Source organism: Aquimarina algiphila, assembly GCF_007489275.1.
Taxonomy (GTDB): Bacteria; Bacteroidota; Bacteroidia; order Flavobacteriales; family Flavobacteriaceae; genus Aquimarina; species Aquimarina algiphila.
Map to the genome: position 1 here is coordinate 173,015 of NZ_VLNR01000011.1, position 43,131 is coordinate 216,145.

The window sequence follows — 43,131 nt, forward strand, 5'->3', positions numbered from 1 at the left end:
ACCACGTGGCTGCCCCATTAAACCATACCAAAACTTATCCTTAATCCATCCAAAAAGCTCTGCTCCCTCCAGTTCAATACCCATTCCAAGTTTGTTTTCTTGGAACGCATATGTAGAGTTATAAGCATAATCTTCTGCTAATGGGTCAACTTGCCAAAATCTACCAATTGCTGGGTCACTAACACGGTATTTCCATTCGTGGGTATTTAATCCTAAATCATCTGTAAATTCTTGTCCTTGATAAGTCTTCAAATCATTCTTTACGCCTTGGATAACATTGTTATATCCACGATGCTCTAATCCAAATGGATAGTAATTTTGCTCTCTCCTTATCTCGGAAGAGGCGTCTATGCTACCATCATTATTGTCATCTGCATAAGTTAATCTCGTATTTCCCCATATATCCTTATATTGATATACATAATCAAAACTACCATTAGTATTAGGTTCTACATACCCTTCAGAGTGTTTAAAGAATTGTAAATCTGGTCCTTCATAGACATAGCCACCATCGTAATGTGTAAATACTCCGTTTACCGATTTGGTTAATTTTGTTCCGGTAGCATCATAAGTATATCGAATTTGTTTCCCATTAATGGTAACCACAGTGGGTAAATTTAGATGATTATAACGTATGCCGGTAATGCCTTTATTACGATCAACAGTCATGTTTCCATTGACATCATATACATAGTCATTACCAGTATTCGTTCCATCTTTAAAACCGTAATTGTCATTACCCGTGTCTACTACTTTCGATAATCTATTACCTTGATCATAGGTATAGTATAAACGATCCATATTGGCAAAACTTACCCCATTTTGCCACCCACTACGTGTTAATCCTAGAATATTACCATTTTTATCATAGTTCACGGAACTCAAATTATATTTACCTGTGTTATGAATTCCTTTGGTGATTCTATCTAATGCATCGTAGATGTAGGAATATTGCCTTTTGATATTGTCGTTAGCAGTTTTCCATAGGGTTTGTGAGATGTTACCATTATATAATGGAGTAGTTCCATTATTAGCCGTATCATAATTAATCCCAAAAGCAAACAGGTCCTCTTCTAATGCTTTTTTAGGGTCATTAATCTGTTTTAGCCACCCTCTTACATTATACGCATAATCGATGGTTTGTAAACTTTTTCTTTTTGGATTAATAAGAGTAAAGTTTTTTATCCTGCTTCCGGTATGATACAATGATGCATCTCCTATCAGGTTACCACTTGATGGTATTGTAGATGTATAAAATACTGCATCATTCTTTTTATACACAATAGTAGTCCCTATTCTTTCTACGGAAAGAATATCTCCTATTTTATAGTTAAGATTTAAATTCCCTTTAGTGATTCCTTTTTCTCGTACCTGAACTTTTCCTGAGGACATTGTATAAATAGCATAATCAATGCTTCTGAAATTAACATTTTTATCTTCTTTTGATATCCCTACCATGAGGTCTTTATTGGTATGTACCACCTGAAAAGCTACTGCACCATTACCTTGTATAGCTAGTTTAGATGCAAAACCAGCATTCCAAGCATTTTGAGGGATTGTTTTTTTTATCGTATGATTCAGTTCAATCATAACGTTAATAAGATTGGTGATACTACTACCAGTGGATCCCCCAACCTCCTTTTTTGTTAGCATACCCATTTCGTCATAAGTATTATTAACGATCAGTTCTTCAGGTTGTTCATTGATTGTTTGGTTTTGGATTAATAATCGGCCCATGTGGTCATAGGTGAACTTGTCTTTAGTAAGAATAGGTGTTGCTTGTAAGCGTTTATGGCTTGTGGTACTTTCCAGTACTTTATCAGTAAAATCTAGTTTATTACTAATACTATTGGTAGTGCCTAGATATTCATTATAACTATAACCATAAACTAAACGTGCCTTTTTATCATAATAGTTTACAGAAGTAATCCATTTATTAGTTCCTAATACACGAGTTTTGCTCCCTGTAGACAAGGTTTTAACATCAGTTTTTATTGCCTGCCCATACACTTGACTTGGTTTCGCGCCACCAGCTAAGTCAAAATTATAATCATCATAATAGCTAATCGTCATCAAGTTATAAATGTTCTTTGGCTCGGCATTGTTGCTGTAATACAGTTTAAACCCAGTTCCACCTAAATTAAGTGGGTTGATTACACGTTGTTCAAATACAGGAGCTGTACTGTTATTGTATAACGTCTGCATGGTTGTTCGATCTCTATTGTCGGCAAAAATACCAGTATAGGCAACTCGCCCAAATATATCGTATTTAGTAAATGTCCATTCTTTTGGAATCTGTCTACGTTGCCTAGCATCTTGCATGAGAACAGGGCGGTCAAGACGATCATAAACGATGTATTCCCTTCCTTTACCGGACACTTTTTTCTCGACTAGACGATTTTTTGTATCATATTTATATTGATAACAGAGTTCGGCAAGTTCATCCTGACTAATTCCATTTTCGATGTTGACTTTAGGAGGAATTACATAGCTTAAATTATCATAATCATCATATACATAATAGGTGTCATGGGAAATGTTTTTATTATACGTTCGTTTTAAGATAAGCCTATCATTCATATCTATAAACTCTTCTGTGGTATTATCTTTATCAAATTCTTGTTCAGGCTGCCAATTTTCGTTGTAAGTGATATTTTTATACAGTTTATCTACATGATAATATCCATTATGGATAAGACTAGGTTTTTCTTTATCTTCATTATCAAATTTTATCTCGAATAAAGCTACTTCATTTTGGGTGTTAAAAGCATATTCGTGCCTAATTGTATGATTTTTTGAAATTCTTTTCGCATAGTCCTGCCTACCTTTTATAACAGGTAAGTTAATATTCAGATCTACAGATAACCTCTCTGCTTTTAAAGAACCACGATTAAATGTGCGATAAAACTCTAAATAATTATTACGTATTCTTGCTCTAACGGTTAATCTCCTAACCCCTCGACTAATACGTATGATTGTACCAAGTTCTGTATCTGGTAATGATGTAGGAGAGGAATTAATTTGTTTGATGCGGCCTAATTTGATATCACCACTTGAGGCCCATCCGCCATCAAACTTAAAATGTAAAATGTTGTTTTCAATTTTAATAAAACCACTACCACCACCAGAACTAGTAGTACAAATATCACTTAAACGTAAGGGTATATTGAGATCATCATAAACTATTCTGTCCCTTGTGATTGTTTTAAGTGATACTTGATTAGGATCATATTTCCAACTGCTTCCGGGGGCTGCTTCTTCTAGAACTCTCTGCAATGGGGAAGCTTCATAGATGGTCTCATTATATGGATTTAATGTTTGCTCATATTTTTCGGTATTATAAAAACTTAAATTATCGTCAATTGGGTTTGGGTATATTAACCCAAGTTGAGTTTCTGAAGAACTATACGATAAATACGCCTTAGGATTGTTACCATATGCATCATAAACATACGGAGTGATAACATCTTGGTGATTGCCACCTGCGCGCACAAGTACTTGCTGAGAAACTCTACCTAATCCATCATGATAGGTTACTTCTTCTATTTTATCATCTGGTTGAACATTACCGTCAGTAGTTGCTACATGATACTTTGTAGTTTTTATATAGTTTTCTGTTTGGGTCTGCCCAAAGACTAATACAGGCAAAAACACCAACAATAAGAAAAAATTTTTCATTTGCTATTCGTTATTTGATATGTTAAAGTGATATTCACTTTTCGTGATTAGATTTCCTTCTGAGTCCTTGGTTTCTTTTAATCGATTAAATAGATCATACTCATAGGATACCAGATTGCCTTTAGGATCTTTAATACTTGTGATTCCTATTAATGGTTTATGTAGATATGTAGTGATATGACATGTTTTGTCATAAGTTTGAATAGTAGTACGAAATTTATCTAACCAATCTTCAAGGATTTGGTTATCAGCAGGTTTGTTAGATATGTCTTTTAAGAAAAATAATCGTTTCCCATGTTCAGCCAAGAAACGGGCCTCTATTTCTTTATAGGATAATTTTCCTTCAATCTTAATAATAGGAAGTTGGTCATTATATCCCCATATATATACAGCTTTAGGAGTATCTTTAAACCTATAGGTTTCTCTAACATTTCCCTTAGTATTGTAACGAAATACACTTTGATCTTTTAAATGATCTTTGTTTATTCCGCGTTGAATTTTTTTGATTCTAACAGATCCAGGCGATCTTTCATCATATACGTTTCTTGTCACTCCGATAACATTATCTTCTTTTCGATTTTCAATAAAAACAGGTTGGATACGATTTTGTTCTTTTAAACGAAAAACTGCACTTCTCTCTGATGGTAATAGATTATCTGTAGGGAAAGTATCTCCCGGATAATAGGCTAATGTTTCTCTTTTTTTTCTGTCACTGCCCTGTGACATCATATGGGTGGTCTGCATATGCGAAGCACTGTTTTTTTGATATGTAACTTCGTTGAGTATATGATCAGGAGTATCAGAACCAAATGTTTTAATAGTACGCTTTTTTATGTAAGGGAAATAACTTTGAATCTGACTCACATTATAGAATTTGGCCGTTTGATGAGGAAATGGTGGAACAAGATTTCGTAAATCAGGATGCCAGATTCTTGTAGTATTTGCAAGAAATTCATTTTCAACGGTTAAGATGTTTTGTTCAATTTGATTATGATATCGTGGGTTTTCTTCATAGTCAATGTACTCAGCTCTAATTATTCTGCCATTTTCATCATAATCACTCTTCTCTTTTAGTAATCCTCGTAAAGGATCTTTAGATATATGTACTATATCATGGTGAGGATCAACGGCACTTTCAGATCTAAATGGAGATAAAAATCGTTGCCCTTGCTCATCTGGATTATCTTCGGGATTTGTAAATTCATATACACTTTTACCTAAGCCTGGTGTACTTACAGTTACCTCTTGGTAACCTACCCAACCACCTTTAGTTTTAAGTAGAGGATAAATAGATTGAGCACTTTTTCTGATATAAAAGTAGCGTTCTATAAATTTATTGTCATAATCAAAAGATGTCAAATACGCATCTCTTTGAAAGTTATGATACCAGTTACTATCTACAAAATTAACACTGCTGCCTGATGAAAACCCTGGTCTTCCATAAATGTAATTTTTGATTATTTTTTTTGAATCTGTACTGGATGTAGCTGTAATCGTTTTTTTAACTCGTAAACCGCCTATATTATGATCTAATCTTAAGTCTTTATCTTTGTATTTGTTTATTTCATATTCGATTTCATTATATCCCCCGGTAGGGTATATAATCTTTTTTAGCATTGCTACTTTCGTACGGTTTTCGTCAGGTTCTCGATTAGCACCCGGAAAATTTATTCCTTTTCTACGACTAGTTGGGATTAATGTATTGGCTGTGTTCGCATTAAAATATCCCCAATAATCTTGTTGATTAGATTCATAAGAAGGTAACTTCATATGTTCATGATATTCAAACTTATGCTGTTTTTTTTCATCACCTGTCGTGGCAATTTCAGAAAAACTGAGTAGTTTAAGTCTTGAACTTTTTTGTAAGTTTTGATAAGGAAGTGCTATGAAATAGTCATAAGTAAACCCAAATTTTTTAACGGTACGATTATCATTATTTGAAATAAGAATTTGCTCTAAAGCGAAATTTCCCGGAAGATCGCTTCGTTCTTCTGTACTGTATTTAAAGGTTACATTTCCATTACCAAAAGTAATTTTACTGATATATTTAGGATTTTTAATGATTCTTAAATTTGGAATCCAATAAGAGGCATTTGTGTTGGCATAAATGTCATATAATGTACCCGTAGGTTGATCAACAAAAGAAGTAGTTCTGCTATAAGGCCTTTCTGGTCCATCACAGTAATTAGGAAGAGTTCTCTCAAGTTCTTCGTATTGATCTTTATATGTTTTAATATAATGCATTCGTTGTTCGGTATTTTTGAACTCTTCAATTGGCTCTTGGTCTTTGTAGGTAACTACAATTTCTGTTTTAAATCGTGAAGAAGTGATCTTTGAGGGATACCAGGTATTAATCAAATGGTTTTTATCTCGTGGGTTTTTAAGATTAAAATTGCGTTGCCATTGTCTATAGTTTGGTCTGTTCATAAACTCCTCTTTTGTTTCTTTTGGACCTGCAACAGCTCCTACAGAAGCGTGAGGCATATAATTTTCGGTAGTTTCGGTATATGCATCTGTATGAGGAAAAGAATAGGTAATCCCATTGGGAGTAGTAATACCCCATTCTGGATTTATAGGATGCGCCTTAGGGCCAATTGCTGGTGTAATAACAACATCTGTACTTCCCGAAATAATAACCGGATTACCATTACGGTCTAAAACAAACGATCCCGAAGTAGCCGGAATCTGATAATAAAAAATATCAGGTTGCGTATCCATTATTCTCTGGAAATGATATTCTATTTGGGGATAAAGGGAGCTACTTGGTCGTGAAGGAACAGAGCTCAAAGCTATCAAATGGAACTTCTCTTCACTAGGAATACAAGTATTATTATTGTAGCTCCTGTTTTTAACCATTTTTACATAATCATCTATAATGTAGTCATCGATAATATCAACCAAAATGAGGGGCCTAAATTTTAAATTGTTAAACCTGCCATAGTTGATACGAATTTTATCTCCACGATCGTTGGTTCCGTAGATATCCTCATCAGGATTGCCTTTTACTTGTCTTTTGATATAACCAAGAGTGTTTAAACGCCAACCAAGCCCGATATCGCTCGCTTTTTCATCTACCAGAATACCGTCTTTTTTATAGCTTAAGGATATTGGGATTTGAAGATCATTGTCTTTAACAGTATATACGGGTATTTTTATGTTGACCATTCCTGTATAGAGGTCTACCAATTCTTGATTAGAATAATCATTAAACCCGGTTAGCGAAGGATTGGTTAGATAATCGTTAGGATTATCATTGCCAGGTAGTATTAACTTTTGCGAGTATGTCTGAAATGAGCAAATAAAGAGTACTAATAGTATTGCTTTTTTGGGCAAGAGTATTATTATTGTAGTACTTAAGCGCCCGTTCCTTTTTTTAACTATGCTCTCTGCAAAAGAGTTAAGGAAATAATGGAGATACTTCCGAATAAAAGATTTCTGTTTCATTTTAAGACTGATTTATATATTTTTAGTAATTGAACAGCCTTTATGTATTAAGTCTAAAAAATGTTACCCCTTGGTTATCTATTTTTTTAGACAAAGGAGCGAGTAGTTAAAACACTGAATCAAAAACACTGGAAATCCAGTAAAAAAGACTCGGTATCGAGTATAAAACACTCGAATTTGAACCAAAAACACTGGAAATCGAGTGAAAAACATTCAAATTCGAGTCAAAAAGACTCAAATTAGAGTATAAAAGATTCGATTATCAGTAAAAAATACTCAGGATTGAATATATTTTATCTAAATACATGACAAAAAAACTGTGTATTGATTTAATACTCTTGTTTTTTAATACAGTATGATACGTATTCTTTGTTTTTTGTCACCCCAGCCCTTCCACTACGTTCTGGATAAACTATAGGCTGGGATCTACTTCGGCATAGTGCAATTCATAAATGGATTCCGTTCTTCAACGGAATGACAAATAAACTCATTTCTATATCCTTTTACATTTTTATTATTTACTTAGATAGTATACTCAACAAAAAACCCGAGAGGTTCTTAATAGAACCATTCGGGTTAATAAGGAATAATATGAAGGTTTACTTTCTTGAAAAACGTTGTTTTAAATCGTCATAAATAGGTTTAGCACTGTTTACGCCTTTTTTATTCGCTTCATTTACCTGTCCGTAGTATAATAAAGCAGCCTGTAGGGCTTCACTACCGGCTAATAATCTGGTATCATCTACATCAGAAAATAATTGCTCTAATAAATTGGCAATAGGGGTTAATTGTGAAACCACAGCTTCGTCTTTTAGAAATTCTTCTTTATCCATATACCCTGGTACAAATTCTGGATTAGTTTCTGCATATGATTTTACTTTTTGTACTGTAGGTAACGACTTATCTCCCATTTTAAATAGTCCCGAACGATCATTTGCTGTTAAGGCTTGCAGATAGGGTGTAAGCTCTTGTCTGCATTCTTGTAATTTGGTCATAATTGTATTGATTACATCTTCTGGAATCACTATACTAATTTGATTTTCTTGTGCCATGTGCGTTTGTTTTAATGATTAATAATTTTTTATCACACAAGGATACAAGATGCCAGTTTCATTTTTCGATACTGAGATAAATTTTTATGAATAACCATAATATAGTTGTCACCCTGAATTTATTTCATGATCTTATTAATAAGAGCTTTATTATTAACAAAGTGAGATGCTGAAATAAATTCAGCATGACACCGATAGGCTGATATGACGAAAAACGGATAATTAAATAAATTTATTTTATAAAAAGAGCTCCCTGATCAGAGAGCTCTTTTTTAACCAATGTTTTTTTTTGAATACTAGATCATTTGACTATAAATCGTAAGGTATTATTCTTACCTCCTTCTTGTTCTATTCTTAAGAAATACATTCCCGTGGTTAACTGTTTATTAAACACAATTGTTTTTTCTTCTGTGTCTGATTTCACATTTTCACTATCAACTAGTACTGCAGTAGCGCTATATATTGTATACTTAAAATTATTTTTTACACCAGAAAGTGTTATACTATTTCCCTCTATAATCGTAGGATATAAGATGATCTCATTATCTGTATTTTTGCCAATCACGTCAATAAATCTTGATTCTCCTCCTTCTTCTCCTTCTTCTCCTTCTTCATTAGAAAATGGATTTCGGGGACCTTCCTTACATATAAATCCCGAAGGAACTTCTCTAATTATCATGAATTGATCTGATACATTAAACCTTACTTTTACTTGTGGAAACCGCAATACTTCTGATTCTGAATTTGACTTTGCTTGTGCTTCAGATCTATTTCCAGAACTTTTAGAAAATCCAATCAACGGACGTAGTATCCCTCGACATAAAAAGTAGTGTGCAATAAAATATGTATCTTCTACTGATATACTGGTATTACTATCCAGAACAAAAACTTCTTTTCCCGGATTAGTAAACTTTTGCAACTCTCCAATACCTGAAAAACTCTACAATCCTATATTATTTATGATATGTATACTTCCTACTTTTTTAAGGGTTTTCAATGCATCTAGATTAGTAATATTACCAGCTATTGATTCTGCTATGGTAATTCTACCTTTAACAATTTCATAATCAAAGTCATCTACTTCTGCTTGTGAAGTTAGCATGATATCTCCTACAAAAGTTTTGTAACAGGCTACTAGTATCGAATTTACAGTACTAGTCTGTGCTGCATTATTTTCTATTGTTATACCTCCTCCAACAGCATTAACGGTTTTTAATAGATGTACAACTCCACAAGCATTTTCTAAACTTCTATTATTTGTTATTTTTAAAGTTTTGGTAACAGTTTTGGTATTCTGTAATCCATCTACATCTGCTAATTGGGAATTATTAAAAATTGAAATAAGGCCATCAATTCTTTCTAGATTTTCTAATCCTGAAAGAGATCTTAAATTTGGATTACCTCCTATTTCAAGTTGAATTATATTCTTACCTATAGCATTAGAAATTCCTGAAATATTTTCTAAGTTTTTATTATTGTACAATACCAAGCTGTTAGCAAGAGAAGTTAAGTTAGACAAATCGTTGAGATTTATTATATCACAATTATTTAAAATTATTGCTCCTGCTTCTTTTAATCCCGAAAAACCACTGAAATTGCTTAGGTTATTATTTTTAATTCTTAATTCTGTAATTGAAAGGATATTAGCAAACACATGGATATCGCTTAACTTAAAATTGTTAGTCAATTCTAGGTTACCTTTTATTTCGTTAAGCTTAGTTAAGCCATCTAAATTTGACAAATCATTACCTATAATTCGTATATCTGTACCGATGGTAGTTAAATTACTAAGTCCTGTAAAACTCACCATACTTCTATGTCCTTTAATCTCTAGAAAACCTCCTATTTCTTTTAGATTCACAAAACCATCTAAATCGGTTAACCCTTCATTTGCAAGTAGGTTTAAGTTACCATTTAAAGTTGCTAACGTGTTGAATGCTCTTAAAGAAGTTATTTTTTTATTAATAGAAATCACCAAATTGCCATTAATTATTTCTAAACCAGATAATCCATCAATATTTGCTAAAATTGCATTTTTTGATAATTCAAGAGAACCATTAATCATTTTAAGGTTATGAAAAGCATCCAGATTAGTAATACTGGTATTGTTCTTAATATAAAGTCCTCCTCCCAAAGTCTCTAGTGTAGCTAAACTTGATAGGTCTGTAATATCTCCTGCTACATCTTCCTGGATCGTTAGATTTCCCGTTATTTCACAATAGTCAAAAGTATCGACCTGGGCTTGAGAAGTAAGTATTAAATTACCTTCATAGATCTTACAGGTATTACAATTAGCAATAATATCCTGTACAGAACTGGTATTAGCCGAATTACTATTAATTGATGGATATACCTGCACATAGCTAGGATCATAGGCTATAATGGGTATTATACCGCATGCATTGGATAACTTTGGGTTTCTTTTTACTTGCAAAGAAAAACCTTCAAACCCATCTAAACGGGTAACATTAGATAATCCATTAAGATTATCTAGCATAGCATTATTTTCAATGACAAGTCTTTCTGTTATTTCAGTGATTTTAGATAAACCATCAATATTATTTAATACTGTATTGTTTGAAATTGTGATAGATCCAAATCCAATATTTGAGAGATTAGAAAGTCCATCCAAATTTGATAATGTCTCGTTTGATATAACCTTAAGGTTTCCTTTAATTGATGTTAGCATCAAAAGTTCGTTTAGGTCTACAATTGCTCCTGGAGATTTTTCCTGGATAATTAAATCCCCATCAACAGAGGTATAGTCAAATAAATCAATATCTGATTGTTCATCTATAGTCAAGTTTCCAGGATACACCTGGGCAAAGGTTGTATGTAAACAACAAAGAATTAGAATATAAAGTAGTGTACTGTTTTTCATTTTCTATTTATTTTAAATTGTTAAAAATTTGATTTCGGGTTTAATGTATTTGTAGTTATAACTGTTACCCTAAAAAATTTAGAAATGCATAAAAAAAGTTCTCGATAGATGAGAACCTTTTGTATTATATGAATATTATTTACTTTATCTAATTATAAATCGAAAGTTAGAGTTTTCACTTTCTTCCAGTATTTTTATTATATATATTCCTGAAGTAAGTTGTTTTTTAAAATGTATGGTTACATTTTTTGATCCTTTGAGCATCGTCTTTTCTTCTATTAATCGACCTGACATAGTATATATTTTGTAGTTAAAATCATTTTCTAAACCAGTAATATGAATCTCTCTTCCATTAGAAATGGTTGGATATACATTTTTATTTATTTTTTGAGATAATAGCTGAGAAGGGTTGACCTTGGATCCATCTTCACCATCTTCATTTGCAAATGGATTACCTGGTGTTGAATCTTTATCACAACTCTCTTCACTTTCAGGAAAAAGATATAAAACAAAATCTTGTGTTGATTTTTTTCTAACCTTTAATCGCAATGCAATATTATCACATAAAAAGTATGATCTCGCTTCTTTAAAAACACCCTCTGGGAGAGCAGAGTTATTATCTAATTCTAAATCTCCACCAATACTACCTTTATTTTTTAATCTACCTAATACATAAACATCCTTAAGTTCTGTATTATTTTTTATGATTAAATTTTCACCTACTCCTTTAAGATTCCTTAATTTTTTTATATTTTTTATCTTACCCGTCATTTCATCTGATATGATTAAAGAACCTTTTATATAGCAATAATCAAAAGCATCGACTTCTTCTTGTGTTTTTAACCATACATCATTTTCGGGATGAGTACATGCTAAGGATTGGCAATTATTAATAATATCTATTACATTACTTGTAATTTCTGAATTATTTGCGACAGAAATTGATCCAATTGCGGCTTCGGTTTGGAACAACTCTACAATACTACAAGCACTGATTAATTTTTTATTAGCAGTCAAAATAAAATTTCCTTTTATTTTTTTTAAATTCAATAAAGAATTAATACTTACCAGCGCCTCATTATTCTTAATAATAAGGTTTCCTTCAATTACCTCAAGACTACTTAATCCTTCTAATTTTCTAAAACCACTATTTTGAATGTTTAAATCCCCATGAACAATCGGGATACTAGATAGTCCATTACTATTAGAAAGTGCTCTATTATTTATAATGGTGATATTTTTACCAATTTTTTTTATTAAACGCAATCCGTTGATGTTCTTGAGTGAATTATTACCTTTAATTTCAATACTTCCTGTTATTTCTTTAATCCCCTCAAGTCCATCGAGGTTTGACAACTTGCTATTTCGTATAATCTTTAAATCTCCATCCAGAAAGGTAAGTTGAGATAAGCTTTTAATATTTGTGATTATAGATTGAGAAGTAGAAATAACATCAGGGTTTTCTATATACTCTCTGATAATCAAATTGCCTATAATTTTAGTCCCTTTAAAATTATCTACCTCTTTTTGCGAAGACAGGACAACATCACCTTTATGAGTTTGTGCATAAAAAAATGAAGTTATAAACACCGCTAGTAAAAAACATAATTTCTTTCTCATTCTAATTTTTGGTTTAGTTCTGTTTTTCGTTTAAGACAATTAATTACTATTCCTACGCTTCAAGGTTTCTTAATCAAATTGCACCTTTAATGTATTTTCTAAATAAAATGTTACTGTATAGAGTACTCCAATTTTATTTAAGATTTATCCCGAGATATTATATATTTCTTTTTAAACCAATAAAAAAAACATAAAAGCAGAACTAAAATAAGTACAATACCTATTGGAAAAAATGCGTCCATATACCTATTACTCGCCAGATCAATGGAGCCTGTATCTCCTATCAAATAAAAACCTCCCCAATAAAAGGGAGCTGCCTGATAAACATTAGTTTCCTCTAGATACTGTAATTTAGCTTGTTGTAATGCCTCGGCCTTATTCATCCCTTTTTCAAGATTAACATAGAAATTTTTCATCAACACTGGAGTAGTCTCATCAGAGACTTCCCAATTGGTGAGCAATAAACTTTTGGTTCCTGCATATTGAAATGCTCTCCCCAGACTCATAATTCCTTCTCCTCCAGAAATTTTTCCTGCACCTGTATTACAGGCACTCAATACAGCAAGTTCTGCAGGTATTTCTAAACCATAAATTTCTTGATTATATAAGTAGTTGTCTTGGTTAGATCCTTCTACCTGAGTAAAATGTAGTTTAGAATTCTCAGGCTGTTTATTATCTATTTCGCCATGAACTGCCATATGTATTACCGCATAACGATTGGCATTTTTTTTAAAATTAGATTCTATCGCATGTTTCCCATAAAAGTAAGCTCCCCCTACAATATCTGAAATCGCTTTTATTTCTTTTCTTGCTCCTGGTAAATTGTCTTTTGTGTTTCTTAACGTATTCATAGAAATTACCTGATTTGTAGAAAAAGAATCATCATTCGAAAATGAAAAAGCTAAACATTCATTTAATACATCTGTGTTTCTGGTTTTATCAGTAAAAAATAAATCAGCAGAATCACCATAACTAATCACCTGATTTTTAACAAAATAAGGTAATTTTTTTGGATTTTGATTTTCGGAATCTTCTGTTAACAAGAGATCAAAATTAAGATGCCATAACATTCTATCGGGTATGATAATTAAATGTTTATTATACTTGTCGATAGGCATAGGAGCGATGAGTTGCAGATACAGTTCACGTCCAATTTTAGTATACCTCTCTATGTTTTTTGAAGTAATTGCATTTCTAAATTGAATTATTTTCTCTTTACTGCTTGTAGTTTGTATTTCTTCTACAGAAAATGTATGCTTTGATATCATAAAAGCATATGTACTGGTATCAGTCACAAAATATTCTAATAGTGTTGTTTTTTCTGGAATTCTTTTTTGGATTTCAGTAACAGAAATAACAGAAGCATCATACTTAAGTTGATGGTATTTGGGATACTGAAATTCAATTTCTTTCATTAATGAATCCTTTTTCTTAGTATATGAAAAAACCAAATCAGTAAATTTGTTTATCCTCGTAGAATCTTTAATTGTTTTTTGTTTATACTCATGAAGTTTTGAGGTATAATATCCTAACTTATCTCTCACTTCATCCATGAGTTTAATCTTACTCTCTTCTATTCCGACAAAATGCTTTGCTTTTATTTTTCTAAGTTGCTCATCTAATAATCGAGCTCTATTTTTTTCTGAAAAATAGAATGCCTTTTTTGCATATTTCTCATCTTTTGTTTTTGCATATAATAACAAAGCAACCTTAACTGCATCTTGATATACATTCACTGTAGTTTTTTCTAATGCTACTTTATCTGTAGCTAACATATATGAATTTCTGATTTTATCAATTAACGAATCGCAATACAAGAAGCTTGTGAGTGATTGTTGAAAATCTTTATCTATTTTATTGTTTTCAGCTCTTAGTTTAAGACTCTTTGCTTTTCCATAAACAGCTGACAACATGGTATAACTATTAAAATAGTCATCTAAAGACGGTAGTTTTTGCAGAGAAGCGTCTTTAAAACTTTTAGCCCCAGCAATAATAGCATTATGATACTCTTCTATTGCCATAGAATATTCCTTATTCATTTCATATATCCTAGCTTTATTATTATAACATTCTGCTGTATTTTGGTTTTTCTTTCCAAAGTTTTTGAGAGCTATTTTTAGATTTTTATCATAATACTCAATAGCATCTGGGTATTTTTGTTGCAATTCGTATAGTTTTCCCAATTCATCGTTAACCAACAACATTTCTCTATGATCTTCACCAAGTATTTTTTTGATAATATCTCTTGCATTCGTCAAGTAATCTAATGAAGTATTATAATCTTTTTTTAACGCATATGTCCCTCCAATATTTACCTTTACTGTAGCGGTTTCAAAATTATAATCACCATATATGTCTTGGTTAATCTTAAGCGCTTTATTATAATACCTAAGTGCTTGGTCTAATTTATTTAACCTTGTATATTGTGTAGCAATACCGGCATAAAACAATGCAAAACTTTCAGAGTCCTCTTTGTTTGTTTGCTTTAAAATATGTAATCCCTTTTGAAAATACTGTAGTGCTCTAAAATCCTCTTCTATATAACTATAATTAGCGCCAAGATTATAGTATTTCCGAGTTAGTTTAGCGTGATTTTCTCCATTGGTCTCTATGATTAGAGCGATAGCTTTTTCATAAAAAGGTACAGCCTGTTGGTAAAACCCAGCTCTGCTATACAGCACAGCCATGTTTAAATATACCGTATTAAGAATGTTTTTATCTTTCTTATTATAAAGTTGCTCATTAATATCTAAAGCTATAGAATAGTATTTTTTTGCATCGTCTACAAATCCTAATCTATCGTATACAATCCCTATATTATTATATAAAATTCCAGTTTTTATATGACTGAAACCAACGTTTACTTCTGTTATTTTTAATGCTTTTTCATAATAGCCTAAAGCTTCATAAAATTGATTTCTTTTTTTATTTACCTTAGCTATAATTAATAATGCATTTGCTTCTTCTAGAGAATTTTTATCCAATTGTTCATTACAAATGTTAATTACCTGATTAGAAAAATCAGTTACCTTATCAAAATCCCTGAGACTATAATGATTTTTGGCAATTTTATTAAGACTTTGTACATATCGCTTCCAAGCTTTATGCCTCATAAATATTGAAGCCGCATTTTCAAATGAATTAATGGATTTTTGATATGCTCTTTCCTTTAGAAGCGAGTCTCCTTTTACAAAATATTGATGAGCTTGTAATGTATCTTCTTTAACCTGTGCATGTATAGTAATATGGGTAAATATTAACATTGCACCCCATACCATCTTTAGTATTATTTTCATAAATGTTATTATATTTTCTCCTACCACAAAATTCACACCAAAATCAGAGCTTTATTTTACTCTTCTATTTAACTCTGCAAAAATAAATATATTACTTTTATGATCATTATTTTGCAAAAAAAAAGGTAACAACTTATGTATATTTAACATTAACCGATGAGTAACAGCAATCAAGACAGTATTATTGAAGGAATTGTTGTAGGAGATGAAAGGATTATAAAAAAATTTTATGAAAAACACTTACCTCAGGTAAAAAGCTATATCTTAAAAAATTCTGGTAGTGAAGCTGATGCTGAGGATGTTTTTCAAGATGCAATGGTTTTTGTGTATGAAAAACTCGAGAATAACTCTCTGCAACTTACTTCCTCATTAGGTACGTTTGTATATTCTGTATGTAGAAATTTATGGCGAAATAAGCTCAAAGGGAATAAAAAAACTGTACATAATGAAAGCATACTTTCAATATCTAAAGCTAATGATCTGGATATCATTGATCAGATCAATGATAATGAAAGGCGCTATGTATTTCAAAAATGTTTTTTAAAATTAGGGACAGGTTGTCAGGAACTTCTTTCTCTCTTTTTTGAAGGAGTATCTATGAAAGATATTGCAAAGCAAAATGGGTATTCTGAAGCTTATACTCGAAAGAAAAAATTTGGATGTAAAAACAAGTTAGTAGCGATGGTAAAAGAAGATCCTATTTTTGAAGAAATCAAAATAAATACTAAATAGCTTTTATTATGAAAATGACGCAAGAATTATCAGAACAGATCGAAGCCTATATTGAAGGTTCATTATCTGGTAAAGCATTAACAGATTTTAAACAGACTATAAAAGCTAATCCCGAATTGGAAGAAGAAGTTAAAATACAATCCGAACTCTTTAACAATCTTAGAAATAAAAAATCTCTTGACTTTAGAAAAAAACTAATTGAAATAAATAAAGAGATTAACGATGAAAAGGCTTCTGAGAAATCCAACACTTTTACTTTTTGGAAAATAGCAGCATCAATTTTAATTTTAATTGGTATTTCTTCTATTCTATGGTTTACTAATACTACTTCTGAAAATTTATTTGCTCAATATTATACCCCATATCCCATTGGAGATATCAAAAGAGGAGATCAAACTTCTATTGATGATAACTTTAAAAAAGTAGTATTGAATTATAAGAAAAAAGAATATCAAAAAGTTATTCCTTTTCTTGAGAGTACAATAGAAAAAAATTCTAATGATGAGCAATTAAAACTATGTTTAGGGAATAGTTATTTAAATACAAATCAGTTAAAAAAAGCTGAAGCATTGTTTCTGAGCTTTTCTGCAGAAAGTAAATACTATTCTGATGCAATATGGTTTCTATCTCTTACATATCTAAAAATGGAAAAAGAAGAGCAAACAATTTCTCTACTCGAAAAACTCAGTTCATCTAATAACATTCATACAGAAAATGCTGGTAATCTATTGAAAGATCTTGAATAATGAAGTAAAAATATCCTTGTATAAAGAATAATTTAGGAGTAAACTCTTAAATTACTTAATCTGCAATACCTGTTCTACTTATTCTAATGCTTTCACCATTATCATCTTTTTCTAACTTCACAGACATTCCACCACCTTCGCTTCGTATAGTATAGGTAATCACAAAATCATTTTCTTCATTTTTGCGAGTTACCTCTAGTTCATCAGACCAGCTATATTCCTTTTTATCGGGGTTTGTAATGATGAGTGTCTCCCCTTCAAAATCTAAGTTGGGAAAACCCAATTTTTCAGGGATATTAAACAATCGCTTTGCCAATAAAAATGCTTCTGACCATCTATCTGTTTTCAAAAATATGGTTTCTTCCCTTAGATAATACCCATCATAATCCCTTGTGATAGTTTCAAACAAAACTATCTTACCTGGACTGCTTGGCCTGGCTCTTTCTACATAATCAGATACTTTTTCTTCTACACGTGGAGGAGCAATATCGGTTAGGTATCCATCAAAAACATACCCTTCTTTGTTATTGTAATTCACTTTTACCATGACTCCAGAAATATTATCAGCTTTTAACCAATTCTTTTTACTACTGGTGTCTTTTTCTAGATCTTCAACATATACTTTTTCACCGTATTTTATGGTAAATAATCTTTCTGATTTTAATGAAGCTGTATTCCTAAGAGATAAGCCATTTTTTGCCAAAATATAATACGCTTTAGTCGGTTGAGCATGGACAACACCAATTATAAAAAGAGTAAGAAAGAATATTTTGTTTTGAATTAGCCTCATCCTGTTCTGATTTTATCGAATAAAAATAAGAAATGCTTCTCTTATGGGAAGCATTTCTTATTTTATATATTTAGTAAAACAGTTTATTTTACGATCTGTTTTCCTTTAAATTTCCATTCTGTAATTCCCCCATCCAAGTCATAAATTTTAGTGAACCCAGCCTTTTTCATATATGCAGAACATTTACCGCTTCTTCCTCCTCGTCCACAATATACCGCTACAGGTTTTGTTTTATCTACTTTGGCTATAAGGGCTTCAAAATTATCATCTCTAAAATCAATATTTGATGCTCCATCAATATGTCCATCTGCATACTCACTAGGAGTTCTCACATCAATAAGCTGTACTTTTCTCATTTCTAATAGTGAATCCATTTCTTCAACTGTAATTAACTCTATTGTAGAAGATTTATCTTCAACTTGTTTACAATTAAAAAGTAATAAAGAAAAGAAAGTAACTAATAAAAAAGGTTTAATTCTCATATATGTTATTCTGCGGTCTCGCCTTCCCATGCCATAAAACCTCCAATTAGGTTATATGTGGTCTCGAAACCCATTTGATTCATTAATGCACATGCTTGTCCACTACGTGCTCCAGAGCGACAATAAATATAATAATTTTTAGATTTATCTAATTTTTCAACCTCATCAAGAAACTCTTGCCCCAGACGAATGTCTATATTTAACATTTTTGGTATAAAACCTTCTTCTACCTCTTCTTCTGTTCTTACATCCAAGATTACCGCATTATCATCATTAACAATACGTTCTTGCCATTCTTCTTGAGTAATATCTGCCATTATAAAATATATTCTACGTAAAAATTAGACTCCTGTTATTTATATTCCTTACAAATATAAAGAGTACTTCGTAAAATGTATAAAAACTATACATTCATTTATAAAAAACTTAAAAAAAATAAAAATTATAGAAAGAGTTCTACGCTTTTATACTACATCCAATAGCTTTTGTAGTTTCTACTGGTACTTTTTCTCCTTTAAGTAAAGCATTTACTGCATCCTCAACATATTTTTCGGTGGCAGAAGAGGCATCTTTGTAGTTATTATCAATAGCTCCTATATATCGAACAATATTTCCTTTATCAGTTTTCTCAAGAACATATACATGAGGTGTTTTGGTTGCACCATACTGAGGATATATCTTTTGGCCATCATCAAAAAGGTAAGGAAAAGTGAAACCTTTATCTTTTGCCCGTATGATCATATTATCAAAACTATCATCTGGGTAAGCTTTTGGATTATTAGGATTTATAGCAATAACGGGGTATCCTTTGGTTTTAAAATTCTTGTCCAAAGCAATAATTCTATCCTCATAAGCCACAGAATATGGGCAATGATTACATGTGAAAATCACAATAAAGCCCTTAGCATCTTTATAATCAGCCAGTGCAATATCGGTATTATCAATATTTTTTAGTTTAAAATCTGTAGCTATGTCTCCAATTGAATATCCTCCATCAGTTTCAGGATTAGATACTTTGTCTATAGCAAAAGCACTTATAGCAATAATAAAAGCTACTCCAACAAGAATTTTTAACGTTTTCATATGCATTTAGATTTACAATAATAGTTAATAAAGATATTTAAAGCATTTTTTTGAGCTCTTTTTCCAATTCATTATAGGTAAAAGATCTTTCATAAAAATTAACGGTTCCTCCTTTGTATATAATTGTAGCTGGTATAGAACCAGACCAATTCTTACTTACTTTTGGTATCCAATTATTAGCATCTGGATCATCCAATAGGACTACCTTACTTTCTATTTTTTGTTTTTTAACAAAAGGAATTAATTTAGACTCTACATGCTTAGGCAAATCCAGACTTACCAAAATAACTTCTACTTCATTATCGGGGTACCTACTATTAATCAACTCAAAATAAGGGAGTTCTGCCACACAAGGTTTACACCAAGTCGCCCAGAAATTAATAACCCTAGTTTTTTCATCATTAATCGTTAATAAAGGTTTGAAGCTTTCAAAATCATACACTGGTATTTCTACTCCTTTACTTTTAAAAACATCTGTAGCATCAAGAGCAATTGTCTGCTCTCCTTTACAGTTAGCAAAAAATATAACCAGTACTATATATAAAATCCATTTTAACATGACGCCAATGTATCAAAACCATTGTTTAGGGAAAAGAAAATTAACAAGGTTTCCATGTTTTATCTAAATATTTTCAGAATTTTTCACAAATGTTTAACCTAATAGTAATACTATTCTTAATGGCAATAATACTATTTAACCTTGCTTTAAATTTAATTTTAACAAAGAATTAATATCATTTTATAATTTTAAAAAGAAAAACCGACATACATTTGTACATACAAATATTGTATATACAATTGAAAATAGAAAACATTATAAAGACAGAAGTTGAGCTTCCAATTTCCAGAAAGGCAATAGTTAATCTACTCTATACCGAAAATTGGATAATGGAAAAAATCAATCTTGAATTAAAGACATATGACATCTCCATTCAACAATTTAACGTATTGCGCATTTTAAAAGGTCAAAAAGGCAAACCCGCTAACCTTTCTACAATACAGGAAAGAATGGTAAGCAAAATGAGTAACACGACAAGATTGGTTGACAAGCTTATTCACAAAGGGTATGTAAAAAGAGATACTTGTCCGTCTAATAGAAGAAAAGTTGAAATTACTATTACTCAGGAAGGAAAAACATTTATAGATAACATAAGTCCGATAATGACCACGTTCGAGGACCAGCTAACATCAAATCTTTCAAAAGAGGATTTGACACATCTCAATGAGCTCCTCAATAAACTAAGAGATATAAATTAATCATTAACTATATATAACTATTTATTTTAAAAATCATGAAAACTAAACTTAAAACATTAATCTTAGCTATTGCAGCTATAGCTACCACTTCTACTTTTGCACAAAAAAAAGAAGTTAAAGCTTCAGAAAGTACAATCAACTGGACTGGTAAAAAAGTTACTGGATCACATACCGGAACACTTAATTTATCTGAAGGCTTTCTTGTATTTGACGGAGAAAATATTACCGGAGGAGAATTTACTGTTGATATGACCACACTAAAGGTTACAGATCTTGAAGCAGGGCAAGGAAAAGAAAAACTTGAAGGACACTTAAGTTCTGATGATTTCTTTAGTACCGCAAATCATAAAACAGCAAAACTAGTGGTAAAAAAAGCTAAAAAAACTGATAAAGGCTATAAAATTGCAGGAGATTTAACTATCAAAGGAAAAACAAACCCTATCGATTTTGATTTGGCCATTAATGGTAATGCTGCTTCTACTACGCTTAAAGTAGACAGAACCAAATATGATATTAAATACGGATCTGGAAGTTTCTTTGACAATTTAGGCGATAAAGCGATCAGTGATGAGTTCGAATTAGCTGTTAATTTAAAAATGTAAAATTTTATAGCTTCAAATTATAATTAATTTATATATTTGAGCCAAGAAATAAAAAATGAAAGTAATCTTAACAAATAATTGGTGGTGGTTATCTCAAAACGAAAACGTCGTGAGATAGTTCCTGTTATTATGTTAAGTAAACATATCAAAGGCTTGTCAAATCACGACAAGCCTTTTTTTTGTTACCTAATCAAAGACTTTAAATTATAAATCAGTAAAGTATAAAATGAGTTATAAATTAACCACACATTTCAAACAAATCCTGGCAGACACCTTTACTCCAGTAAGTGTTTATCTAAAGATTCGAGATCGTTTCCCCAATAGCTTACTATTAGAAAATAACGACTATCGAGGCAGTGAAAATAGTTTTTCTTATATCTGTTGTAATCCAATAGCAAATATCAAAATAGAAAACGAAATTATTTATCAATCTTTCCCTGATAAAAGCATTAAAGAAATTCCTATTACAGAAGACACTAATATCCCTGAAATTGTTGAACAATTTGGTAAGCAATTTGAAACCACAAAAAGTAACTTCAAATTTATTAACAATGGTCTTTTTGGATATATAACATATGATGCTGTTCGATATTTTGAAGATATATCGATTTCTAAAAAAGAAGGTGCGCTAGACATTCCTGATTTACAATACACAGTATATCAAAACATTATTGCTATTAGTAATTTTACCAATGAAGCCTATATTTTTGCACATTGTTACGAATCTGAAAGTAATATCTCTGAAATTGAATCTTTACTTAAGGTTAAAAACTTTGCTTCATATAATTTCGCCACTATAGGAGATACAACTTCAAACCTTAATGACGAACAATATAAAGAACATGTAACATTGGCAAAAAAGCACTGCCTAAGAGGCGATGTTTTTCAGTTAGTACTGTCCAAGCGCTTTTCGCAGAAGTTTAAAGGAGATGAGTTTAATGTATATCGAGCACTACGAAGCGTCAACCCTTCTCCGTACCTGTTTTATTTTGATTATGGAGATTTTAAAATATTCGGAAGTTCTCCTGAGGCTCAATTGGTGGTAAAGGATGATATGGCAGAAATTCATCCTATTGCCGGAACCTTTAAACGTACAGGAAATGATGAACAAGATGCAGAATTAGCAAAAAAATTATCTGAGGATGAAAAAGAAAATGCAGAACATGTAATGTTGGTTGATTTGGCACGCAATGACCTAAGTCGCAACGGAAGTGATGTTACCGTAGAAACCTATAGAGAAGTTCAATTTTATTCTCACGTAATTCATTTGGTGAGTAAGGTCACTGGTAAAAAACACCAGGATACAACTACCATGCAAGTTGTAGCTGATACCTTTCCTGCAGGAACTTTAAGTGGGGCACCAAAGCACATGGCTATGCAACTTATAGAAAAATACGAGACCGTAAATCGTGATTTCTATGGTGGAGCTATTGGTTTTATGGATTTTTCGGGAAACTTTAATCATGCTATTATGATTCGTACTTTTTTAAGTAAAAATCACCAATTACATTGGCAGGCTGGAGCTGGATTGGTTAACGAATCAAACGAAGAAAACGAATTACAGGAAGTATATAATAAATTAGGAGCATTAACCAAAGCATTAAAACTTGCTGAAGAAATATAGGAGCTTAGAAACTCCAAAATCAAAAAATGAGTAAAAAAATATTAGTGATAGACAATTACGATTCATTTGTATACAATCTGGTTCATTATTTAGAAGATTTAGGTTGTGAAGTTATCGTAAAACGTAATGATCAGTTACGATTAGAAGATGTTGAACAATACCAGAAAATCTTACTTTCTCCAGGCCCTGGTATACCCGAAGAAGCTGGTTTATTAAAAGACATCATTAAAACGTACGCCAATACCAAAAGTATTTTTGGAGTCTGTCTGGGGCAACAAGCTATAGGCGAAGTTTTTGGCGGGGATTTAGTCAACCTTGAAAATGTATATCATGGTGTTGCTACAAACATCACACTATCAGTAAAAGATGAACCTCTTTTTGATGGGTTAAATGAAAACTTTGATGTAGGTCGATATCACTCATGGGTAGTCGCTGATCAAAACTTACCAGACTGTCTCCAAGCAACATCTTATGACGAAAATGGTCAAATTATGTCTTTACGCCATAAAGAATTAGATGTACGTGGAGTACAATTTCACCCAGAATCGGTATTAACTCCTGATGGAAAAAAAATACTGGAAAACTGGATAAAGGATTAATTTTTTCTTGCTCTCAATAATGAGAGACTCAATATTAAATAATAAAAGAATTTCTGCTTTTGTAGAAATGATAAGAAATAATTTTTAGATGAAAAATTTACTAAATCGATTAATCAATCACGAAACCATCTCTAAAGAAGAAGCAAAAGGTGTTTTGGTCAATATTTCTAAAGGAGAATATAATCAAAGTCAAATTGCATCATTCCTTACAGTATATATGATGCGTAGTATTACTGTAGAAGAATTAGAGGGATTTAGAGATGCCTTACTAGAACTTTGTATTGCTATAGATTTAAGTGAGTATAATCCGGTGGATCTTTGCGGTACAGGTGGTGATGGAAAAGATACTTTTAATATATCAACGCTTTCTTCTTTTGTTTCTGCCGGAGCAGGAATTAAGGTGACCAAACATGGTAATTATGGAGTTTCGTCTAAATGTGGAAGTTCTAACGTGATGGAACATCTCGGTATTAAATTTAGTAATGATAAAGATTTTTTAAGACGAAGTATTGATAAAGCTGGTATTTGTGTCCTACATGCTCCATTGTTTCATCCTGCTATGAAAAATGTAGCACCAATTCGTAAAGAATTAGGTGTAAAAACATTCTTTAATATGCTTGGCCCTATGGTAAATCCAGCATTTCCTAAAAATCAGATGGTTGGAGTTTTTAATCTCGAACTAGCAAGAATGTACGGGTATTTATACCAAAATACAGATAAAAACTTTACTATAATTCATGCATTAGACGGATACGATGAAATTTCTTTAACAGGAAGCACAAAAACCATTTCTAATCGTACAGAAGGAATGTTAACACCACTGGACTTTGGAGTATCAGCATTAAGACAAGAACAAATTGCTGGTGGTGATTCAATAGAAGAATCTGCTAATATATTTATGAATATTCTAAGTGGTAAAGGCACAGAAGCACAAAACAATGTGGTTTGTGCTAATGCAGGAATGGCAATTGCTACAGTTAAAGGCCTTGAACCAAAACAAGGGTTCGAAAAAGCAAAGGAGGCACTACTTTCTCTGAAAGGACTTGCTGCATTGAAAAAAGTACAAGAGCTTAGTAAAAATTAAGAAAACAAATTTTGTTTTTCAGGATAAACTGGAATTTAAATACTAACTATAATTAAGAAGATCCTGAAACAAGTTCAGGATGATAGGAAATGAACATATTAGACAAAATAATAGCCGATAAACACAAAGAAGTAAAGCTTAAAAAAAGTTTAATTCCGGTTACTCAACTTGAAAATTCTGTATTGTTTGAGCGTAAAACAAATTCGTTAGCAAACGCATTACGAACTAGTGCTACAGGTATTATAGCAGAACACAAGCGCAGGTCTCCTTCTAAATCTGTAATTAATCAAAATGTAAGTGTCCAAGATGTTGCAGAAGGATATGAAACAGCTGGCGTATGTGGAATGTCTGTTTTGACCGATGGAAAGTATTTTGGAGGTTCTTTGGATGATCTTCTTTTAGCAAGATCTTCTGTTAAAATACCTTTACTTCGCAAAGAATTTATCATCGATGAATATCAACTATTAGAAGCTAAAGCCCATGGAGCAGATGCCATCTTACTAATTGCTGCAGTATTAACACGCGATCAGATTAAATCCCTATCAGAATTTGCAAAAAGCTTATCTCTGGATGTGTTATTAGAGGTTCATAATCAAGAAGAGCTTCAGAAATCGATTATGCCTTCATTAGATATGTTGGGAGTAAATAACAGAAATCTAAAAACCTTTGAAGTGAGTACCGATATCAGCAAATCACTAAGTACACAAATACCAGATGATTTTGTTAAAGTTTCAGAAAGCGGAATTAGCAGTATCGAGGCCATAAAAGATTTAAAACAATATGATTATAAAGGTTTCTTAATTGGCGAAAATTTTATGAAGACAGAAAACCCGGGAGCTAGCGCTATAGAATTTATAAAACAACTAAAATGAATACAATATTAGTAACTGGAGTAACAGGAAATATAGGCTCACATGTATTGTTTGAACTACTGTTTGATTTGTATTCAAAAAGTGAAGAAGCAACTATTTATGTTTTAATTCGTAAACAACAGGTCAAATCTGCGAAACAACGTTTATTAGACGAGGTCTTTACAGAACAGCTTATTCCGAAAAAAATAACTCCTTTTTATAAAGGGTACTTAGAAAAATATGTACACGTCATCGAAGGAGAAATCAACAACTTTATACTTCCCGATGATGCCGGGAATGATTTGATTGTATATCATTTGGCCGCTTCTGTAAACCTAAGTAATACTGAAAAAGCAAAAAATGAAATTGCGCATGTAAATTATGTCAATACACAAGCATTTTTTGAAACTATTAAATTGCGAACAAAGAAGTTGGTTTTTGTGAGTACAGCTTTCTCCAGAGGTGAAATAGAAGGTGAAATTACAGATGATTATCATTCTGTCACGAATTTTGATTTTAGAAACTTCTACGAAGCTTATAAAATGAAAGTTGAAAAATTGATATTACAAATTGCCAAAGAAAATAATTTCAGCTGCACCATCGCACGACCAAGTGTTGTATCTGGAAGACTTATTGATTACCCAAAATTTGTGAGTAGTCGATATATTGTATTCTATGCTATTGGCGAGTTCTTCAAAAAAATAAAAAAGACACAGCCAGATTTGGGAAAAGTCAGAATGGTACTAAACATGGATGGAGGGCTTAATATTGTCCCTGTAGATTATGTGGCCAAAGGAATAATTCGCGCAACAAATATCGATGAAGAACAACTCAATATTACACTAACCCATAATGTTCCAACGCAACATATCATTAAAAGTATTTTGCAAAAATGTGGTGTAGAAATTGAATTGGTTGATGAAGAACCAAAAGACAAAACAAGGATTGAAAAATTATTTTATAAAACAATTGGCAGTCAATTGGTAAAGTATTCAACATCCAAAAAACATAATTTCGAGTCTAAATTGATACGAGAATTATTGGCTGATATCGAAGAACCTAATATGCTAGATAGCTTTAGTGAAGTGTATGATTTTGCCCATAATATTAATTTCGACAACAACAATATTAAGTTAGAACCAAATCTTTAACATTGAAAAATAAAAACATAAAAATAAAGGTTTGTGGAATGAAGTTTCCTGAAAATATTCAGAATGTTGCTGCATTACTTCCTGATTATTTAGGATTCATTTTCTATGAGAAATCTCCCAGAAATTTTGAAGGCGGTATCCCTAATATTTCAGAAAACATCAAAAAAACCGGAGTCTTTGTAGATGCTTCTATCGATTTCATTATAAAAAATGTAAAACAACATGGTTTCAAAGCCATTCAATTACATGGTAATGAAAGCGTTGAGTTTTGCAAAACATTAAAATTAGAGGCATCTAAACTACCAAATCCTATATCCTTATCAAAAACAGATACTGTATTGAACAAAATTGAGATCTGGAAAGTATTTTCTATCAAAGATGAATTTGATTTTGATACACTTAAACCATACGAAGGCATTGTGGATTATTTTCTTTTTGATACCAAAGGAAAAGAAAAAGGCGGTAATGGATATGTTTTTGATTGGCGAGTCTTAGAAGGATACTCCTCTACCACTCCATTCATTCTAAGTGGTGGTATTGGCTTAGCCGAAATTGATGCTATTCAAACCTTTCTAAACAAACCAGAGTCTAAATATCTATATGCTATTGATGTTAATAGCAAGTTTGAAGATTCACCCGGATTAAAAAACATAGAAAACGTAAAAAAATTAAAAAAACAAATAGTACCACTCTTAGGAGAATAAAAAATTATAGTATGACCTATCAAGCAAATGAAAAAGGATATTATGGAGATTTTGGAGGAGCATATATTCCCGAAATGCTATATCCTAATGTAGAAGAATTAAGAACTACATATCTCGATATTATGAATGAGCCTTCTTTTAAAGAAGAGTTTAATCAATTACTAAAAGATTATGTAGGTCGTCCATCTCCTTTATATTATGCCAAACGCCTTTCAGAAAAACATAACACAAAGGTATATCTAAAGCGAGAAGACCTTAATCATACCGGAGCTCATAAAGTAAACAATACCATAGGACAAATACTTGTCGCTAAAAAATTAGGTAAAAACCGAATCATTGCGGAAACCGGAGCTGGACAACATGGAGTTGCCACGGCAACAGTCTGTGCTTTGATGGGGATTGAATGTATTGTTTATATGGGAGAAATTGATATCAAAAGACAAGCACCCAATGTAGCTCGTATGAAGATGCTTGGTGCAGAAGTAAGGCCGGCCAAATCTGGGAGTAAAACGCTTAAAGATGCAACTAATGAAGCTATTCGAGATTGGATCAATAATCCTGTAGATACACATTATATTATTGGTTCTGCAATTGGTCCACATCCCTACCCTGATATGGTAACACGATTTCAATCTATAATCTCTGAAGAAATCAAATGGCAATTAAAAGAAAAAGAAGGAAGAGAACACCCTGATTATATAGTCGCTTGTATCGGAGGTGGAAGTAATGCTGCCGGGACATATTATCATTTTCTAGACAACCAAGATGTAGGTATTATTGCTGTCGAGGCAGCAGGAAAAGGAATACATAGTGGAGAAAGCGCAGCTACATCTCAATTAGGTAAAGAAGGTATCATACATGGTTGTAAAACGCTATTGATGCAAACTCCAGATGGGCAAATTACAGAACCTTACTCTATTTCTGCGGGATTAGACTACCCTGGTGTTGGGCCATTACATGCACATTTATACAAATCGGGACGAGGAGAATTTTATTCTGTAACAGATGATGATGCTATGACTGCCGGGTTAGAGTTATCACAATTAGAAGGTATTATTCCTGCCATAGAGAGCTCACATGCATTGGCTATTTTTAATGATAAAAAATTCAAGCCCGATGATATCGTTGTGATCAGTCTTTCTGGACGTGGAGATAAAGACCTTAATACATACATAGATTATTTTAAATTATAATTATTTAGTAGTAAGTATAAAGTACTTAGTATTGAGATTTTTCTTTTACTAACTACTACTTACTAACTTCTCTATACTAAAAATATGAACAGAATACAATCAGCTTTAGCGCAAGACAAAAAATTACTTTCTATATATTTTACAGCAGGATATCCATCACTTCATGATACTGCAAAAGTGATTCAGGATTTAGAAAAAAATGGAGTAGACATGATAGAAATTGGATTACCTTTTAGTGATCCATTAGCAGATGGCCCAACTATTCAGGAAAGTTCTACCATAGCCCTTAAAAATGGTATGACCTCTTCTACTCTATTTGATCAATTAAAAAACATTAGAAAAACAGTCAATATTCCATTAATCATTATGGGCTACTTTAATCCAATGATGCAATACGGCATAGAAGCATTTTGTGCTAAATGTCAAGAAATTGGTATCGATGGGTTGATTATTCCTGACCTACCCGTAGCAGAATATCATGAGCACTATAAGGAAATATTCGAAAAATATGGATTGATTAATGTATTACTCATTACACCACAAACTTCTGATGAACGAATACGATTTATCGATAGTGTCTCTAATGGTTTTATATACATGGTGAGTTCTGCAAGTACTACAGGAGCTAAAAACACTTTTGGAAACACACAACAAAAATATTTTGAACGTATCCAATCTCTTAATTTAAAAAACCCGCAAATCGTAGGTTTTGGAATAAGTAATAATGAAACCTTTATGCAAGCCACTAAAGCAAGTAAAGGCGCTATTATCGGTTCTGCTTTTATAAAACATTTGACTCATCATGGTGTAGATAAGATTAGAGATTTTGTAAAAGAAATACGATAATTGTACTACAAACAAGAATTGATATGCTTATGAAAAAGATCACAACATCTGTATTACTTAGTATAACGTTATTACAATTTAGTTTTGGGCAATCTGATTTCAAAACCCGTTTATCTGATGCTGGATTGGAATTAACAAAACAGGAAGTTACTTATGATCCTGCATATTTCTCTATTGACTACCCAAATGGAGACGTACCTAGTGGTAAAGGAGTCTGTACAGATGTGGTGATACGCGCATATCGAAAACTGGATATCGATCTACAAAAAGAAGTACATCTGGATATGAAAACTAATTTTGATCTATATCCAAAAAACTGGGGATTAACCAGAACTGATAAAAACATCGATCATAGAAGAGTTCCCAATTTAATGAAGTTTTTTTCTCGATTTGGAAAAGTAAAACCCATCTCCAAAATACCAGGCGACTATCTTCCCGGAGATATTGTTTGTTGGAATCTTGGTGGGGGAACTACTCATATCGGATTAGTTGTTGATAAAAAATCTCCCGACTTAAAACGGTATATGATTGTTCATAATATTGGTGGTGGTCAAGTACTAGCCGATTGTCTCTTTGACTATAAAATTATTGGTCATTACTCGTATGAAAAGTAAATATTCCAGAAATTGAAAATTTCCTCCTCATAGTATATTATATATTCTTAATATTCATAAAGGATCTGCTCGTCCCAGAACTCTAGATTTAAAAGTACTTTATTACTGTTTGTTATTCTGATTGGTCGTAAATCAAAAGAGTATGTTTTTAAAATGAAAGCATTACATAACTCCTCATTTTTGAGTAGAATTCTCAGATCACGTTGTTCTGGATTAGATTCGGCAATTCTATTTGCATCTACTAATTCTACTACCCAAGTTTGTCCACCACAACCTCCTGACCCAACTACAACTTCAAGACAATCTCCATTTATTTCAACGCGTTCCATCGAAAGTACAGCAGATTCTTTGTTGATATATTTAATGTGATCTATAATTGCTATTTGGTCACATTTTGAACCTACAAATTCATTATCATCTGAATCGTTACAAGACACAAATAACACTAAACTCAGAATAAGTAGTATAAAAGTATTTCTCATGTTCTTCTTTATACTATTAAGATGATACAATTTAGAAAAGGTTGTGTTAAATATGCCACAATATTTTGTGTATGAAATGCAGTTTGAACACACTCACTTTATTTTCGATTTAACATAGAGTCAAATTTTTGCATTTTTATCCTTTTCATTATTTGTTTAGCCAATAGCTATTTTTCATGTTTTGGAAATTCACATTCTATACCTTGTATTCGGATAATTGGTTTTTTCGGAACTATTTTTTTGATATGACTAAATGAAAATAAATGAATTTTGCTTAAATCAGTTTTCCATTTAAAATCTTCTTGTGGTTCAAAATCAACTTTTATTGGTATTTCGGTCATATATTTCTCTTGATCATCAATCAAAAATTCATTATTTACAAGAGTTATTACTCTTTTTATTTCATTGACAAATTCATCATCACTGTCAATTCCAATGAGCTCAATTTTTTCATTCCCATTACAGATCATTAATACTTTATAGGACTTATCCTCTTCATTTTCTATTGTTGATTCATAATAAAGTTTTTTGTAGATATTTCTGATATAGTTATAGCTGTTGGAAGTTTTATTTTTCACGAAACTTTCAAAATCTATTTTTTTATAACACTCTGATTCTTGAGAATATGAGGTCATCAAAATAAAAAATCCAATCAGAAAAGTTAATGTTTTATTCATACTACATATTTTGTACTTGTGCATCAGTAGTCGTAGATTTCTACTCCCTAACAATTCAGTTTAGCACTTACCATTGTTTTATGTTTATACTTTCATTTAAACGCTTAAACTGTTATTACTTATATACAATGTTGTCTGGCGTTTTTAATTCGGTTATCGTTTTTTTCAATCCTTCATTTAACCTCTTTTCCAAAATGAGTAAGTCTGATGTCATTAACTCAATTACCCCTATAAAATCAATAACTTTTGTCGATGAATTAGTTTCAATTGCTTTATTTAAAATAGATGTCCCAAAATCAGTATATGTCTCCTGCAATACATAAACACTCGATATTTTTTGAATTAATTCGATATCGAATTCTTTTAAAATTCCGCTAATTTTTGTTCCCTCAAATGCAGTCTTTTGTAATCTGGCAAATTGAAACCCATTCCATCCTTTTATATTATTGTGATTAAATTTATTATCAGTTGTGAAATTCGAAAGTTTATCTTTCTCACTCAATTTAAGAGCTATACTATCAATTTGAATTTTTATATTTTCGTGATAATTAATATGTTTTTCTAATAATAGTTGATTATTTTCTAATTCTTTTATAATTATTCTTAGAGATTTTTCTTTTTCTGCTTTTGTTTTATTTTCAGCATTTACATTACTAAAATATACTCCTAAAAATACACCAAATGCAACAATGATTATTTCAATAAGATATTTTAAAATATTCTTCGCGGTTTTATTCATTTTAAATATTTGTTCTTGAATGACATACAATGTATCGCATAAGAAACGTAGGGCAAGTAATAAGTGATACGTTTCAGATTGGTTGGTGGCTTTGCAAATAAACACAATCTTTCGGATTAGCACAAACGCCCTACATTTTTTAATACATTGCTACCTGCTTTTTTTCGTTTTCCAAGATTTCACTGCATGTAAATAGGCACTTGATTCTGAATAACCTAAAATATGAGCAACATCCTTAGTTTTTAAATGTTTTTCATTAGTTAGGTAATTAGACAGTTCTTCTTTTATCTTATTTGCTATACTTCTAAATGACATACCTTCATCTGTCAACTTACGTTGCATTGTACGTTTGCTATAAGGGAATTGTTTCTGGACTTGCTCAAAATTTGGAATCTCTGGCGAGCACATATTTAATGTCATATTACGTATTTGATTCGCGAATACCTTTTCATTTTCCTTGTTCTTATTTAACATTGCTATAAATTTTGGTAAAAGAAGCTCTATTTCTTTTACTTTATTTTTATTTATTTCTGTGCTTACAACTTCTAATGGTAACACTATTTGATAATTAGAATAATGTGTAACTGCTACTTTTAAGGAATCGAGATAAGGTTTTTTATTAGTAAATGGTAGTCTGATTTTTGGGATAAAAGAGTGTGGAAGCATTAGTTTTAGCTCTCTATAAATAATACTTAACACCATATCCAAAAGATGTCTTCTAAGCTTTAAATCTTTAACAGAGCTATCTAATTGTAAAATATAAAGTTGTGAATCCTCAATAACTCTAGCTGATACTATAGGAAACTTATTATCTAGGAAATTTTGAAGAATAAAAACACCTTGTTTTACACTAGAAGTATTTAAAGATATTTCCAATACTAATCCTAAGGCACCTAGGTTTAGGTAGCAACCAAAGTTTAAACCGCTATAATCATTTTTTGTAGCGTCTATTACCATTTCATAAACAGCTAAATATTCTTTGGCATCAATCATTTCCTCAGGATTGTTATAATCCATATTCGGATTAGCTAAAAGGTTTTTTAAAACTAAGCTATCTAGGTTTTGATAGTCTGCATAATCCAGTAAGCTATGTAAATAAGGTGCGCAAATTTTCATAATACGAATATATAAAATTGGCGCAAAGTATCAATAATATTGTTGACTTTTACTATAACATTGTACCATAAAACAAGTAAAACTATTATGAACAAGTTACAAAGGCACCTATCCGCAAATGCCGTATTTTCAATATTAAATGGGACATTACTATTAGTCTTTCAAGAAAATGTTGAACAAATATTTAATATAGAACCCAGCAAATTTTTCTTCATACTTGGTATTCTACTTCTAGTTTTTGCTTTAACTATTATAGTAGAGCTTAAAAAACAGAGAGCATTACCAGTGTTATGGATAATAATACAAGATGCACTATGGGTTATTGGCAGCGTCATCTTATTAGTATTCAACCCTTTTAACATCTCTACAGATGGGAATATAATAGTAGCACTAGTTGCGATAGTAGTTTTAGTGTTAGGTCTTGGTCAGGCAAAAGGCTTAGCTAGGGCAGATGAGCAGAGTAAAAAAGGACAAAAAGTATTTAAATTTAAGAGAAAAGTTAAAGGAAGTATATCTAAAGTTTGGGAAGTAATATCTGATGTGGCTAACTATCACGAAGTAGCACCAAATATTGATGGCTCAAAAGTAATCTCTGGAGAAAAAAAAGGTATGGTTCGTTCTTGCTCTCATGGCAAAGATAGTTGGATTGAGACCTGTACGTTATGGGAAGATGAAAAGCAATATTCATTTATAGTAGATACTCAAACACCAGATTATCCTTATCCTCTAAAGGCTTTAAAAGGGACTTGGATAGTTGATGAAATTTCTAAGAATGAAAATGAAATAACTATGATATTCGAGTTTGAATACAAAAAGCCGATACAGAATATTCTAGTACACCCTTTAATGAAATATAGGTTCACAAAAGTATGTAAAGAGCTATTAGATAACTGGCAAAATATGATTGAAAATAATAATTAATATCTAAAACTTAAATAAATGGAAACTCAAAGTGTCATGACAAAAGAAGCTATCGTCACACAATTCTTAAGCGGTTTTAACGACCCATCAAAAATTGCAGATTCATTTGCTTTATTAACGGATAATTACCATTTCACAGATCCAATGGAGAACATCAATTCTAAAGCTGAATTTATTGAGCTTTCTAAAGAATTAGCGTTAGTACTTACTGGTGTTGAAATTAAGAGATTAGCGGTTAATGGTAATTGGGTAGTTGTAAATTACATTTTCAATTCTTCAGTTAAAGGCTTGGAGATCAACACCGGAAATGAGTGGTTTCGAGTAGAAGATGGAAAAATTCAGGAATCCCATTTAATATATGACGCTTCTGAATGGAGGAAAGTATTGGAAAATATGAAGAAATAAAATCTTACTGTGCGTTCATCATCCTATGTGAGTCTATTTGTCACATTAAGATAATGTGTTTATTAAATAATTGGTGAATATGATTGGGCGAATTGCAGGCAACATATCGTATAAGAAACGTATCGCTTATCACCTACGCTACGTTTCTTATACGAGACATTACCTTCTGGTATTACAAAAATTTGATTAAGATAATCAATACCTATTATTTATTTATAAAGTAATCCCAAGTTGCTTTCGAGATATCTGATATCATTTTCTCGTTAGTTTCAAAACTTTCTGTTGATTCAGTGATAAATACACTTATGGTATAGTATTTCCCATTGGGGAGAAAAACAATTCCGATGTTGTTTACAGCGGCAGTTACCCCTGTTTCTTTATGTGCTCCGGACCAGCCCGTTTTATGCGCTACTATCGTTTCTTTAGGCAATTGTCCCCTTAATCTGTTCTTGCCTGTTTTGGTTCCTTTCATTACATTCCACACAAAGTCATGACTTTCTTGGGTAAGTAATCTATTACTGTTTTTATAAAACGTTGTTAGGATCCTATTAGCTTCTTTTGGAGTTGTCCAATTTAAAAACTGTAAATCCCAATTATTTTGCATGGTTTCTTCATTTATTTTAACAGAAAAATCTTTAAAACCGAGACTAGAAAAATAATTTTCAACAGTTTGAGGTTCTCCAAGAAGTCTTAGTAGTACATCACAACCTACATTGTCACTTAAAGCAACTGTATATTTTATAATTTCTGCAATGCTAAGTATGACTCCTTCAGAATATTTTTTTCGTATTGGACTCCATAGGCCAGGCAATAACTCACTTTTCTTGATATCAATTTTTTGATCTAAAGAAAGATTGCCTTTATCTATTTCAGATAAAATTGTCAAAGCAATTGGAAACTTAAACACACTTTGCATAGGAAAGTGTCTTTGACCATTGATATTCAAAGTATCTTTAATTTCCATCCCATTAATTGCGACACCAACAATTGCATTTTTGGAATTTATAATATCCTCAATTTTCTGTTTTAATGTTTCAATTTTTTGCGAATATCCTTGTGTGAAAACTATTAAAAAGAGTACAAATGTTATAGATGTTTTTTTTACCATAATTTTTTGTTTTGCTTGCAGGTAACGGTGAGTATAAGAAACATAGGACAGGAGACCTGTACCAAGTTTCGATTTGATACTAAGCCAAATATAATATTTTGCTTTTATTTTTTTTTAGGCCTGAATGGTTTTATTACATTTTCATTGCATTTTAAAAATGGGCCATTCATAAGATCTATACAATATGGGATAGCAGGAAAAACAGCATCTAAACATTCTCTAATTGACTTTGGTTTTCCAGGTAAATTAATAATTAAACTACTACCTCTAAGCCCAGCAGTTTGTCTAGAAAGAATAGCTGTCGGTACAAACTTCATAGATTCAGCTCTCATAAGTTCTCCAAATCCCGGCATCATCCTGTCACAAACCGCAGTAGTTGCTTCAGGTGTAACATCTCTTTTAGCTGGTCCTGTACCTCCAGTTGTAATAACCAAGCAACAATTATCATTATCAACCATATTAATGATGGTTTTTTCTATGATTTCTTGTTCATCTGGGATTATTTGATATACTTCTTCCCATTCCGAAATTAAATAATCGTTTAGTGTATTAATAATTGCTTTTCCACTAACATCCTTATAAATCCCTGCACTTGCTCTATCGCTTACCGTTATTATTCCAATTTTATCCATCTACAAATTTTCTTACTCTATTTAATTTTGTTATGTCCGTTTTGTTATTTTTTAGCTTGCAGCTAACATCCCGTGTAATAGTGTTTTAATACATTTTTACATTTTGTTAGCAAATGTAAATTTTACTTTGATCTCCTTCACTTTGTTTTTCGAATTGAAATAAAAATCCCATATTTCTTGATTTTTAGTACCTCTATTTACAATGACTTTATCATCGTCTATAAGATTAAAATTATTTATTTGAACCTCTTTTTTCTTCAAACCATAGTAAAATGAAAGAAAATCAGACAGCCCTGTTTGATTCTCATATTTAATTTTATAATCCTTAGTAAAGAAACTTACGAATTCATTATTGCGATTATCATGGTCGCTACCTAATTCTTCCTGTAAAAACCCCATAAATAATTTTAATATCGTTTTACGTTTCCCTTTTTTAGACTTTTCATTAGTACGGTTGTCAATATAGCTTTGAAGATCAAAATTAAATGCATTTTCTTCAATGTCACAGTTTTTAAAATTGACATATAGAGGCATGCCCAAAAAAGAATAAATCAAGTTCTTTGACTGATTATTCTCTATTCTACAATTCTGGAATAATAGATCACTTATATCTGAATAAATAACTGATTCACCCCAATCGTGATTTTCATAAATATCACAATCTTTAAACTTTATTTTAGTGGAATTTACCGTGTAAATGGCATAAAAAACGTTATTGAAAATTTCAACATTGTTAAATTTTACATTATTCGTACCTATCAAAGTAGCTCCGATACCACCACTCCCATTTAAATGACAATTATTTATAGATATATTATTGGATAATAAAACGGATAATACCGCCCCATTACAAGTTGGAAGTGTATGAAAAATAGAAAAGCCCTCCAATATAATTTCTTTACAGTTTTTGAAACTTAGAATATTGTCAAAGTCATTATTTGATATAATATCTGTGTGTTCTACACTTCGAATAATTAAATTTTCATATCCATTTAACACTATTCCTGATGCCAAAAAATAGCTTTTTGGTATTAATTTATAAGGCTCATCGTCTGTCCAATGCTCATAAAAATTCTCAATGTTTAATTCTTTTTCTAAATTTTCTAAAGTAAAATCAAGTACTTTACACTTAACGATAATTTCAGTATTATTATCCAATGCCTCAAAAAACTCCTTCACATTACTAACCATGACTTGTTTATTAGAAGAAAAAACGTTGATATAAATGAATAAGATAATTAGTGTACAGTAAATTTTCATTTTTAATATTTGCTAACGTTTAATACATGAATCGAAGTAAGGTAAGTACCTCATAACCCATCGATCTATCTGCATGTTTTTTTTATTCAATTTATAAAAATCTAGCGCCATTGTAAATAGGAAATGACCTTTCGACCAAACAAATTGCTCTGATTTCATATTTGATGTTGTAAGGCGTTTTTAATTTCCTTTGATTGAGTTATAAAATTAGAAACATCTTTCGCCCAAATTTGATATGTTGTTTTTGATGGATGAACTCCATCACTAAAAAAATCAGCCGGTTCTATTTTGAGATTAAGCCTTTCGATAAGATCTACACAATTAATCTCGCGCGCATAATAGTATACTTGCTCAAAATCTTTCACTATAGTTTCTAATTCTTTTCCAAGAATATTAACTAGATTTCCTATTGTAAATTTTATTAGAGAAGTAAACGCTGGAAATTCTTTAATTGGAGGCATATTTATAAATACAATGGGAACTCCTTTAAATTTATGCCTTATGCTTTTAATAAGTTCTCGAACATCTCTATTCCATTTTTTCGGAGTGTTTAATTCAAAGGCATCATTCCCTCCAAGACCAATTACAATGAAGTCAATTGATTTTTCGGTAATAAGGTTAATAATTTTTTCTTTTACTCTTTTTGCAGTATATCCACTTTTTGCATAAACTTTCCAATCAATATTTGTTTTAAGTTCATTTGCCAATTCATTCGCCAAAGATCCTGTAAAACCTTCTTGGTGGGTACTAACACCTACACCTGCAATAGTGCTTTCTCCAATAGTTAGCATTCGGAGTGTTTTTTCAGAAGAAGCAGAAGATAAGCCATTAATCCCTTTTGCTTCAGGTAATTTTGGGACGCTCGTCTTTATTTTTTTACCTTGAAGATACATTAATGGTAAAAGTGGAATCGCTAATATCGATCCAAAAATATATTTTATGTTCATTTTTTTTGTTTAAATGACTTACAACTTTTAATATATGTATCGTAGTGAGGTAAATTGTTACCTAACTTTGGATACTTCTGCGCAGATTTTATACTTTATTCAGCTTTAAAATTACTGCTTCCTCATAAATATACAAGAACCAATCGATTAATCAATAATCAGCTATGATTACATATTTGATGTTATATGTTTTCATCTATTTGTTTTTCATATATTCACTTAGTCTTTCCTTTCCGTTTCCAATAATTATTTCATAATGAAAGGGGTAAACAGTCATAAAATCATATTCTAATAATTTTCTACAACTTGCCATTCTGTCATCCAAATTTTCATAATCAGATTGACTTTCTTGGCTAAAATCTATTATTTCGCCTTTTTTATTACCGTAAAAAGTGTCGCCTGAAAATAAAGTTTTTGTATTTTTTTCCAATACACATATCGCTCCAGCACTGTGTCCTGGAGTATATATTACCTCTATATTTTCCGCAAAATCCGGCATTTCTGTAAAAAATACGTTAGGCTTCATTTTCAACCAAGGATGATTTATGTCTGCTTTATGTGCGTAAATCTTTAGTCCGATTTTTTCTTGCCATTCGGTACCATCTGATATTCCACATGAGCCATGTGAAATAATCGCAAAAACTGGCTTATCAAAAGAAAGTATAAATTTTTCGATCTCCTCAGAATATGCAGGGATGTCAAATAGTAATACTTTGTCCTTTAATTCAATCAAATATGTATGGACTTTTTCTCTGTAAAAATATTGGTTGTTTATTTCGTAAATATCCGTTTGCAGTTTCGTGTAAACTGGTTCATTGTTCATATTACAAAAACTGAAAAATAAGGCAAAAATTATTGAGTGTCGTTTTCTTTTTAACTTTAAAATTATCAAAAATTTTCAAAGTTTATCTTTCCACTTTTGGTGAAATTTATTTATTTGATGTTCCTGTAATTTAGATAACTTTTGTTCCTTTAAAAACCAAAATACCCGCCGGGCAATCAAAAAATCATTACTATACAAGAGAGCAAATAACTGAGAAATTCCTTCTTGTGTTATTCCGTTTTTTTCTATTAAAATTCTTAAAAACAAATCAATTTCCTGATAAGTCAATTTATGAACTGGTAGGTTTAATTCGTTAAAAAAATCAGGAGATGGATTTTGAGAGGTTTGTAATATTGCATTGAAACATAACAAGCGATTGGTTTTGTTAGCATGAGGAATTAATTGCTGCATTGCATTGAGATAAATCAATTTTGGAGCATTTTCCCAATAAGGTAAACTAGGTTTTAATAATTCTGTATTTACTTCAATGGCTCTTAGCATCAATTCATTTGTTCTTTTTGAAAAATCCTTTCGCCTTGTCAACTGCTCGATTGCAAAGTGTTGATGATTATTTTGCTGTAAAAGATATTGTAATTCTGAAATGGAATAGGCATCACCTGTGATATTGCGAATAATTTTTTTGGCTTCACTATGTGCCCAATGCCAAAGCGAGTAACAAGTCCAGACTGCACCTTGGACATAAGCTGATCTTTCTACCAAAATAGTTGCACCTGTCATTGCATCTATACCTTCACTAGCAATTGTTCCTACAATTTCACTTTTATAAACATCCTGTAAAGGAGAATTTTTATCTTTTAAAATTGTGTTTAATTTATCATAATCAATAGCTGAAAAAAATTCACCTCCTGCCTTTTCCAATTCTATCCCTTCGGGTAATTCAAGCCTATCATAACGCCCAAATTTATCCCAATAAATCCGTACTAAATCTACTCGACATTGCTTATCTCCACAAACCACCGATTCAACATCCATATAAAATTCTTGTGGTTTACCTTCTTCATCTTGTAATTCTACTAATATACATTCAGTATGTTCTGTTAAACTAATACCTTTATGTATGACTTTAATTTGATGTTTTATTTCATTAGTAGAAGATGCACTCAAATTAAAACATAAGTTGATTACAACTAGTATGTTAAAAAACGTTATCATCTTAAAAATTTTTAGCTGTAACATCTAGCTTCAAATAACCTACAATTTTTATTTCCATAGGTCTCTTTTAAATTAATACGAATAGCTGAAGTTTCAATTTTTTCAAAATAGAACTTAATTAATCGAGTTCTATTTTTTTCAATTGTTCCAACTTTTATCCACTTTCCATTTACACGTGCTTCAGCATCTAATGATTTTAGTAATTCTTTGGGAATTTGGGTGGTGTAAACATCATTTTCCAAACTATCTCTACGTAGCATTATATTGCGTTTAACATTGGTGTCACATTTGATTTCAATTTTAGAAATACTCTGGCGTTCATCCCATTCGATTTGTACTTGTGCTGGTAAGCCTTCAGATTGCCAATGATGATCCTTTCCATTATAATCTCGTGACCATCCATCATTTAATAATTTAGGATCACCCGAAGATGTGCTTGACGCAAATATTAATTTTGCTTTTTTAACCAGATTGTTTTTATCGTTTGCAGGCCTATAAGGAATAAAGGCATCATCTCTTAGTAATTGTTCTTGTAATTCTGTAATATTTTTTTGACCTAACTCACGAGGTAACACATTTTTTTTCGCACATAAAGCAGCAGCTGTTCCAACTGCTTGCCCTTCTAAGGCACATGTTGCCATAATACGAGAAGAAGACAGGGCAATATGTGTTTGGCTAATATTTCGACCTGCAAATAAGAGGTTAGGTACATTTTTAGAATATAATGAACGAAAAGGAATTTGATACGGTTCTTCAAAATATTGATGAAAATAACTTGGTGGTTCACTTAAATTTTCAATACCACCTGGGTTGTGTTCATCTAATGACCATCCTCCAAATGCTACTGCATCTGAAAATTGTTTATTACCTAACATATCAGGTTCACAAAGAATATAATCACCAATAAATCGGCGACTCTCACGTTTACCAGGTAAAGAAGAAACCCAATCTAAAGCGTAATTTTCGGTTTCTGGAAAATCACCTGAATTCTTCATGTAATCCCAAACTCCATAAGCATAACCTAAGAGTTTATGTTTATTATCCTCAAATTCGCCGATAATATCATTATCGCTCCCTAATTCGACCCACCAAAAACCTAATTCGAATGGTTTTAATTGTCTTCCTTTATGAGATTTTTCAGCATCATATTTTATTGTAAAATGTGGCGCTTCAAAAGGCATTGGACGTCCCATATCTTTTGACCCAAGAAGAACAGTAGAACCCATCTGCCAACCATCTTCTTTTTCAGGAGCATATTTTTCATTAAATTCTGAAGATGCTTCTCTACCAGTTCGATACAAGGCTCCTGCAGTAGCTCCTAATAAACCATCACCAGAACAGTCAATAAATAAATCAGCTTCAATAGTAAATTCTGTTTCTGTTGTCGATTGCCAACAATAGGCAGCTTTTATTTTACCATCATCTGACATAATAGCTCTTATTGCAGAGGTATTGAGTTTTACATCCAGATTTTTTTCTCGAGTAATGAAATCATACAAAATATGATCCCAAACGGGATACGCATCTTGTGGGTTATGAAAACGATTATGTAATAAAATTTCTTCAATAATGCCTGTTTCTCGTTCAGGTAGACCATTTTTTAAATGATTAACGCCGTTTAAATGTACGCGAATTTCACTTGAAGAATTACCTCCTAAAACTGGGCGATCTTGTACTAATACAACTTTAGCACCATTTCTTGCAGCCGAAATAGCTGCACACATACCTGCAGCTCCTCCACCAATAACAGCAACATCATAAGTTAGCGTTTTACGTCGATCAGGTCTAGGTTTTTTGCCAGTACCCATTTGATGCCATTGTTTAGGGTCGGTATTTCTATAAGGTTTTTCTGCTTCTGTATTATTTATATTGTTTGATGATTGAGCAGATATATCCGAAAAGCTAGTTAATGGAATTATACTTGCGCCTAATGCTCCTTTAACTGTGTTTTTGAAAAATTTTCTTCGCTTCATAATTTCATGTAAATATTAACTAACTTTTACTTAGTCATTTTATCTCCGTTAAAGAAAATGTCTTTCATTTTCAGGTTTAATTTTTATCTACCCCCATTTAGGTAGTGATACTCAACGTCTCGGCTATGATTAGTCCAGTAATTAAAAATAGTGAACTTTCAATTAAACACTGAGTCAATTTTTTATTTTTGTTTTATCTTTTTTATTGTAAAGGCCAAATTTAAAAATTTGGTGGTCTTTGCAAGTAAATACAAACGTTTTGATAGCACTTACAAGCTATGTTTTATACACCGTGTTAGCGGTTATTTTTTCTTCTCAGGTTAATTTGATGATTGATGCAAGGCAATTCTATTTCCTTCACTGTCTTCAAATTCAGCGACAAAACCTAATTCCTCGTTTGATGTTTTGGGATACAACATTTGTCCACCATTTTCAATTACTATTTTTAAGGTCTTGTCAATGTTTTCGGTTTTGAAGTAAATTACAACTCCATCATTTGTCGGTTTGTAAATTTCTCCCTTAGCTAAGGCTCCTGAAATTCCCGAG

The 43,131-nt window shown here is 31.5% G+C and carries 39 protein-coding genes (1 of these 39 running past the window's edge); 15 read left to right on the forward strand and 24 right to left on the reverse strand.

What is annotated here, in order from left to right:
- The 7 genes from FOF46_RS07500 to FOF46_RS07530 all read right to left on the reverse strand — a co-directional run.
- Nucleotides 1-3,678, reverse strand: the 5' portion of a protein-coding gene (locus FOF46_RS07500) for a DUF6443 domain-containing protein (protein ID WP_143916026.1). 606 nt of this gene lie to the left of the window's left edge; the window shows 3,678 of its 4,284 coding nt (coding positions 1-3,678); it begins with the start codon at nt 3,676-3,678; its stop codon lies off the left edge, out of view.
- Nucleotides 3,679-3,681: 3 nt separating this feature from the next.
- The gene (locus tag FOF46_RS07505) at nt 3,682-7,122 is read right to left on the reverse strand and encodes an RHS repeat domain-containing protein (RefSeq protein ID WP_143916027.1); all 3,441 of its coding nucleotides are present in this window, start codon (nt 7,120-7,122) and stop codon (nt 3,682-3,684) included.
- 599 nt (nt 7,123-7,721) lie between these two features.
- Entirely contained in the window at nt 7,722-8,174 is a 453-nt protein-coding gene (locus FOF46_RS07510) for a hypothetical protein (RefSeq protein WP_143916028.1), read from the reverse strand.
- Nucleotides 8,175-8,475: 301 nt separating this feature from the next.
- Nucleotides 8,476-9,093 carry a T9SS type A sorting domain-containing protein gene (locus FOF46_RS07515; protein WP_143916029.1) on the reverse strand — a complete coding sequence of 206 codons (618 nt, stop codon included), beginning with the start codon at nt 9,091-9,093 and terminating at the stop codon, nt 8,476-8,478.
- A 21-nt stretch (nt 9,094-9,114) separates the two neighbouring features.
- The gene (locus tag FOF46_RS07520; protein ID WP_143916030.1) at nt 9,115-11,055 is read right to left on the reverse strand and encodes a leucine-rich repeat domain-containing protein; all 1,941 of its coding nucleotides are present in this window, start codon (nt 11,053-11,055) and stop codon (nt 9,115-9,117) included.
- A 144-nt stretch (nt 11,056-11,199) separates the two neighbouring features.
- Nucleotides 11,200-12,675, reverse strand: coding sequence for a T9SS type A sorting domain-containing protein (locus tag FOF46_RS07525; protein WP_143916031.1), 1,476 nt, complete (start codon nt 12,673-12,675; stop codon nt 11,200-11,202).
- Between the two features lie 137 nt (nt 12,676-12,812).
- On the reverse strand, nt 12,813-15,971 hold the full coding sequence (locus FOF46_RS07530) for a CHAT domain-containing protein (RefSeq protein ID WP_143916032.1): 3,159 nt from the start codon (nt 15,969-15,971) through the stop codon (nt 12,813-12,815).
- A gap of 156 nt (nt 15,972-16,127) precedes the next feature.
- Between FOF46_RS07530 and FOF46_RS07535 the strand changes: the two genes are divergently transcribed.
- Together FOF46_RS07535 and FOF46_RS07540 are read left to right on the forward strand one after the other, a co-directional pair.
- A complete protein-coding gene (locus FOF46_RS07535; protein WP_143916033.1) occupies nt 16,128-16,703 on the forward strand; it encodes an RNA polymerase sigma factor in 576 nt (191 codons plus the stop codon).
- Between the two features lie 8 nt (nt 16,704-16,711).
- Complete coding sequence (locus FOF46_RS07540; protein WP_143916034.1) at nt 16,712-17,449, forward strand: tetratricopeptide repeat protein; 738 nt, start codon at nt 16,712-16,714, stop codon at nt 17,447-17,449.
- Between the two features lie 55 nt (nt 17,450-17,504).
- On the opposite strand, the gene FOF46_RS07545 is transcribed toward FOF46_RS07540, so the two are convergent.
- The 5 genes from FOF46_RS07545 to FOF46_RS07565 form a co-directional block, all read right to left on the reverse strand.
- Nucleotides 17,505-18,239 carry an SH3 domain-containing protein gene (locus FOF46_RS07545; protein WP_143916035.1) on the reverse strand — a complete coding sequence of 245 codons (735 nt, stop codon included), beginning with the start codon at nt 18,237-18,239 and terminating at the stop codon, nt 17,505-17,507.
- 83 nt (nt 18,240-18,322) lie between these two features.
- Nucleotides 18,323-18,721, reverse strand: coding sequence for a rhodanese-like domain-containing protein (locus tag FOF46_RS07550; protein WP_143916036.1), 399 nt, complete (start codon nt 18,719-18,721; stop codon nt 18,323-18,325).
- A gap of 5 nt (nt 18,722-18,726) precedes the next feature.
- A complete protein-coding gene (locus tag FOF46_RS07555; RefSeq protein ID WP_143916037.1) occupies nt 18,727-19,038 on the reverse strand; it encodes a rhodanese-like domain-containing protein in 312 nt (103 codons plus the stop codon).
- Between the two features lie 139 nt (nt 19,039-19,177).
- Nucleotides 19,178-19,804, reverse strand: a complete 627-nt coding sequence (locus tag FOF46_RS07560; protein ID WP_109438909.1) for a thioredoxin family protein — start codon at nt 19,802-19,804, stop codon at nt 19,178-19,180.
- 37 nt (nt 19,805-19,841) lie between these two features.
- The gene (locus FOF46_RS07565) at nt 19,842-20,363 is read right to left on the reverse strand and encodes a TlpA family protein disulfide reductase (RefSeq protein WP_109438910.1); all 522 of its coding nucleotides are present in this window, start codon (nt 20,361-20,363) and stop codon (nt 19,842-19,844) included.
- Nucleotides 20,364-20,575: 212 nt separating this feature from the next.
- On the opposite strand from FOF46_RS07565, the gene FOF46_RS07570 reads away from it, so the two are divergent.
- The 11 genes from FOF46_RS07570 to FOF46_RS07620 all read left to right on the forward strand — a co-directional run bounded on the left by FOF46_RS07570 (nt 20,576) and on the right by FOF46_RS07620 (nt 30,329).
- Nucleotides 20,576-21,061 (forward strand): MarR family winged helix-turn-helix transcriptional regulator, encoded by a 486-nt coding sequence (locus tag FOF46_RS07570; RefSeq protein WP_244299585.1) that lies wholly within the window; start codon nt 20,576-20,578, stop codon nt 21,059-21,061.
- Nucleotides 21,062-21,096: 35 nt separating this feature from the next.
- Nucleotides 21,097-21,663 (forward strand): YceI family protein, encoded by a 567-nt coding sequence (locus FOF46_RS07575; RefSeq protein WP_143916038.1) that lies wholly within the window; start codon nt 21,097-21,099, stop codon nt 21,661-21,663.
- Nucleotides 21,664-21,889: 226 nt separating this feature from the next.
- Nucleotides 21,890-23,287, forward strand: a complete 1,398-nt coding sequence (locus FOF46_RS07580; protein WP_143916039.1) for an anthranilate synthase component I family protein — start codon at nt 21,890-21,892, stop codon at nt 23,285-23,287.
- A gap of 26 nt (nt 23,288-23,313) precedes the next feature.
- Nucleotides 23,314-23,886 carry an anthranilate synthase component II gene (locus FOF46_RS07585; RefSeq protein ID WP_109438913.1) on the forward strand — a complete coding sequence of 191 codons (573 nt, stop codon included), beginning with the start codon at nt 23,314-23,316 and terminating at the stop codon, nt 23,884-23,886.
- Nucleotides 23,887-23,974: 88 nt separating this feature from the next.
- Nucleotides 23,975-24,970 (forward strand): anthranilate phosphoribosyltransferase, encoded by a 996-nt coding sequence (gene trpD / locus FOF46_RS07590; protein WP_143916040.1) that lies wholly within the window; start codon nt 23,975-23,977, stop codon nt 24,968-24,970.
- Nucleotides 24,971-25,059: 89 nt separating this feature from the next.
- On the forward strand, nt 25,060-25,842 hold the full coding sequence (gene trpC / locus FOF46_RS07595; protein WP_143916041.1) for an indole-3-glycerol phosphate synthase TrpC: 783 nt from the start codon (nt 25,060-25,062) through the stop codon (nt 25,840-25,842).
- Complete coding sequence (locus tag FOF46_RS07600; protein ID WP_143916042.1) at nt 25,839-26,972, forward strand: SDR family oxidoreductase; 1,134 nt, start codon at nt 25,839-25,841, stop codon at nt 26,970-26,972. Before trpC ends, FOF46_RS07600 begins: the two co-directional genes overlap by 4 nt.
- A 38-nt stretch (nt 26,973-27,010) precedes the next feature.
- Nucleotides 27,011-27,676: a phosphoribosylanthranilate isomerase gene (locus FOF46_RS07605; protein ID WP_143916043.1), complete on the forward strand. Its 666-nt coding sequence runs from the start codon at nt 27,011-27,013 to the stop codon at nt 27,674-27,676.
- An 11-nt stretch (nt 27,677-27,687) separates the two neighbouring features.
- Entirely contained in the window at nt 27,688-28,869 is a 1,182-nt protein-coding gene (trpB, locus tag FOF46_RS07610; RefSeq protein WP_143916044.1) for a tryptophan synthase subunit beta, read from the forward strand.
- Nucleotides 28,870-28,953: 84 nt separating this feature from the next.
- Nucleotides 28,954-29,715 carry a tryptophan synthase subunit alpha gene (gene trpA / locus FOF46_RS07615; protein ID WP_143916045.1) on the forward strand — a complete coding sequence of 254 codons (762 nt, stop codon included), beginning with the start codon at nt 28,954-28,956 and terminating at the stop codon, nt 29,713-29,715.
- 29 nt (nt 29,716-29,744) lie between these two features.
- The gene (locus FOF46_RS07620; RefSeq protein WP_143916046.1) at nt 29,745-30,329 is read left to right on the forward strand and encodes a DUF1287 domain-containing protein; all 585 of its coding nucleotides are present in this window, start codon (nt 29,745-29,747) and stop codon (nt 30,327-30,329) included.
- Between the two features lie 47 nt (nt 30,330-30,376).
- Here the strand turns inward: FOF46_RS07620 and FOF46_RS07625 are convergent, their stop codons facing one another.
- From FOF46_RS07625 to FOF46_RS07640, 4 genes are all read right to left on the reverse strand, one after another.
- Nucleotides 30,377-30,811 carry a hypothetical protein gene (locus tag FOF46_RS07625; RefSeq protein ID WP_143916047.1) on the reverse strand — a complete coding sequence of 145 codons (435 nt, stop codon included), beginning with the start codon at nt 30,809-30,811 and terminating at the stop codon, nt 30,377-30,379.
- Nucleotides 30,812-30,978: 167 nt separating this feature from the next.
- Nucleotides 30,979-31,488, reverse strand: a complete 510-nt coding sequence (locus FOF46_RS07630; protein ID WP_143916048.1) for a hypothetical protein — start codon at nt 31,486-31,488, stop codon at nt 30,979-30,981.
- Between the two features lie 115 nt (nt 31,489-31,603).
- Complete coding sequence (locus FOF46_RS07635; protein ID WP_143916049.1) at nt 31,604-32,227, reverse strand: hypothetical protein; 624 nt, start codon at nt 32,225-32,227, stop codon at nt 31,604-31,606.
- 150 nt (nt 32,228-32,377) lie between these two features.
- A complete protein-coding gene (locus FOF46_RS07640; RefSeq protein WP_143916050.1) occupies nt 32,378-33,343 on the reverse strand; it encodes an AraC family transcriptional regulator ligand-binding domain-containing protein in 966 nt (321 codons plus the stop codon).
- Between the two features lie 87 nt (nt 33,344-33,430).
- On the opposite strand from FOF46_RS07640, the gene FOF46_RS07645 reads away from it, so the two are divergent.
- Complete coding sequence (locus FOF46_RS07645) at nt 33,431-34,264, forward strand: type II toxin-antitoxin system RatA family toxin (protein ID WP_143916051.1); 834 nt, start codon at nt 33,431-33,433, stop codon at nt 34,262-34,264.
- Nucleotides 34,265-34,282: 18 nt separating this feature from the next.
- A complete protein-coding gene (locus FOF46_RS07650; RefSeq protein WP_143916052.1) occupies nt 34,283-34,669 on the forward strand; it encodes a nuclear transport factor 2 family protein in 387 nt (128 codons plus the stop codon).
- Between the two features lie 205 nt (nt 34,670-34,874).
- Here the strand turns inward: FOF46_RS07650 and bla are convergent, their stop codons facing one another.
- From bla to FOF46_RS07690, 8 genes are all read right to left on the reverse strand, one after another.
- Nucleotides 34,875-35,777, reverse strand: coding sequence for a class A beta-lactamase, subclass A2 (gene bla / locus FOF46_RS07655; protein ID WP_143916053.1), 903 nt, complete (start codon nt 35,775-35,777; stop codon nt 34,875-34,877).
- A 104-nt stretch (nt 35,778-35,881) separates the two neighbouring features.
- Nucleotides 35,882-36,409 carry a molybdopterin adenylyltransferase gene (mog, locus tag FOF46_RS07660; protein WP_143916054.1) on the reverse strand — a complete coding sequence of 176 codons (528 nt, stop codon included), beginning with the start codon at nt 36,407-36,409 and terminating at the stop codon, nt 35,882-35,884.
- A 96-nt stretch (nt 36,410-36,505) separates the two neighbouring features.
- The gene (locus FOF46_RS07665; RefSeq protein WP_167571770.1) at nt 36,506-37,600 is read right to left on the reverse strand and encodes a right-handed parallel beta-helix repeat-containing protein; all 1,095 of its coding nucleotides are present in this window, start codon (nt 37,598-37,600) and stop codon (nt 36,506-36,508) included.
- A 224-nt stretch (nt 37,601-37,824) separates the two neighbouring features.
- Nucleotides 37,825-38,616, reverse strand: coding sequence for an SGNH/GDSL hydrolase family protein (locus tag FOF46_RS07670; RefSeq protein ID WP_143916056.1), 792 nt, complete (start codon nt 38,614-38,616; stop codon nt 37,825-37,827).
- Between the two features lie 196 nt (nt 38,617-38,812).
- Nucleotides 38,813-39,439 carry an MBL fold metallo-hydrolase gene (locus tag FOF46_RS07675; protein ID WP_143916057.1) on the reverse strand — a complete coding sequence of 209 codons (627 nt, stop codon included), beginning with the start codon at nt 39,437-39,439 and terminating at the stop codon, nt 38,813-38,815.
- 75 nt (nt 39,440-39,514) lie between these two features.
- A complete protein-coding gene (locus FOF46_RS07680; protein ID WP_143916058.1) occupies nt 39,515-40,636 on the reverse strand; it encodes a hypothetical protein in 1,122 nt (373 codons plus the stop codon).
- Nucleotides 40,624-42,585 carry an FAD-dependent oxidoreductase gene (locus tag FOF46_RS07685; RefSeq protein WP_143916059.1) on the reverse strand — a complete coding sequence of 654 codons (1,962 nt, stop codon included), beginning with the start codon at nt 42,583-42,585 and terminating at the stop codon, nt 40,624-40,626. The genes FOF46_RS07680 and FOF46_RS07685 overlap by 13 nt, the downstream gene beginning before the upstream one ends.
- Before the next feature lie 320 nt (nt 42,586-42,905).
- Nucleotides 42,906-43,131: VOC family protein (locus FOF46_RS07690; protein WP_420885150.1), on the reverse strand; the 226-nt coding region annotated here is incomplete at its 5' end.

What these genes read in the sequence shown, in the direction of transcription:
- FOF46_RS07520 (WP_143916030.1), bottom strand. Translation starts at nt 11,055, where the DNA reads ATGAAAAACAGTACACTACTTTATATTCTAATTCTTTGTTGTTTACAT.
- FOF46_RS07585 (WP_109438913.1), top strand. Translation starts at nt 23,314, where the DNA reads ATGAGTAAAAAAATATTAGTGATAGACAATTACGATTCATTTGTATAC.
- FOF46_RS07545 (WP_143916035.1), bottom strand. Translation starts at nt 18,239, where the DNA reads ATGAGGCTAATTCAAAACAAAATATTCTTTCTTACTCTTTTTATAATT.
- FOF46_RS07565 (WP_109438910.1), bottom strand. Translation starts at nt 20,363, where the DNA reads ATGTTAAAATGGATTTTATATATAGTACTGGTTATATTTTTTGCTAAC.
- trpB (WP_143916044.1), top strand. Translation starts at nt 27,688, where the DNA reads ATGACCTATCAAGCAAATGAAAAAGGATATTATGGAGATTTTGGAGGA.
- FOF46_RS07645 (WP_143916051.1), top strand. Translation starts at nt 33,431, where the DNA reads ATGAACAAGTTACAAAGGCACCTATCCGCAAATGCCGTATTTTCAATA.
- FOF46_RS07635 (WP_143916049.1), bottom strand. Translation starts at nt 32,227, where the DNA reads ATGAATAAAACCGCGAAGAATATTTTAAAATATCTTATTGAAATAATC.
- trpA (WP_143916045.1), top strand. Translation starts at nt 28,954, where the DNA reads ATGAACAGAATACAATCAGCTTTAGCGCAAGACAAAAAATTACTTTCT.
- trpD (WP_143916040.1), top strand. Translation starts at nt 23,975, where the DNA reads ATGAAAAATTTACTAAATCGATTAATCAATCACGAAACCATCTCTAAA.
- FOF46_RS07560 (WP_109438909.1), bottom strand. Translation starts at nt 19,804, where the DNA reads ATGAAAACGTTAAAAATTCTTGTTGGAGTAGCTTTTATTATTGCTATA.
- FOF46_RS07580 (WP_143916039.1), top strand. Translation starts at nt 21,890, where the DNA reads ATGAGTTATAAATTAACCACACATTTCAAACAAATCCTGGCAGACACC.
- bla (WP_143916053.1), bottom strand. Translation starts at nt 35,777, where the DNA reads ATGGTAAAAAAAACATCTATAACATTTGTACTCTTTTTAATAGTTTTC.
- mog (WP_143916054.1), bottom strand. Translation starts at nt 36,409, where the DNA reads ATGGATAAAATTGGAATAATAACGGTAAGCGATAGAGCAAGTGCAGGG.
- FOF46_RS07620 (WP_143916046.1), top strand. Translation starts at nt 29,745, where the DNA reads ATGAAAAAGATCACAACATCTGTATTACTTAGTATAACGTTATTACAA.
- FOF46_RS07540 (WP_143916034.1), top strand. Translation starts at nt 16,712, where the DNA reads ATGAAAATGACGCAAGAATTATCAGAACAGATCGAAGCCTATATTGAA.
- FOF46_RS07535 (WP_143916033.1), top strand. Translation starts at nt 16,128, where the DNA reads ATGAGTAACAGCAATCAAGACAGTATTATTGAAGGAATTGTTGTAGGA.
- FOF46_RS07650 (WP_143916052.1), top strand. Translation starts at nt 34,283, where the DNA reads ATGGAAACTCAAAGTGTCATGACAAAAGAAGCTATCGTCACACAATTC.
- FOF46_RS07555 (WP_143916037.1), bottom strand. Translation starts at nt 19,038, where the DNA reads ATGGCAGATATTACTCAAGAAGAATGGCAAGAACGTATTGTTAATGAT.
- FOF46_RS07630 (WP_143916048.1), bottom strand. Translation starts at nt 31,488, where the DNA reads ATGAATAAAACATTAACTTTTCTGATTGGATTTTTTATTTTGATGACC.
- FOF46_RS07640 (WP_143916050.1), bottom strand. Translation starts at nt 33,343, where the DNA reads ATGAAAATTTGCGCACCTTATTTACATAGCTTACTGGATTATGCAGAC.
- FOF46_RS07680 (WP_143916058.1), bottom strand. Translation starts at nt 40,636, where the DNA reads ATGTTACAGCTAAAAATTTTTAAGATGATAACGTTTTTTAACATACTA.
- trpC (WP_143916041.1), top strand. Translation starts at nt 25,060, where the DNA reads ATGAACATATTAGACAAAATAATAGCCGATAAACACAAAGAAGTAAAG.
- FOF46_RS07505 (WP_143916027.1), bottom strand. Translation starts at nt 7,122, where the DNA reads ATGAAACAGAAATCTTTTATTCGGAAGTATCTCCATTATTTCCTTAAC.
- FOF46_RS07605 (WP_143916043.1), top strand. Translation starts at nt 27,011, where the DNA reads ATGAAGTTTCCTGAAAATATTCAGAATGTTGCTGCATTACTTCCTGAT.
- FOF46_RS07670 (WP_143916056.1), bottom strand. Translation starts at nt 38,616, where the DNA reads ATGAACATAAAATATATTTTTGGATCGATATTAGCGATTCCACTTTTA.
- FOF46_RS07625 (WP_143916047.1), bottom strand. Translation starts at nt 30,811, where the DNA reads ATGAGAAATACTTTTATACTACTTATTCTGAGTTTAGTGTTATTTGTG.
- FOF46_RS07575 (WP_143916038.1), top strand. Translation starts at nt 21,097, where the DNA reads ATGAAAACTAAACTTAAAACATTAATCTTAGCTATTGCAGCTATAGCT.
- FOF46_RS07675 (WP_143916057.1), bottom strand. Translation starts at nt 39,439, where the DNA reads ATGAACAATGAACCAGTTTACACGAAACTGCAAACGGATATTTACGAA.
- FOF46_RS07550 (WP_143916036.1), bottom strand. Translation starts at nt 18,721, where the DNA reads ATGAGAATTAAACCTTTTTTATTAGTTACTTTCTTTTCTTTATTACTT.
- FOF46_RS07530 (WP_143916032.1), bottom strand. Translation starts at nt 15,971, where the DNA reads ATGAAAATAATACTAAAGATGGTATGGGGTGCAATGTTAATATTTACC.
- FOF46_RS07685 (WP_143916059.1), bottom strand. Translation starts at nt 42,585, where the DNA reads ATGAAGCGAAGAAAATTTTTCAAAAACACAGTTAAAGGAGCATTAGGC.
- FOF46_RS07665 (WP_167571770.1), bottom strand. Translation starts at nt 37,600, where the DNA reads ATGGTTAGTAATGTGAAGGAGTTTTTTGAGGCATTGGATAATAATACT.
- FOF46_RS07600 (WP_143916042.1), top strand. Translation starts at nt 25,839, where the DNA reads ATGAATACAATATTAGTAACTGGAGTAACAGGAAATATAGGCTCACAT.
- FOF46_RS07525 (WP_143916031.1), bottom strand. Translation starts at nt 12,675, where the DNA reads ATGAGAAAGAAATTATGTTTTTTACTAGCGGTGTTTATAACTTCATTT.
- FOF46_RS07510 (WP_143916028.1), bottom strand. Translation starts at nt 8,174, where the DNA reads ATGGCACAAGAAAATCAAATTAGTATAGTGATTCCAGAAGATGTAATC.